Annotated in this window: 30 protein-coding genes and 1 rRNA gene (1 of these 31 running past the window's edge); 16 read left to right on the forward strand and 15 right to left on the reverse strand. The window is 71.1% G+C overall.

What is annotated here, in order from left to right:
* Positions 1-954, forward strand: partial view of a glycosyltransferase family 2 protein gene (locus tag ABZ919_RS32175; protein WP_361254693.1) — the 3' portion only. Its footprint begins 894 nt before the window's first position; the window shows 954 of its 1848 coding nt (coding positions 895-1848); the start codon falls outside the window, past its left edge; the stop codon is at positions 952-954.
* A gap of 79 nt (positions 955-1033) precedes the next feature.
* On the forward strand, positions 1034-2014 hold the full coding sequence (gene galE / locus ABZ919_RS32180; RefSeq protein WP_361254617.1) for a UDP-glucose 4-epimerase GalE: 981 nt from the start codon (positions 1034-1036) through the stop codon (positions 2012-2014).
* Between the two features lie 227 nt (positions 2015-2241).
* Here galE and ABZ919_RS32185 read toward each other — a convergent pair whose 3' ends face one another.
* Positions 2242-2868, reverse strand: coding sequence for a TetR/AcrR family transcriptional regulator (locus tag ABZ919_RS32185; protein ID WP_361254620.1), 627 nt, complete (start codon positions 2866-2868; stop codon positions 2242-2244).
* A 212-nt stretch (positions 2869-3080) separates the two neighbouring features.
* Between ABZ919_RS32185 and ABZ919_RS32190 the strand changes: the two genes are divergently transcribed.
* The 5 genes from ABZ919_RS32190 (at position 3081) to ABZ919_RS32210 (ending at position 9734) form a co-directional block, all read left to right on the forward strand.
* On the forward strand, positions 3081-3995 hold the full coding sequence (locus ABZ919_RS32190; protein WP_361254623.1) for an ABC transporter permease: 915 nt from the start codon (positions 3081-3083) through the stop codon (positions 3993-3995).
* A 64-nt stretch (positions 3996-4059) separates the two neighbouring features.
* A complete protein-coding gene (locus ABZ919_RS32195; protein ID WP_361254696.1) occupies positions 4060-4896 on the forward strand; it encodes an ABC transporter ATP-binding protein in 837 nt (278 codons plus the stop codon).
* Positions 4897-5087: 191 nt separating this feature from the next.
* Positions 5088-7304, forward strand: coding sequence for a CDP-glycerol glycerophosphotransferase family protein (locus tag ABZ919_RS32200; protein WP_361254626.1), 2217 nt, complete (start codon positions 5088-5090; stop codon positions 7302-7304).
* The gene (locus ABZ919_RS32205; RefSeq protein ID WP_361254629.1) at positions 7301-8965 is read left to right on the forward strand and encodes a glycosyltransferase family 2 protein; all 1665 of its coding nucleotides are present in this window, start codon (positions 7301-7303) and stop codon (positions 8963-8965) included. Before ABZ919_RS32200 ends, ABZ919_RS32205 begins: the two co-directional genes overlap by 4 nt.
* Positions 8966-9032: 67 nt before the next feature.
* Positions 9033-9734, forward strand: a complete 702-nt coding sequence (locus ABZ919_RS32210) for a rhomboid family intramembrane serine protease (protein ID WP_361254632.1) — start codon at positions 9033-9035, stop codon at positions 9732-9734.
* A gap of 54 nt (positions 9735-9788) precedes the next feature.
* On the opposite strand, the gene ABZ919_RS32215 is transcribed toward ABZ919_RS32210, so the two are convergent.
* From ABZ919_RS32215 to ABZ919_RS32225, 3 genes are all read right to left on the reverse strand, one after another.
* Positions 9789-11225 carry a hypothetical protein gene (locus ABZ919_RS32215; protein WP_361254699.1) on the reverse strand — a complete coding sequence of 479 codons (1437 nt, stop codon included), beginning with the start codon at positions 11223-11225 and terminating at the stop codon, positions 9789-9791.
* A gap of 55 nt (positions 11226-11280) precedes the next feature.
* Positions 11281-11772: a GtrA family protein gene (locus tag ABZ919_RS32220; protein ID WP_361254635.1), complete on the reverse strand. Its 492-nt coding sequence runs from the start codon at positions 11770-11772 to the stop codon at positions 11281-11283.
* A 137-nt stretch (positions 11773-11909) separates the two neighbouring features.
* Positions 11910-16844, reverse strand: coding sequence for an NAD-glutamate dehydrogenase (locus tag ABZ919_RS32225; RefSeq protein ID WP_361254638.1), 4935 nt, complete (start codon positions 16842-16844; stop codon positions 11910-11912).
* Positions 16845-17554: 710 nt separating this feature from the next.
* On the opposite strand from ABZ919_RS32225, the gene ABZ919_RS32230 reads away from it, so the two are divergent.
* On the forward strand, positions 17555-18121 hold the full coding sequence (locus ABZ919_RS32230) for a DJ-1/PfpI family protein (protein WP_361254641.1): 567 nt from the start codon (positions 17555-17557) through the stop codon (positions 18119-18121).
* Between the two features lie 137 nt (positions 18122-18258).
* Here the strand turns inward: ABZ919_RS32230 and ABZ919_RS32235 are convergent, their stop codons facing one another.
* Complete coding sequence (locus tag ABZ919_RS32235) at positions 18259-18927, reverse strand: HAD family hydrolase (RefSeq protein WP_361254644.1); 669 nt, start codon at positions 18925-18927, stop codon at positions 18259-18261.
* Positions 18928-18995: 68 nt separating this feature from the next.
* Positions 18996-19508, reverse strand: a complete 513-nt coding sequence (locus ABZ919_RS32240) for a hypothetical protein (protein ID WP_361254647.1) — start codon at positions 19506-19508, stop codon at positions 18996-18998.
* 341 nt (positions 19509-19849) lie between these two features.
* Between ABZ919_RS32240 and ABZ919_RS32245 the strand changes: the two genes are divergently transcribed.
* Positions 19850-20371 carry an Rv3235 family protein gene (locus ABZ919_RS32245; protein WP_361254649.1) on the forward strand — a complete coding sequence of 174 codons (522 nt, stop codon included), beginning with the start codon at positions 19850-19852 and terminating at the stop codon, positions 20369-20371.
* A gap of 66 nt (positions 20372-20437) precedes the next feature.
* On the opposite strand, the gene secA is transcribed toward ABZ919_RS32245, so the two are convergent.
* Entirely contained in the window at positions 20438-23248 is a 2811-nt protein-coding gene (secA, locus tag ABZ919_RS32250) for a preprotein translocase subunit SecA (RefSeq protein ID WP_361254652.1), read from the reverse strand.
* Between the two features lie 252 nt (positions 23249-23500).
* On the opposite strand from secA, the gene ABZ919_RS32255 reads away from it, so the two are divergent.
* Positions 23501-24070, forward strand: a complete 570-nt coding sequence (locus tag ABZ919_RS32255; protein ID WP_361254655.1) for a GNAT family protein — start codon at positions 23501-23503, stop codon at positions 24068-24070.
* Positions 24071-24147: 77 nt separating this feature from the next.
* On the forward strand, positions 24148-25323 hold the full coding sequence (locus tag ABZ919_RS32260) for a crosslink repair DNA glycosylase YcaQ family protein (protein ID WP_361254658.1): 1176 nt from the start codon (positions 24148-24150) through the stop codon (positions 25321-25323).
* A 31-nt stretch (positions 25324-25354) separates the two neighbouring features.
* Here ABZ919_RS32260 and ABZ919_RS32265 read toward each other — a convergent pair whose 3' ends face one another.
* From ABZ919_RS32265 to mtnA, 7 genes are all read right to left on the reverse strand, one after another.
* On the reverse strand, positions 25355-26101 hold the full coding sequence (locus ABZ919_RS32265) for a response regulator transcription factor (protein WP_361254661.1): 747 nt from the start codon (positions 26099-26101) through the stop codon (positions 25355-25357).
* Between the two features lie 203 nt (positions 26102-26304).
* Positions 26305-26997, reverse strand: a complete 693-nt coding sequence (gene raiA / locus ABZ919_RS32270) for a ribosome-associated translation inhibitor RaiA (RefSeq protein ID WP_361254664.1) — start codon at positions 26995-26997, stop codon at positions 26305-26307.
* 313 nt (positions 26998-27310) lie between these two features.
* Entirely contained in the window at positions 27311-28198 is an 888-nt protein-coding gene (locus ABZ919_RS32275; protein WP_361254667.1) for a ComF family protein, read from the reverse strand.
* Between the two features lie 221 nt (positions 28199-28419).
* The gene (locus ABZ919_RS32280; RefSeq protein WP_361254670.1) at positions 28420-30255 is read right to left on the reverse strand and encodes an LpqB family beta-propeller domain-containing protein; all 1836 of its coding nucleotides are present in this window, start codon (positions 30253-30255) and stop codon (positions 28420-28422) included.
* Entirely contained in the window at positions 30245-32347 is a 2103-nt protein-coding gene (gene mtrB / locus ABZ919_RS32285) for an MtrAB system histidine kinase MtrB (RefSeq protein ID WP_361254672.1), read from the reverse strand. Before mtrB ends, ABZ919_RS32280 begins: the two co-directional genes overlap by 11 nt.
* A 1-nt stretch (position 32348) precedes the next feature.
* Positions 32349-33038 carry a two-component system response regulator MtrA gene (gene mtrA, locus ABZ919_RS32290; RefSeq protein WP_191870552.1) on the reverse strand — a complete coding sequence of 230 codons (690 nt, stop codon included), beginning with the start codon at positions 33036-33038 and terminating at the stop codon, positions 32349-32351.
* Positions 33039-33378: 340 nt separating this feature from the next.
* Entirely contained in the window at positions 33379-34521 is a 1143-nt protein-coding gene (gene mtnA, locus ABZ919_RS32295) for an S-methyl-5-thioribose-1-phosphate isomerase (protein ID WP_361254676.1), read from the reverse strand.
* Positions 34522-34661: 140 nt separating this feature from the next.
* Between mtnA and ABZ919_RS32300 the strand changes: the two genes are divergently transcribed.
* The 5 genes from ABZ919_RS32300 to ABZ919_RS32320 all read left to right on the forward strand — a co-directional run bounded on the left by ABZ919_RS32300 (position 34662) and on the right by ABZ919_RS32320 (position 40329).
* Positions 34662-36053, forward strand: coding sequence for a glycerophosphoryl diester phosphodiesterase membrane domain-containing protein (locus ABZ919_RS32300; RefSeq protein WP_361254679.1), 1392 nt, complete (start codon positions 34662-34664; stop codon positions 36051-36053).
* Between the two features lie 70 nt (positions 36054-36123).
* A complete protein-coding gene (locus ABZ919_RS32305; protein ID WP_361254702.1) occupies positions 36124-36837 on the forward strand; it encodes a DUF4129 domain-containing protein in 714 nt (237 codons plus the stop codon).
* Positions 36834-38030, forward strand: a complete 1197-nt coding sequence (locus ABZ919_RS32310; protein ID WP_361254682.1) for a DUF4350 domain-containing protein — start codon at positions 36834-36836, stop codon at positions 38028-38030. The genes ABZ919_RS32305 and ABZ919_RS32310 overlap by 4 nt, the downstream gene beginning before the upstream one ends.
* Positions 38030-39019 (forward strand): MoxR family ATPase, encoded by a 990-nt coding sequence (locus ABZ919_RS32315; RefSeq protein ID WP_361254705.1) that lies wholly within the window; start codon positions 38030-38032, stop codon positions 39017-39019. The genes ABZ919_RS32310 and ABZ919_RS32315 overlap by 1 nt, the downstream gene beginning before the upstream one ends.
* Entirely contained in the window at positions 39019-40329 is a 1311-nt protein-coding gene (locus ABZ919_RS32320) for a DUF58 domain-containing protein (protein WP_361254685.1), read from the forward strand. The genes ABZ919_RS32315 and ABZ919_RS32320 overlap by 1 nt, the downstream gene beginning before the upstream one ends.
* 100 nt (positions 40330-40429) lie before the next feature.
* Here ABZ919_RS32320 and rrf read toward each other — a convergent pair.
* A 5S ribosomal RNA gene (gene rrf, locus ABZ919_RS32325) occupies positions 40430-40546 on the reverse strand.
* Between the last annotated feature and the right edge of the window lie 139 nt (positions 40547-40685).

The raw sequence follows: 40685 nt of genomic DNA on the forward strand, positions 1-40685 counted from the left end.
GCGCAGGCGTACGACATCCTCCTGGGCGCCGGTCAGAAGGAACTGGCGCGGGCGGCGCGGGCCAAGTTCCTCGACCACGAGGTGCGGATGTACGCGCGCGAGCTGGGATTGCGCGACGCGCACTACCGGCGCGAGTGGTGGGCGCACACCCGGGACTATCTGGCGCGCTACGACGCCGCCGACTGGGAGCTCAACCCGAGCGCTCCGGGCCGACTGCTCGGCCGGGTGATCCTGGAGTCGCCCGAGCCCCGCGACCTGCCCCGGCTGCGCGAGCTGGCCGCCCGCCCGGCCCGCCTGCTGCCGCCGTACGCCCGCACCCCCGCCGGCGTCCCCGCCTGGTCCACCGACCTCCCCCAGGTCACCCTCACGCCGTTCCTGACCCGTCCCACCGCCGCGCTCCCCCTCGCGTTCGACGCGGAACTGCGGCCACGCGCGCGTGTCTCGCGCCTGTGTCTGCGGCTGCACGAGCTGTACGGAAGGGTGGCCGAGGCGGACCCGCGCGAGGTGGACGTGGAATGGCAGTCCCGGGACGACGACCGGACCCGGGGGCTCACGACGGTTCCGCTCACGCCCTCCGGCGGGGCGGCCAGCGCACGAGGCGGCGCGGAAACCGCAGCGCGAACCGGCGCGGAATCCGGCCCGGGGGCCGGTGCGAGGACCGGTCCGGACAGCTGGTCGGCCGAACTTCCGGTCGACCTGGGGGCGCTCGGCGCGGGCACCTGGGACCTGCGGCTGACCGTACGCTTCGGCGACGGCACGCAGCGGGTCGTCACGGCGCACGCCCTGGCGGGCGCCGGCCGGCTGCGCCGGCGCGCCGTCCCGAGCTTCCGGTACGGGGTGCTCCTGGTGCAGCCGTACGCCACGCACTCCGGGGCGCTGGCCGTGCGCCTGGCCACCGGAGCGCGCGGAGTGCTGCAGGTGGTGGGCGGCCGGCTCCGCCGGCTGCGCCACTGAGACGCCGACTGCTTCACTGAGAGAGACCCGCTGCTCCACCGAGCGGCTGAACGGGCCAACTGACGAGGAGACGGCCACCATGACCTGGCTGATCACCGGCGGTGCCGGATACATCGGGGCACACGTCGTACGGGCGATGACCGAGGCGGGCGAGCGCACGGTCGTCTACGACGACCTGTCCACGGGCGTCGCCGAACGCGTCCCGGCGGAGGTCCCCCTGGTGCGGGGCTCCGTCCTGGACGCCGAGCTGGTGGCCCGCACGCTCGCCGAGCACGAGATCAGCGGGATCGTGCACCTGGCGGCGAAGAAGCAGGTGGGCGAGTCGGTGGAGCGCCCGCTGGACTACTACCGCGAGAACGTCGAGGGCCTGCGCGTCCTCCTGGAGGCGGTGACGGCGGCGGAGGTCCCGTCCTTCGTCCTGTCCTCCTCGGCCGCCGTCTACGGCATGCCGGACGTCGACCTGGTCACCGAGGAGACCCCCTGCCTGCCGTTGTCCCCCTACGGCGAGACCAAGCTGGCCGGCGAATGGCTGGTCCGCGCGACGGGCAGGGCGACCGGCTTGGCCACGGCCTCCCTCCGCTACTTCAACGTGGCGGGCGCGGCCGGCCCCGAACTCGCCGACACCGGCGTGTTCAACCTGATCCCGATGGTCTTCGAGAAGCTCACCGAGGGCGCGCCGCCGCGCATCTTCGGCGACGACTACCCGACGCCGGACGGCACCTGCGTGCGTGACTACATCCACGTGGTCGACCTGGCCGAGGCCCACGTCACCGTCGCCCGCGCCCTGGCCTCCTCCCCCGGCACCGACCTGACGCTCAACATCGGCCGCGGCGAGGGTGTTTCGGTGCGCGAGATGATCGACCGCATCAACGCGGTCACCGGCTACGACCGCCCGCCGACCGTCACCCCACGCCGCCCCGGCGATCCCGCGCGGGTCGTCGCCTCGGCCGCCCGCATCGCCACCGAGCTGGGCTGGCAGACCAAGTACGACGTCCAGGACATGATCACCTCGGCCTGGGAGGGCTGGGTGCACCATCACCCGGAGGCCGCCCGTTCATAGGCCTTCCGTACGGCGAGCGGCCGGGCCCCGAAGCCGACCGCGGGTGGTACGCGGGTGGTACACGGGGGCGGCTCGCACCGTTCCCCGCGCCCCTGAGGGCTCCGGCTCCGTCCACCGCGGACGGTGGCGCCGCCCTGCACCTGCGCCTGGCGGGGACACGGCTCCGCCGGAGAGCGCCCGGGAGCGCCGGAGCGGCCGCAGCCCCCGCTCTCCCCGGCGTGGAACTCTCACAACGCCTTGAGCGCCCCCGCCGTGGCCCGGGCCAGGTTGTCCAGGTAGCCCTTGGGCAGCCTGGGTGAGCGGATCACCACCGCGCGCCAGTACAGCGGGCCCGAGATCAGGTCCAGGGCGAGGTCGGGGTCCAGCCCCCCGCGCACCTCGCCCCGCTTCTCCGCCGCTGCCACGATCTTGCTGGCCACGCCCTCCTGCCCGTCCCGCAGGGCCTTCTGGAAGGCGTCGGCGATGTCGGGATTGCGGGCCGCCTCCGCCTGCAGGTCGGGGATGATCTGCGAGGCGACCGGATGGCGCAGGGCGCGCGAGGTGACCTCGTACAGCAGGCGGAGGTCGCCCTCCAGGGAACCCGTGTCGGGGACCGGGAGACCCAGGACCGCCATGGCGGAGACGACGTCCAGGACCAGGTGCAGTTTGGAACGCCAGCGCCGGTACACCGCCGTCTTGCCGACGCCCGCCCGCCGCGCGATGCCCTCGATGGACATGCGTGCGTATCCGACGGACGCGAGTTCCTCGAAGACCGCCGCCCGGATGGCCTCGGTCACATCTTCCCGGAGTACGGCGGCCCCCGCGGGGGACCGACGGCGCGGGCGCGTCGGCGGATCGTCGGCGTTCGTGGTCATGCTGCACAGCATAGGCCGTTACGACGAAACGGTTGCGTTCCGACGTCGATTGGTTCTACGCTCACGTTGCGACGATACGGTCCCGTTCCGACGTAAGAGAACGTGAAGAGAAGCGTAAGGAAACGAACGCGATGTCGGACGACGGACCACCGACGCGCCCCGGCTGACGGCCGGGCCGCGGCACCCCCTCCCCCCGAGCGAAAGCAGCGGATGTGAGCCAGGTCCTCGACACACCGCCCCCCACCCAGGCCCCGGCCGATGACGATCTCGCGGCGCTGGCCGCCCGGCACGGCCTGTCGGTCAGCGGCGCCCGCCCCTCGCTGCCGGACTACGTCCGCCAGCTGTGGGCCCGGCGCCACTTCATCACCGCCTTCGCGACCGCCAAGCTGACCGCGCAGTACAGCGAGGCGAAGCTCGGCCAGGTCTGGCAGGTCATGACCCCGCTGCTGAACGCGGCGGTCTACTACTTCATCTTCGGTGTGCTGCTCGGCACCAAGAAGGGCGTCCCGGACTACGTCCCGTTCCTGGTCACCGGCGTGTTCGTGTGGACGTTCACGCAGAGCTCGATCCAGGTCGGCACCCGGGCGATCTCCGGCAACCTGGGACTGGTGCGCGCGCTGCACTTCCCGCGCGCCGCGCTGCCGATCTCCTTCTGCATCCAGCAGCTCCAGCAGCTGCTGTTCTCGATGGCCGCGCTCGTCGTCATCCTGCTCTGCTTCGGCCTGCCGGTCACCGCCTCCTGGCTGCTGGTGATCCCGGCGCTGATCCTCCAGTTCCTGTTCAACGCGGGCATGGCGATGATCATGGCGCGGATGGGCGCCAAGACCCCGGACATCGCCCAGCTGATGCCGTTCGTGCTGCGCACCTGGATGTACGTGTCCGGCGTGATGTGGAGCATCGACAAGCTCACCAAGAAGGACCACCTGCCGCACATCGTCACGGTCCTGCTGCGGACCAACCCGGCCGCCGTCTACATCGACCTCATGCGCTACGCGCTGATCGCCAGTTTCCACGCCAAGCAGCTGCCCCCGCACGTGTGGCCGGTCGCCGTCGGCTGGGCCCTGGTCGTCGGCGTCGGCGGCTTCATCTACTTCTGGAAGGCAGAGGAGAAGTACGGCCGTGGCTGAGCAGACTCCTGAGAACCCCGAGATCCACGACGAGCTCCACGAGGAGACCCCCGACGAGCGCCTGATGCGCGAGAGGCGCGAGCGTCTCGCCCGCGCCGAGAAGATCCCCACCATCGTCTGCGACAACGTCGACATCGTCTACCGCGTCAACGGCACCGGCTCCGGCCGCGGCTCCGCCACCGCCGCCCTCAACCGCATGCTCCGCCGCCGGCAGGCCGAGAAGGCGGCCGGCGTGCGCCGGGTGCACGCGGTGAAGAAGGTGTCGTTCGTCGCGTACAAGGGTGAGGCGGTCGGCCTCATCGGCACCAACGGCTCGGGCAAGTCGACGCTGCTCAAGGCGGTCGCCGGACTGCTCCCCGTGGAGAACGGCCACATCTACACCAACGGCCAGCCCTCGCTGCTCGGCGTCAACGCCGCTCTGATGAACGACCTCACCGGTGAGCGCAACGTCTACCTCGGCGGCCTCGCCATGGGCATGTCCAGGGAACAGGTGAGGGAGCGCTACCAGGACATCGTCGACTTCTCCGGGATCAACGAGAAGGGCGACTTCATCACCCTGCCGATGCGCACGTACTCCTCCGGTATGGCCGCGCGGCTGCGGTTCTCCATCGCCGCCGCCAAGGACCACGACGTGCTGCTGATCGACGAGGCCCTCGCCACCGGTGACCGCAGGTTCCAGATGCGCTCCGAGGAGCGGATCCGCGAGCTGCGCGAGAAGGCGGGCACGGTCTTCCTGGTCAGCCACAACAACAAGTCGATCCGCGACACGTGTGAGCGCACCCTGTGGCTGGAGCGCGGGGAGCTGCGCATGGACGGGCCGACCGAGGACGTGATGAAGGAGTACGAGGCCTTCACCGGGGACAAGAGCGACAAGAAGACAGCCGGCAAGAAGGCGTCCTGACCGCACGGAAGGGGTAAGCGGAAGTAAGAAGGTGGCCTGAAAGTTGCCGCGGGAGAAACCGCAGGCCACGGAACCGCCTCTTCCCCTTCGAGGCCCCCTTTAACCCCACGCGCGGTTATCCCTTTCATCCTCTTAGTGACAGTATGTTATGAAGGGTGCCGCAAGCCGACAAGCCGAAGGAGTCCACTGCGATGCCCCAACTCAGCGTCATCGTCTACGGACCGAACGCACAGGGGCACCTGAGAGAGCTACTGGACTCCCTGGAGGCCCGCCCGCTCCCCGCCGCCGAGGTCATCGTCGCCGCGGTCGGCGACTGGGCGCGGGAGACGGCAGAGGGTCACGCCCCCGAGACGGTGGTCGTACCACTGCCGGAGGGCACCGGTGACGCGGCGGCCCGTACCGCAGGCGCCGCCCACGCGACCGGCCGCTGGCTGCACTTCGTGCACGCCAAGGACAGCCTGCCGGCCGGCGCCCCCCGGCTGATCGCCGAGCGGATCGCCGAACTGGACACCGCCGCCACCGACGGTGGCGCACCCGTGGACGTCCTCCTCTTCGACCACGTCACCACCAGCTGGCAGACCGCCGCCACGCCCTCCCGCGACGGCCGCTTCCTCGCCGCCGTGGGCCGCGAGGCACTCGCCTTGGACGAGGCCGCCGACCTGCTGCGCCTCACCCCGCTGCTGGGAAACCGCGCCCTGCGCGCCGACTTCTGGCGGGCGCACGAGGAGCGGCTCACCACCGACGACGAACCGCAGGCCGCCCACGCCGCCCTGCTGCACGCCGGCCGCGTCGCCTGCCTGAACCAGGTGGCGTACGAGAGCCGCGAACTGCGCCCCGAGAGCCTGCCGCCCCTCGCCCCCGAGGACCGGTTCGGGCTGATCGAGCGCTACGAGTCGCTGCTCGCCCTCGCCAAGGACCGCCGTGCCGCCCGCACGGTGCTGTACGACCTGATGATGCGCGACCTCGTGCGCACCTTCGCCGGCGAGAACCTGCCCGACGCCGTGGCCCGCGAGTTCTTCCGCCGTGCCTCCCTCGCCGCGGTCCGCTGGCGTCCCGAGAACCATGAGCGCCCGGCCGGCGTGGAGGGCGTACGGCACGCCCTGCTGGAGGAGGGCGCGTACACGAAGTACCGCGCCTTCCAGGCCGCCAACCGCGCCCGCCGCGCCGCCAAGAAGGCCGTGCGCAGCCGTAAGAAGCAGGTCGGTGCCAAGCTCCGCGACCAGCAGTACCGGCGCGCGCTGAGCCGCCCGGTCGACCCCGACCTGGCCGTGTTCGCCGCCTACTGGGACCGCGGGGTCGCCTGCAACCCGGCCGCGATCGCCGCGAAGCTCGCCGAACTCGCCCCGCACATCCACCAGGTGTGGACGGTGTCCAAGGAGAACGCGGCCCTGCTGCCGCCCGGCACCGATTACGTGGTCCCCGGCACCCGCCGCTACTGGGAGACCCTGGCCACCGCCAAGTACCTGACGAACAACGTCAACTTCCCCAACGCGGTGGTCAAACGCCCCGAGGCGATCCACCTCCAGACCCACCACGGCACCCCGCTCAAGCGCATGGGCCTGGACCAGATGGAACACCCGGCCGCCGCCAAGGGCCTGGACTTCGCCGCCCTGCTGGCCCGCATCGACAAGTGGGACTACAGCATCAGCGCCAACAGCCACACGACCCGGATGTGGGAGCGCGCCTACCCGGCCCGCTACACCTCCCTCGACTACGGCTACCCGCGCAACGACGTGTTCTGCACGAGCGGCGCCGAGGAGGTCCGTGCCGCCCGCGAACGGCTCGGCATCGCGCCCGGCAAGACCGCCGTCCTGTACGCGCCGACCCACCGCGACTACGAGGCCGGCTTCACCCCGCGCCTGGACCTCGCGGCCCTCGCCGACCGCCTCGGCGACGACACCGTGCTCCTGGTCCGCGCCCACTACTTCTACGGCGGAGCCGCCTCACCGCTGACCGGCCTGCGCCGCTCCGGCCGGATCATCGACGTCTCCTCCTACGACCCCGTCGAGGAGCTGTGCCTGGCCGCCGACGCACTGGTCACGGACTACTCGTCGATCATGTTCGACTACGCCAACCTCGACCGCCCGATCGTGATCTACGCCGACGACTGGGAGACCTACCGCACCACCCGCGGCGTCTACTTCGACCTGATGACCGACCATCCCGGCCAGGTCGCCCGCACCCAGGAGGAGCTGACCGAGATCTTCGCCTCCGGCGCCTGGCGCGACGAGAGCGCGGCGAAGGCCCGGGCCGCCTTCCGGCGCCGGTTCTGCGAGTACGACGACGGGCGTGCCGCCGAACGGGTCGTACGACGGGTGTTCCTGGGCGAACCGGAGGAGTCACTGCCACCGGTGATCCCGCTCGAGGAACGCACCCCCGCCCCGACCCCCGAGGAGGCCACGGCATGACGACCCCCGACGTCACGGTCACTGTGATCGTCTACAACGACGCGGCCCGCCTGCCCCGTGCGGTCGCGTCGCTGCGCGCGCAGACGCACGCGAACATCGAGATCATCATCAGCGACGACCACTCCACCGACGAGACGCCGACGGTGGCACGCCGGCTGGAGGCACAGGACGACCGCATCCGCTACCTCCGCCTGCCGGAGAACAGCGGCGGCTGCAGCGCCCCGCGCAACCGGGCCGTCGAGATCGCCCGGGCGCCGTACCTGATGTTCCTCGACAGCGACGACGAACTCCCGCCCCGTGCGGTCGAATTGCTGCTCGCCGCGCACCGCGAGCGCGAGGTGGACTTCACCATGGGCGCGGTACGGCGGGTGCGGGTGGACAACGGCCGCCGCACGACGTGGATGCCGCACCTGGTCGCCGAGCGGCGCACCGTGGAGGGCATCGAGTCCGAACCGCGGCTGCTCTTCGAGCACCTGTCGACGAGCAAGATGTACGCGCGCTCCTTCCTGGACCGCCACCAGCTCCGCTTCCCGGAGGGCATCCACTACGAGGACCAGCTCTTCTCGGCGCAGGCGTACTGCCTGGCGAAGGCGTTCACGATCATCCCGGACCCGGTGTACGTCTGGTACATCGACCCGTTCGCGGCGGCGGCCTCGGCATCCATCTCCAACCAGCGGCACAAGGTCACGAACGTCCGCGACCGCGTCCACGTCCAGCGTCTGATCGACGACTTCCTGGTGGAGAGCGGGCACGCCGGGCTGCGGGAGGACAAGGACCACAAGTTCCTCAAGCACGACTTCCGGATGTACGCGGGCGACCTGCCCTACCGGGACGAGGAGTGGCTGGAGTCCTTCGCGGACATCATGAACCCCTACCTGGACACCCTGTCCCCCGGCGCCTACGCCCGCCTGCCCCGGCCGGAACGGGTGGTGCTGGAGCTGCTGCGCGAAGGGCGCCTCGCTGACGTCCGGCTCGCGGCGCGCGGGCTCGGGCACCCGGTGGCACCGCGGGAGGTCACGGCCGACCCGTCCGGCGTTCCGTACTGGGGCGACAGCGTGCCCTCGTCCGACCGCGGCCGCCGCGAACTGGCCGTGTCCGACCTGGAGTTGGACACGCGCCCGTTCCCGAGCGCGCTGTTCCGGCACGAGATCACCGAGCTGACCCCCGGGCGCGGTGCCTCCCTCACCCTGGTCATCCGCACCTACGACCCCGGGCTGCGCCTGCCCGTCGGCCCGCAGCGGGCCGCGCTGGTGCTGTCGCCCGGAAACCGCCGGATGACGGTCCCCTTCCGGCTGGACCCGGTCCGCCCCGGCATCTTCGAGGGCACGGTCCACCTGGACCTGACCGAGGCCCCCGTCCCCCTCCAGGGTTTCACGGGCGTACGTCACCCCGTGGTCCGCCTCCAGCAGCAGGGCCTGTCCAACTCCGGTGTCCTGCTGGCGCCGCTGTCCTTCCCGGCCCTCACGGCCCGCATCGAGTACCGCTCCGGTGCGACCCCGCACGAGCTCACCGTGGAACCGGAGGGCCGCAACCCCGGCCGTCTGCAGCTGAGCTGGCGCCCGGTGGGAGTGACGGCGCGGGTGATCCGCCCGCTGGTGCGCAGGGTGGCCCGGCCCAAGGTCCGCAAGGTGGCCAAGCTGCTGTCCAGCGTGCTGAGGTAGGGCCCCGTGCCTTAGAGTTCGCCGTGGTGGGGCGGGGGCGTGGGATCCCGCCGTGAGGGGGCCTGCCATGGGAACGACGGACGAGGACCGGGCCGGCGTGCTGCCGGCCGGTCCCGAGCAGATGATCGCGGAGGCGCGGAAGGCGTTCTTCGTGATGTTCGGGCTGCTGGCGCTCGTCTGGCTCCTGCAGCTTGCCAACTACGCCGACCACTACGCCCTGTCACGGGACTACGGAGTGGTGTCGGGTGACATCGGCACGCTCCCCGACATCCTCGTCGCGCCCCTCCTCCACTGGAGCTGGGCGCACATCGAGAGCAACTCCGGGCCGCTGTTCGTCTTCGGTTTCCTCGCCGCCTACCGAGGAGTGGTGCGCTTCCTCGGGCTCACCCTGCTGATCGCGGTGACCAGTGGCGCCGTGGTCTGGCTCTTCGAGCGGGGCGAGGTGCAAACGGTCGGCGCCAGCGGCCTGATCTTCGGGTACTTCGGGTACGTCGTCGTCCGGGGCCTCTTCGACCGGCATCTGATCGACACGCTGGTCGGAGTCGTCATGGGCGCCTCCTTCGCCTACCTCCTCACCGTCGCCGTACCCGGCACACCGGGAGTGAGCTGGCTCGGCCACCTCGGAGGCCTGTTCGGGGGCCTCCTGGGCGCCTGGCTGTTCCGGGACCGCCGGCCCCGGACCGACGGCCGCGACGACATCCCCCGGCCCCGCGCCGACCACCCCCGAGCCGACCTGCACAAAGAACTCGGCGACCTGGGCCTGCTCTAGGGACTTGCCCGTGCTGTGAGACCCGCCCACGGCTCAGCCGCGGCCCACCACGGCTCAGCGCACCACGCGGTACAGGACCTGGCTCCCTGGACCCGTGGTCACCTTCCGGAGCCCCGGCCCCGCCAGACTCCCCGGCCCCACAACCCACCGCACGCCGTACTCCCGCAGGATCCCCGCCCGTTCGGCGGTGGACGTCCCCGCGGCGAAGTACCGCGTCACCGCCGCCTCCCGCCGCGTGGCGTCCGGCAGGAACACATCGGGATATCCGGGCGCCACGGTGTAGGGCCCGTACGCGGGGATCTGCCGCTCGGCGGACGTCCGAGCCATCACCACGTCCCCGTGCTTCACCCACGGCGTGATCCAGTGGTACCCCACCCACGGCGCCCGGTACTTCGCCGCGACCACGGAGGGCAGCGCCCCCTTCCCGGTCACGTAGCCGAGCGTCCCGACCTGGGTCCACGCTCCGACGGCCAGCGCCGCGCCCAGGACGCACGCCCAGCCCGCCCGCACCGCCCGCCGCCCGGCGGAAACGACCTCCAGCGCGGCCGCCAGCTGTGCCGGGATCAACGCGGCGGGCAGGGCGCGGCCCCACGAGTAGTGACCGCTCAGCCCGCCCGCGGCGAACACCAGCGCGCCCAGCACGAAGAACAGCGCCAGCGGATCCCAGTGGTCCCGCCGCCAGCGCAGCGCCAGCGCCGCCACCCCGAGCAGCACCAGTCCGAACCGCGCGGCCAGGTGCGCGTACAGCGGCCGGTGGATGGCCTCCAGATCCGCGCCGGCGGAGAAGAGGGAGAAGAAGTCGTAGTACGGCCACAGCCACAGCAGGAGCAGGCCCAGCGCGAGGGCGGCACCCAGCCGCAGCACCACCGCCCGGGCCGGCCGCGCCGCGATCAGCATCGCCAGCGCGCCCAGAGAGGCCACGACCCCCGTGAACTGGTGGCACAGCAGGATCAGCGCCCACAGCACACCGAGCCACAGCCACCTCGCCCATGCGGCCTCCTCCCGCACCGCCCGCGTCAGCCACGCCCAGAAGTGGAAGGTGAGGCCGAGCGCGAAGACGCTGGGGTACGACACCGTCAGCGCAAGGGAGTTCAGACCCAGGAAACCGGACCAGTTGAACAGCAGCGGACCCCACAGCAGGACCAGGCTGAGCAGGGCCAGCGCGGGGGCCGCGCGGTGCGGGGTGAGGGTGCGGACGTATCGCCGTACACCGGTGACCAGCAGGGTCAGCCCGACGAGCGCGGCGAACCGCAGGATCACGAACACCGACAGGCCGGTCAGCTTGGCGAGCACGCCCAGCACCAGCATCCACGGCGAGTAGTAGGGGCTCGGCGTGTCCGCGTCGACCAGCGGGTTGCCGGGGTGGAGCGGGTTGTGGCGCAGGCGCTGGACGGTGGCCGCGTGCATGCCGAGGTCGCCCGCCCACGGCAGGCGGACGATGACCAGGAGCAGCAGCACCACGACGAGCGCGGCGGCGGCCTGCGGCAGCACCCGGCCGGCCCGCGTGACGCCCGGCTGCGAAGGCGTGCGGCTCACCGGTGCGGCGTCAGACGGTGCGGTGTGCATCCTGCTGGAACACCCAGGTGCGGTAGACCAGGAACCGGAAGGCGGAGGCGAGCACGATCGACAGTGCCTTCGCCACGTTCGACCCGACCACGCTGTGCAGTCCGAGCGCGTGGTAACCGACCCAGAACAGGCCGATTTCCATCACCACACCGAGGCCGCTGAAGACGAAGAACAGGATGATCTGGCTGCGGGTGCGCGCGGACCGGTCGCGATAGGCGAAATGCCGGAAGCCCAGGTAATTGGTCGCCATCGCGACACAGCTGGCCAGGACGGTGGCCGTCATCGCGGGCCAACCGAGGCCGTGCAGCAGCAGATTGAAGATCAGGAAATTGACGAGGACACCGCTGCCGCCGACGATCCCGAATTTCACGACCTCCAGGACGACCCGTTTGACGGGCCGCCGGGCCGGTGCCGGCGCAGGCGCCGGTGCCGGTGCCGGTGCCGGGCGGGTCTCGGTGAGTTGAACAGTCACAGCGCCGACCCTATCCGAAAGGAACCGATTAGCAGGAAACGGTAAATTCGCTGATCACTTTTGCCTAAGGGTCGGCAAGAAACGGAACGCCCCGGGCCGATTCGACGTCGGCCCGGGGCGTCCTCACGGTCGTACGGCTACGAGTGCGTGCGCAGCAGCGTCCGCATCGTACGCATCGCCACCGACAGGTTGGCGAGGTCGAAGGTCTCCGAACCGCGGATCTCCTCCAGGGTGGTGCGTGCCCGGCTCAGGATGGGCGCGTTCTTCTGCTCCCAGGCCTTGAACCGCTGCTCGGGCGTGGAGGTGCCGTTGCCGACCGCGAGGACGTCCGCGGTGAGGGCCGCGTGCGCCGCGTACAGGTCCTCGCGGATGGAGGCGCGGGCCATGGACTGCCAGCGGTCGTTGCGGGGCAGCTCGATGATGCGGTCCATCAGCTGGGTGATGTTCAGCCGGTCGGCGAGGTCGTAGTAGACCTCGGCGACGTCGAGCGGCTCCTTGCCCATGCGGTCGGCCACCGACACGATGTCGAGCGCCGGGAAGGCGGAGGAGAACCCGGCGACGCGCGTGGCGAGTTCGTCCGGGACACCGGCCGCGGACAGCTCGTCGTAGACGTGCTGGTACCACTCCAGGTCCGCGCCCTTGAGGAGCTTCGGCAGCTCCTGCCAGACCCGCTCGACCCGCTCGGCGAAGAAATCCACCGTCTCGGCGAGCTGCAGCGGCTGCGGCCGGTTGTTGAGCAGCCAGCGCGTGCCGCGCTCGACGAGGCGGCGCGAGTGCAGCCGGATCCGGGTCTGGACGGTCGCGTCGACCTTGTTGTCCAGGTCCTCCACCGCGTCCCACACCGGTGCCGAGCAGAAGATCGTGCGGGCCGCGGTCTGCGCCCGGACGATCTCCTCCAGGGAGGCACCGGTCTCCTCGCGCAGACGGTGCAGATACGTCGTACCGCCCGTGTTGACCGTGTCGTTGACCAGCACGGTCGTGGTGATCTCGCGGCGCAGCGGGTGGTTGTCGATGGCCTCGGCGAACCGCTCGCGCAGCGCCGTCGGGAAGTAGGCGTGCAGCAGGCTGCGCAGGTACGGGTCGTCGGGCAGCGAGGTGTGCAGCAGCTCCTCGGCGACCGTGATCTTCGTGTACGCCAGGACGACCGCGGTCTCCGGCCCGGTCAGACCCTGGCCCTGGGACAGGCGCTCGCGGATCTGCCGGTCGGCCGGCAGGAACTCCAGCGCCCGGTCCAGGTGGCCCTCGCGCACCAGGTGGCGGAGGAACCGCTGCTGGGCGTGGAGCATGTCCTTGGCCTGGAACAGGGCGTTGGCCAGGGCCGTGTTCTGCGCGTAGTTGTTGCGCAGCACCAGCGCGCCGACCTCGTCGGTCATCTCGGCGAGGATCTTGTTGCGCTGCTTGACGGTCATGTCGCCGTCCGCGACCAGGCCGTTCAGCAGGATCTTGATGTTCACCTCGTGGTCGGAGGTGTCCACGCCGGCGCTGTTGTCGATCGCGTCGGTGTTGATCTTGCCGCCGTGCATGGTGAACTCGATCCGGCCGAGCTGGGTCAGGCCCAGGTTGCCGCCCTCGCCGACGACCTTGACCCGCAGGTCGGCGCCGTCGACGCGGATCGCGTCGTTGGCCTTGTCGCCGACGTCCGCGTTCGACTCCGCCGACGACTTCACGTACGTGCCGATGCCACCGTTCCACAGCAGGTCCACCGGCGAATGGAGGATGGCCTTCATCAGGTCGGCCGGGGTCATCTTGGTGACCTTGCCCTCGATGCCGAGGGCTTCGCGGATGTGGGCGTTGATCGGGATCGACTTGGCGCTGCGCGGGAAGATCCCGCCGCCCGCCGACAGCAGCTCGGTGTTGTAGTCGGCCCAGCTGGAGCGGGGCAGTTCGAACAGCCGGCGGCGCTCGGCGTACGAGGTGGCCGCGTCCGGCGTCGGGTCGATGAAGATGTGCCGGTGGTCGAAGGCGGCTACCAGGCGGATGTGCTCGGACAGCAGCATGCCGTTGCCGAACACGTCACCGGACATGTCGCCGATGCCGACGACCGTGAAGTCCTCGGTCTGCGTGTCCACGCCCAGCTCACGGAAGTGCCGCTTGACGGACTCCCAGGCGCCGCGGGCGGTGATGCCCATGCCCTTGTGGTCGTAGCCCGCCGAGCCGCCGGAGGCGAAGGCGTCGCCGAGCCAGAAGTTGTACTTCTCGGCGACCCCGTTGGCGATGTCGGAGAAGGTCGCGGTGCCCTTGTCGGCGGCGACCACCAGGTAGGTGTCGTCGCCGTCGTGCCGGACCACGTCCTGCGGCGGCACGACCTCGCCGCCGACCATGTTGTCGGTGATGTCGAGCAGCGCCGAGATGAACGTCTTGTAGCTGGCGATGCCCTCGGCCAGCCAGGCGTCCCGGTCCTTCGCCGGGTCCGGGAGCTGCTTGGCGACGAAGCCGCCCTTGGCGCCGACCGGCACGATGACGGTGTTCTTCACCATCTGCGCCTTGACCAGGCCGAGGATCTCGGTGCGGAAGTCCTCGCGGCGGTCCGACCAGCGCAGACCACCGCGCGCTACCTTGCCGAAACGCAGGTGCACGCCCTCGACACGCGGGGAGTACACCCAGATCTCGAACGCCGGGCGCGGCGCGGGCAGGTCCGGGATGGCCTGCGGGTCGAACTTCATGGAGACGTACTCGTGCGGCTTGCCGCCGACCGCCTCCTGGAAGAAGTTCGTGCGCAGCGTCGCCTTGATGACGGTGAGGAAGGACCTGAGGATGCGGTCCTCGTCCAGGCTCGCCACCTGGTCCAGGGCCGCGTCCAGCTCTTCCAGCAGCGCGTCCGTGATCTCCAGGCCGGCCTTCTGCCGGTCCGGCGACATCCGTGCCTCGAACAGCGAGACGAGGAGCCGGGTGGTGTGGACGTTGTTGCGGAGGGTGTCCTCCATGTAGTCCTGCGAGAAGGTCGAACCGGCCTGCCGCAGGTACTTGGCGTAGGCGCGCAGCACCATCGCCTGCCGCCAGGTCAGCCCGGCGCTCAGCACCAGGGCGTTGAAGCCGTCGTTCTCCGCCTTGCCGGTCCAGGTGGCGGCGAAGGCCTCCTGGAAGCGCTCGCGGGCGTCGTCGGCGAGGTGCTCGCCGCCCGCGGCCTTCGGCATGCGCAGCCCGAAGTCGTAGATCCAGGCCGTGGTGCGGTCCGAGCAGCGCAGCTCGTACGGACGCTCGTCGGTGACCTCGACGCCGAGGCGGCTGAGGACCGGCAGCACGTGTGAGAGGGAGACCGAGCCGCCCTTCTGGTAGATCTTGAAGCGGCGCTCCTCCGGCGCGGCACCGACCGGCTCGTACAGGCTCAGTGAGAAGGTCTTGTCCTCGCTCAGCTGCTCCAGGTGGACGAGGTCGGCGACCGCCGCACGGGGCGTGTGGTCGGCCTTGTAGCCCTCGGGGAAGGCGTGGCCGTAGCGGCGCAGCACCTCGGCCGCGCGCTCCTCGCCCACCTCTGCGGTCAGCGCCTCGGCGAACGCGTCGGCCCAGGAACGCGCGGCCTCGACCAGGCGGGCCTCGATGCGTTCCTTGTCGGCGTCCGACAGCTCGGGCAGCTCGGTGCCCGGCGGGACGCGGACGACGAAGTGCAGCCGGGAGAGGATCGACTCGGTGTTCCAGGCGGTGAAGTCGACGCTGACGCCGCCGAGCTCCTCCTTGAGGATGTCGATGATCCTGAGCCGGACACCCGTGGTGTAGCGGTCGCGTGGCAGGTAGACGAGGGCCGAGTAGTAGCGGCCGTACTCGTCCTGGCGCAGGTAGAGCCTGAGCCGACGGCGCTCCTGCAGGTACAGCACGGACGTGACGATGGACTGCAGCTCCGCGACGGGCGTCTGGAACAGCTCGTCGCGCGGGTAGGTCTCCAGGATCTGCAGCAGGTCACGGCCGTCGTGGCTGTTGGGCGAGAACCCGGCGCGCTCGAGCACCTCGTCGACCTTGCGGCGGATGACGGGGACCCGGCGCACGGACTCGGTGTACGCGGCGGAGGAGAACAGACCGAGGAACCGCCGCTCACCGACGACGTTCCCCTGCTCGTCGAACTTCTTGACGCCGATGTAGTCCAGGTACGACGGCCGGTGCACGGTGGCCCGGCTGTTGGCCTTGGTCAGCACGAGCAGCTTGTGCTCGCGGGCCTTGGCGCGGGCGTCGGCCGGCAGCCGCTCGAAGGAGGGGCTGACGGGGTGCTGCTCGTCCTCGGCGTGGTGCGGGTCGGAGCGCAGTATGCCGAGACCGGTGCCGGGCACGGCGGCGAGGGTGTCGTCCTCACGCAGCTGGTACTCGCGGTAGCCGAGGAAGGTGAAGTGGTCGTCGGCCAGCCAGCGCAGCAGCTCGCGGGCCTCCTCGACCTCGGGCCGGGCCATGTCACCCGGGACGGGCTCGCTCTGAAGGCCGTCGGCGATCCGGGTCGCCGCGTCCCGCATCTTCTCCCAGTCCTCGACGGCCTCGCGCACGTCGGACAGCACGCGCAGCAGATCGGCGGTGATCTGCTTCAGGTCGGCGCGGTCGGTCTCCCGGTCGATCTCGACGTGGATCCAGGACTCGAAGTGCGCGTCGTGCGGCAGGTCGCCGTTGGCCTGGGTCGGCAGGACCTCGATCAGCTTGCCGGTGAGGTCGCGCCGGACGACGAACTGCGGGTGGACGACGACGTGGATGCCGCGCCCGCGCCGGGTCAGCTCATTGGTGACCGAGTCGACGAGGAAGGGCATGTCGTCGGTGACGACCTCGACCACGGTGTGGCTGCAGGTCCACCCGTTCTCCTCGACGGTCGGGGTGTGGACCCGCACGTTCGCCGTGCCCTGGGGGCGGTTCTCGGCGAGACGGTAGTGCGAGAGCGCGGCGCCGAAGACGTCGACCGGGTCGCGGCCGGTGAGGTCTTCCGGGGCGGTGTGCAGGTAGTAGCGCTGGAGGAACGCGAGCACGGACTCGCTGTCCGGGGTGTCCGGGGAGCCCTCGCCCTTGGTCCCGGTCGGTAGGTGCCCCCCGACCGGGCTGTTCTCAGCTACCCGGGCGGCCCTCTCGAGCAGCTCGGCCTTGGCTTCGTCCAGCTTGGTCTGCATTGTCCTCTGACTCCTGTCGCGCGCCGTTGCGTGACGTAGAAGGAAGTACGGTCTCTTTCCCTCCGGCTCGAGGCCACGGCCCGGGGTGTCCGGTCCGCATCGACGCTATGCCGTGAGGTGAGATGAGCGGGGGGGATTCGGCCATTCTCGACACACCGGTCGGGTGTGACGCTGCTCTCGGCGCCGCCGTGTCCAGGGTTGTCCTCGGCGTACCGGGCGCCTCTGCGGCCCGGTCCCGCCCGCGAAGACCAGCGACCGCCGCCCGGTCACGGAGGTGCTCCGTGCAGCCCGGGCGCAGGGCAGGGGCAGCGTCGCCCCCGCGAGATATCGCGCTGATCACGCCACAAGGCTATCGCTCCTCACCCGGGGCCCGTCATGAGCCGTATGTGTACAAAACCGAGGGGTGAAGTTTGACGTTCTGCACAGGGGTGGTGCGCGGGGTGGTGGCGTATCCGCCGGGTGGGGCGGGAGGTGACGCCCGCCGGCCGGGGCGCACGAGCTCGGCCGCCTGCCCGAGGGGGCGTCCGGTCGCGTCGCCACGGCCCCGACCGCACTCTGAGTACAGGGCACCCTGACGACTGGGAGAGGCTTCCGGAACCGGAACCGCGACGGCCCCCTTGGCAAGTACGCCCGGTGTTGGCACCTTGCCCGGGGGCGGTGCGTCCCGCCCAGGAGTACAGGAGCATCCCAGTACGTCCGGAGGAGCAGACATGCCCGCGAAGATCCTCATCGTCACCGGCGACGCGGCGGAGTCCCTGGAAGTCCTCTACCCCTACCAGCGCCTGCGTGAGGAAGGCTACGAAGTCCACATCGCGGCCCCCTCCTGCAAGACCCTGCGCTTCGTCGTCCACGACTTCGAACCCGGCTACGACACCTACACCGAGAAACCCGGCTACACCTGGCCCGCCGACCTCGCCTTCGCCGACGTGGACCCGGGCGAGTACGTGGCCCTCGTCATCCCCGGCGGCCGGGCCCCCGAATATCTGCGCAACGACCCCGAGCTCCGCAAGATCCTCAAGGCGTTCTTCGACTCCGACAAGCCGGTGGCCCAGATCTGCCACGGCCCGCTGCTCACCGCGGCGATCGACAGCCTGCGCGGCCGCCGGGTCACGGCCTATCCCGCCCTCGAACCGGACATGCAGGCAGCCGGAGCCGGCTTCCAGGACGCCGAAGCCGTGGTCGACGGCACCCTGGTCTCCTCCCGGGCGTGGCCCGACCATCCGGCCTGGATGCGCGAGTTCCTGAAGGTCCTGCGCTCGAAGGCACCGGCGAGTTGAAGGACGGCGGGGGCGGAGACCCAGCGCCGCCGGTTGCGGTACGTCACCGGCTTCACGGCCTCCGCGGCTGCGCCGTAGCCGCGGAGGCCGCCAGGCGCTCCGCCGCCATGCCGCCATGCCGCTATGCCGCTATGCCGCTATGCCGCTATTCGCTGAGCCTCCTCCACCGCCTCGGCCAGCGTGTCCACCACCGGCACCCCTGCGTCCTCCAGGCTGGCCCGGCTGTGCGATCCCCCGGTGTACAGCACCGCCAGCACCCCCGCGCCCCGTGCCGCGAAGGCGTCGTCCGCCGCGTCCCCGATCACCACGGTCCGCGCGGGCTCGACGGCTCCGCTCAGCGCCGCCAGATGCCGCACCATGTGCTCGGCCTTGCTGCCCCCCGACGGCCCCGTACGCCCGTCGACCCGCAGGAAGTGCGTCTCTATTCCGAAGCCCCGCACGAGGGGCACCAGTTCATCGTGCATGTACATGCTGAGCAGCGACTGGCTGTTGCCCGTCGCCCGCCACCCCTCGAGCAACTCCGCCGCCCCGTCGGTCAGGAGACACCGCTCCCGGTGTTCGGCGTAGTACCGGTGGAAGACACCGTCCATCAGCTCCCACTCGACGTCCGTCGGCAGCCGGCCGAGCAGCCGCTCGTAGAACTTCGGCACCGGCACGCAGTACAGCGACCGGTACTCCTCCAGCGTGATCGGCGCGAGTCCCAGCTCGGCGAAGGCCGCGTTCGTCGCTCCGATGATCGCGTCATTGTCGTGGAACAGCGTGCCGTTCCAGTCCCAGACGATGTGCGCGTTCCCGTGCATCCCCATGCGAAAAACCGTACCCGGCCCCACTGACAATGACGGCGGCCGACCGCTTTCGCCCAGGTCAGGGCGGGTCAGTTCAGTCCGACGAGATGGGGGATCTCCTGCGTGGCGAACCACAGCAGCTCGTGATCGTCCGCGCCGTCCACGACGAACTGCGCGTCGTCGTCCCCGCCGTCGGCCGCCTGAAGCGCCTCCGCCGCCGCGGCCACGTCCTGCTCCGCGTCATCGGCGTCGACATGCACCGCGGCCGCCTTGGCGAGCGGCACGGTCACCGTGACGGTCACCTCGCCGAGGGCGGACGGGTCGAGCCCACGGTCCGGGTCGACGCTCGCGGCTCCGTCGGTCACGTCCACGGCGACCACGACCCGGCGCCGTGCCGCCCCCGGGTCCGCCGCCAGCAGCCGCAGCGAGGCCAGCGCGGCCCGGCTGAGCGCCGCGTACTCGAGTTCCTCGATGTCCTCGGACAGATACCACTCGCGCAACGCGGGCGTGACGGCATACGCGGCGAAGGGGCCGCTCCCCAGCTCACCCGTCTTGTGCGCCTCGGCGAGACCGGGGAGGGTCAGGGGGACGTAGACGCGCATGCTCGCCGCTCTTTCCTGCTCTAGGGCTCCGCTGAGCCCCCGGGACGACCGGCTGGTGCGTCTCCCGGAGGACCTTCAGGATACGTGCGCCCGTCCCCTTTCGGGTCTGTGCCCACGCCCCGGGAACCGTCCACCCCGGGCCGGGAATTCACCCGGCACACCCGCGGCACCTCGGGAACCGGCACCCCCCGCATCCCTCGGATAGGTGAACTTCCCCGCCCCTCCCGAGCCCTCCCCGCCTTCCTTGCCCCCCGCTCTCTCCTCCCCGTACAAGATCCCCACCAGCGAGTTACCGCCCGGTACAACCGGGCCCGCCGAACGGGGACCCCATGAACAAAGTCATGAGCCGCACCACGACCCACACGACCGAGGCGACGAGCCGCACTCCCCGTCCGCGCCACCGCCCGCCCACCCGCCACGACATCCGCCGCCCCGGCGGCGCCCCGCCCAGGAAGCCGTCGGTCAGGGGCAGGGCCGACGCCCCACCGAACGCCACCGGAAACGCCGACACGGCCCCCACAGCGCCGGAAACCGCCGTGCCGCCGGTACGCCCCACCGACCTCTTCGCCGACCGTCTCCTTGCCGTCCTGAGCGGTCAGCGTCCCGTCCACTGGATGCTCCGCCACACCGCCGGCCGCGCCTACGACGATCTGGCCCGCCTCGCCGAACGGCGGCCCCTGCGCACGCGGGGCTCCCGCCCCGTCGTCCATGACATCGGCTACTACGTGCCGAGCGAGGGCGCCCTCGAAGTCTTCGCCCGCATCGCCGCCGGCGACCAGCTCCGCGCCCTCGCCTTCCGCCTGGAACGCGGCCGGGACCTCCGCTGGCGCTGCACAGCAGTGGAAACCGGCCCCCGCCGCTGACAGCACAAGGGCCGGGCCCCCAGAGGAACCCGGCCCTTCGCACGGCTCAAACGCCGCAGGCGACCGTCACTTCTTGCGACGCCGCCCACCCTTCGCCTGCCGGCGCCGCTCGGCCCGGGTCAGCCCGTCCGCCTCGGACCGCACCGGCTCGTCGTCCTCGAGGTCGCGCTCCAGGATGCCGCCCTCGCCGTCCACGGTCGGCGCCGAGAAGTGCAGATCCCGCCGCTGCGGAACGTCCAGCCCCTTCGCGCGGATCTCCGGACGCGCCCCGGCCTGCGCCGGAACGGTGTCCTGAACGCCCTCGCCGACCAGCTCCTCGGCCTCGACCGGGACCTCCTCGACCTGCTGCTCGACCTGGACCTCCAGGTTGAACAGGTAGCCGACGGACTCCTCCTTGATGCCCTCCATCATCGCGGTGAACATGTCGAAGCCCTCGCGCTGGTACTCGATCAGCGGGTCCTTCTGCGCCATCGCGCGCAGGCCGATGCCCTCCTGGAGGTAGTCCATCTCGTAGAGGTGCTCGCGCCACTTGCGGTCGAGGACCGACAGCACGACACGCCGCTCGAGCTCACGCATGATCTCGGAGCCGAGCTGCGTCTCCCGGGCCTCGTACTGCTCGTGGATGTCCTCCTTGATGGACTCGGAGATGAACTCGGCGGTCAGGCCGGCACGGTCGCCGGCGGCTTCCTCCAGCTCCTCGATGGTGACCTTCACCGGGTACAGCTGGCGGAAGGCGCCCCACAGCCGGTCCAGGTCCCAGTCCTCGGGGAAGCCCTCGGCGGTCTCCGCGCCGACGTACGCGTCGATCGTGTCGTCCATGAAGTGCTGGATCTGCTCGTGCAGGTCCTCGCCCTCCAGGACGCGGCGGCGCTCGCCGTAGATGACCTCGCGCTGCCGGTTGAGCACCTCGTCGTACTTCAGGACGTTCTTACGGGTCTCGAAGTTCTGCTGCTCGACCTGCGACTGCGCGGACGCGATCGCGCGCGTGACCATCTTGTTCTCGATCGGAACGTCGTCCGGCACGTTGGCCATGGACATCACGCGCTCGACCATCTGCGCCTTGAACAGGCGCATCAGGTCGTCGCCCAGCGACAGGTAGAAGCGGGACTCGCCGGGGTCGCCCTGACGGCCGGAACGACCACGCAGCTGGTTGTCGATGCGCCGCGACTCGTGCCGCTCGGTGCCGAGGACGTAGAGGCCGCCGAGCGCCTCGACCTCCTCCTTCTCGGCCTTCACGGCCTGCTCGGCCTTCTCCAGGGCGGCGGGCAGGGCCGCGGCCCACTCCTCGATGTGCTCCTCGGGGTCGAGGCCCCGCTGGCGCAGCTCCGCCTCGGCGAGGTCCTCGGGGTTGCCGCCGAGCTTGATGTCCGTGCCACGGCCGGCCATGTTCGTGGCCACCGTGACCGCGCCCTTGCGGCCGGCCTGCGCGACGATCGACGCCTCGCGCTCGTGCTGCTTGGCGTTCAGCACCTCGTGCTGGATGCCGCGCTTGCTGAGCTGCTGCGAGAGGTACTCCGACTTCTCGACGGAGGTCGTGCCGACGAGGATCGGCTGGCCCTTCTCGTGCTTCTCGGCGATGTCGTCGACGACCGCCTCGAACTTGGCGACCTCGGTGCGGTAGATCAGGTCCGACTGGTCCTTGCGGACCATCGGCTTGTTCGTCGGGATCGGGACCACGCCGAGCTTGTAGATCTGGTGGAACTCGGCTGCCTCGGTCATCGCCGTACCGGTCATGCCGGAGAGCTTGTTGTAGAGGCGGAAGAAGTTCTGCAGGGTGATCGTCGCGAGTGTCTGGTTCTCGTCCTTGATGTCCACCCCTTCCTTCGCCTCGATCGCCTGGTGCATGCCCTCGTTGTAGCGGCGGCCGGCGAGGATACGGCCGGTGTGCTCGTCGACGATCATGACCTCGCCGTCGATGACGACGTAGTCCTTGTCGCGCTTGAAGAGCTCCTTGGCCTTGATGGCGTTGTTCAGGTAGCCCACGAGGGGGGTGTTCACCGACTCGTAGAGGTTGTCGATGCCCAGCCAGTCCTCGACCTTGCTGACACCGGACTCGTGGATGGCGACCGTGCGCTTCTTCTCGTCGACGTCGTAGTCGCCGGTCTCCTCGATGCCCTTGAGCGGGTTGCCGGCCTCGCCCTTCTTCAGGCGCAGGACCAGCTTGGCGAAGTCGCCGTACCACTTGGTGGCCTGGTCGGCCGGGCCGGAGATGATCAGCGGCGTACGGGCCTCGTCGACCAGGATGGAGTCGACCTCGTCGACGATCGCGAAGTTGTGACCGCGCTGCACCAGCTCGTCCTGCGACCACGCCATGTTGTCGCGCAGGTAGTCGAAGCCGAACTCGTTGTTCGTGCCGTAGGTGATGTCGCAGTGGTACTGCTCGCGGCGCTGCGCCGGGGTCATGCTGGCGAGGATGCAGCCCACGCTCAGACCCAGGAACTTGTGGACGCGGCCCATCATCTCGGAGTCGCGCTCGGCCAGGTAGTCGTTGACGGTGACGATGTGCACGCCGTCACCGGACAGGGCGTTCAGATACGCCGGGAGGGTGCCGACGAGGGTCTTGCCCTCACCGGTCTTCATCTCGGCGACGTAACCGAGGTGGAGGGCGGCGCCACCCATCATCTGCACGTCGTAGTGCCGCTGGCCGAGCACGCGCTTGGCGGCCTCGCGGACTGTGGCGAACGCCTCGGGGAGCAGGTCGTCCAGGCTCTCACCGTCGGCGTACCGCTGCTTGTACTCATCGGTGAGGGCCCGCAGCTCGGCGTCGGAGAGGTGCACGAAGTCCTCTTCGATGGAGTTGACCTGGTCCGCGATGCGGTGCAGCTTGCGCAGGATCTTGCCTTCGCCTGCACGCATGATCTTCGAGAGGACGGACACGGGGGTTTGTCTCCTTGCCGGTCGGGCCTGGGACGGTCGGTTTCCATTTGACTTACTGAGCAACGGCCATCGTATGCGAGGACCCGGCTGGGCCGGGAGGCCTGGCGGCCTGACGGCTGTTTCATCGGGGACAACGGACGGGACACACGGATAGTGCCGCATCGAGGCAAGTATTTGCGCGAATTGTGACTGCTCGATCACGTTCAGCGAAAACCGATGGCCACCACGCGTGTGGCCGCGCACAATCGGCCGATGGAACCCGTCACACTCACCACGGACCGCCTGGTCCTGCGCGCGGTCGGCCCGCACGACACCCAGGCGGTGTACGACGCCGCGCAGGACCCCGAGATCCAGCGCTGGACCACGGTGCCCTCCCCGTATCTGCCCGAGCACGCGAGCGGCTTCACCGAGGAGCTGGCCCCCGAGGGCTGGGCCCAGGGTTCGATGTTCACCTTCGGCGTCTTCCTCAGCGGCGGGGAACTCGCCGGCATGCTCAGTCTCACCATGCGCTCGCTCGGCGTGGCGGAGGTCGGCTTCTGGGCGGCCAAGGAGCACCGCGGCCGCGGTTACGTCACCGAGGCCACGCTCACCGCCTGCCGGTGGATCTTCACCGAGGTCGCCGTCGACCGGGTCGAATGGCGTGCCGAGGTCGGCAACCGCGCCTCCCGCGCGGTGGCCGAACGCGCGGGCTTCACCCTCGAGGGCACTCTGCGGTCCGCGCTCAACAACAAAGGGGTCCGCCGGGACTGCTGGGTCGGCTCCCTGCTCCCCTCGGACCTGGGCCTGCCGTCCACGGCGCCGTACCTCCCCGCCCCCTCCTGACCTCCGGGCACGGCCCTCGGGGCACGGTCTTCCCAGCTCACGGCCGACTGTCAGTGGCACCCTCTATCGTCCCGGGCATGACGACCCATCCGCGTCCGACCACCACTCTCACCGCGGACGACGCCCGCCGCATCGCCCTGCGGGCCCAGGGCTTCCTCGGCGCCCCCGACCGGCGCGCCGGAGTCCGCGGGGTGCTGCGCCACCTCGGCGCGGTCCAGCTCGACACGATCTCGGTGCTCGCCCGCTCCCACGAGCTCGTGCCGTACGCCCGGCTCGGCGCGGTCGGTCGCAAGGCGGTCGAGGACGCCTACTGGCGTGACACGCACGCCTTCGAGTACTGGTCGCACGCGGCGTGCATCCTCCCCGTGGAGGAGTGGCCGCACTTCGCCTTCCGCCGCCGCGCCTACCGGCACCGCCCGCACTGGAACCACGAGCTGCCCGAGGGTGCCTACGACCAGGTCATCAAGCAGCTGCGCTCGGAGGGCCCGCTGACCTCCACGGAACTGGGCGGCGCCAAGAAGACCAGCGACTGGTGGGACTGGTCCGGCACCAAGGTCGCGGTGGAGCGCGCGCTGATGTACGGCGAGGTGGTGTGCGTCGAGCGGCGCGGCTGGAAGCGGGTGTACGACCTGGCCGAGCGCGCCGTGCCGGACGCGCTGCTGCACGACGAGCTGGACGACACCGAGTGCCTGCGCCGCCTGGTCCGGCTGGCCGGCGAGTCCCTCGGTGTCGGCACGCGCGCGGACATCGCCGACTACCACCGTCTCAAGGGCGAACAGGTCGACGCGGTGATCGCCGACTCGGGGCTGGTGCCGGTCGAGGTCGAGGGCTGGGGGAGGCCGGCCTGGGCCGACCCGGCGGCCCTGGCGACGCCGCCGCGCGGCCGTCACCGCACCACGCTGCTGTCGCCCTTCGACTCGCTGGTCTGGGAGCGGGCGCGCACGGAACGGATCTTCGGCTTCACCCACCGTCTGGAGGCGTACGTGCCCAGGCCCAAGCGGGTCTTCGGCTACTTCGCCATGCCGGTGCTCGCCGGCGGCAGGCTGGTCGGACGTGTGGACCCGGCCCGGGAGGGCCGCACACTGGTGGCCAAGCAGGTCACCCTGGACGGTCCGAAGGCGGTCCCGGCGGTCGCCCAGGCCCTGATCGAGGCGGCCACCTGGGTGGACTGCACGGACGTGCGGGTGGAACGGGTGGACGCGCCCGGCCTGCGCGAGCCCCTGACGAGGGAACTCGCGCGCACCCTCGCCTAGGCCCGCGCGGCCGCCAGAGCCGACAGGACCGCTATCGGATCTCGAGGATCTTCTCCCGCATCGCATAGACCACGGCTTCCATCCTGGAGTGCAGCTGGAGCTTCTCCAGGATGTTGCGGACATGGTTCTTCACCGTGTTCTCGGAGATGAACAGCTCCTTGGCGATGTCCCGGTTGTTCATCCCGGTGGCGACGAGCTTGAGGACTTCCAGCTCCCGATCGGTCAGCCGGGGCGCGGGCACCAGCCGGCGCTCGTCGGTGCGCTGGATCATCGACTTGAACTCGGTGAGCAGCTTGGACGCCATGGACGGGCTGATCTGCGACTGGCCGTCGGCCACCGCGCGGATGGCGGTCGCCACCTCGTCCGTGGAGATCTCCTTGAGGAGGTATCCGGTCGCGCCCGCCTTGATCGCCTCGTAGAGATCGGCCTCCTCGTCGCTGATCGTCAGCATGATGATCTTGGCGCTGGGAGCGACCTCCTTGATGGAGGTGCAGGCCTCGATCCCGCCACGCTTGGGCATGCGGACGTCCATCAGCACGATGTCGGGCAGCAGGTCGGCGGCCTTGTCCACGGCCTCGGCACCGTCACCGGCCTCGCCGACGACCTGGATGTCCTCCTCGGCGGCGAGCACGATCTCCAGGCCGCGCCGGAAGAGGGCGTGGTCGTCCACGACCAGGACTCTGATCGGCTCCGCGCGCACGGAGCCCGCGTCCGGGCCCATGCCGATGACGCCGTCGTCGCCGTCCTCGTCCCGCATCGGTCCGAAGGTGTCCGCCATCGTTCCTCCCCCTGAGGCTGTGGCCTGTGGTCCTGTGCCATCGCCAACCCAAGGCACCGGCCCACCGGTTGGGCCGGTCCGGCCATGATTCCATGCCCAGGCGACACCGGGGTGACGTGCGAGGCGTGAAGTGGTCGCACACAGGTGCCCCTGGGGGCGCACACGCGCTTCCAGGGGCACCGGCTCGGCTTGGGCCGGGTGGGTCAGCCGCCCAGCGTGCCGCCCGCCGCGGGCGGCTCCGCCTCAGCGACCATCGGGTCCGTGCTGAGGTGGATCACGCCGTAGTCATAGGCATGTCGCCGGTAGACGACGCTCGGTTCCTTCGACTCCGCGTCGACGAACAAGTAGAAGTCATGACCGACCAGTTCCATCTCGTAGAGGGCCTGGTCGAGGCTCATCGGGGAGGCGACGTGGGTCTTCTCGCGAACGACGAGGGGTCCTTCACCCTTGACCTCCAGGGAGCCGATCTTCTTCGTCGGCACCGCGTCCGACTCTTCCTCATGGACGGGGACGCCGTCGCCGTTCAGCGTCGCCGCGCCCGGGACGTGGTCGGCGACCTCGGCCGCCGGGATACGGCGTGCGCCACGCCGCGAGAAACGCTTGTCGTGCTGCTTGCGCAGCCGGGCACCCAGTTTCTCCGCCGCCATGTCGAGCGCCGCGTACGGATCGCTGGCCGCCGCTTCCGCCCGGATCACCGGACCGCGGGAGCGCAGCGTGATCTCCACTCGGTCACAGCGGTCGGCCTGTCGAGGGTTGGGCTCCTTGGACACCTCAACGTCGAGGCTGATCACCTTGGCATCGAGCTTCTGGATCTTCTCCAGATTCAGCTTCTCGGCCACGTGCTTGCGGAACCGGTCGGGCACCTCGGTCTTGCGGCCTTTGACGACGATGTCCACGCAGAACTCCGTTCCCGGATCGCTCCGCTCGGTCGGCGGAGCATCTCCCTTTCGCACCAGGTCCGGTGAGCACCGGACCTCGGACTCGGTGACTTACACCTCCTCCTCCCCCGATGGCGAGATCTCCACCCCACCGGCACGGGTGATTGCGGAAAACCCCGTGGCACGGCATTCCGATAGGAGAGGTATGGGCTGCGCCTTTCCTCACAACCGAACATATCTCGCCCGGACGGATGTCGTCACCCTCTACTCCCGCGTACCTCCGTTCAGGTGAATTACCCCTCTTGCTACCTGCAACGACGCAAGCTGACGATCAGTTCCTGTTTATTTCGAAGGAATCCAGCGGAGCACCGATCACGGCCGCTTGAAGCGCATACCGGAGGGTGTTCCCGGCCCCCTTTTCCGGTGCACCATGCACCCACTTCCCGGTCTCCTCTCGTACTGCCGTCCGTCGTTCATCCCTTCCTTCCCGAGTTACGGCCCCGTACACGGCCGTGCTCACTCCGGTTCGCTCCTCCGCCACGTCCCGGACAGCCCGCGCCGCCTCCGCGAGGCTGGCACCCGTGGTGATCAGGTCGTCGACGAGCACGACCTGTCCCGCGCCGAGCAGCCGGTCACCGCCCGCCGTCACCTCCAGCGCGCCCGCGACGTTCGCCAGCCGCCGCCGGGCGTCCAGCCCGGCCTGGTCCGCCACGGGCCGCCGCTGGCGCAGTACGGCCGCCACCCTGGCCGGCGTCCCGGTGCGCCGCAGCTCCCTGGCCGCCGCGAGCGCGATCCGCCGCACCGGATCGTGCCCACGCGCCCGCACCGCCCACCGGGCGGAGGGCACCGGCACGAGCAGCACGGGATCGACGCGTCCGGCGCCGGAACGAGGACCGACACCGACCCCGCCGGGGACACCGGCACCGCCGCCGAACCCCGCCCGCACGGCCCCCGCCAAGGCAGCGCCCAGCGCGCCGGCGAGAACCAGCACGCCCCGCTCCTTGTGCGCGAGAAGAAGCGTGCGCACCTCCTGTGCGTACGGAGCGGCCGCGTGGACCACCGGCAGCCCGGCCGGCTCCGGCACCGGCCACACCCGTCGCGGCGCGCGCCCGCACAGCGCTGCCCGGCACCGCGGGCAGAGCACCGTACGAGGTGCCCCGCAGCCCGTGCAGTCGGCCGGCAGCACCAGGTCGGTGAGGTCCTGCCACCACCCCCGCATGTCCACCACTGTGCCAATGCCGGCGCGGCCCGGCCACCCCTGTGGAAAACCTCCTGTGGACGACTCGGAGGACCGCTCTCCGCCCTTCCCTCACCCCGGGGGGAGGGCGCGGTACACGACACGAGGGAAGGGGCCGTAGGCGACACGAGCGAAAGGCCGGTGGGTGAACCGAGCGAAGGGGCGGTGGGCGACACGGAAGGGGCGGTGGCCGTACGCGGCGCTCAGCCCGGATAGACCGGCGCGGTCCCGTCCTTGTCGACCTTCTGCCACTGCGACCCGGTCGGCAGCAGTACGATCCCGTCCTCCGAACGGGCCACCAGGGGTACCCGTTCGTCCTCGGACGCGGCGATCGACTTGACGCCGGTGAGCGCGCCCGGCGCCGGACCGTCGAGCGTGGAGCCGTCGACCTGCACGTACCGCATCTGCAGCACGCCGCCCTGCTCCCGGCCGACGACGAGCAGCCTGCTGTCCCCGGCCCATGACAGGGCGCTGACCTGCTCCAAGTCCGGCGCGGCCGATCGCAGTTCGACCACCGACGTGCCCTGGCCGGTGCCGTCGTCGCGCTGGATCCGGCCGATGAGCAGGGACTGCTTGCCGTTCTTCTCGACCACGAGCGCGATCCGGACCCCGTCGGCGGCGACGCGCGCGTCCTTGATCTGGCCGGACAGGTCCGGAACCGCGACCTCCTGCGGTTTGGTGGCGCCCTGTTCCAGGATGTACAGCCGCGGACGGTGCGGGTTTCGGTCGGCCACCCACAGGTCGCCGCGAGCGTCCCAGCTCGGTGTCGTCAGCCGGTCGTCCGTGGTCGCGCCCTGGCTGGTCACCAGCGGGTTCCCGAGCGAACCGGCCGACGCCAGCGACGTCACGTACAACGACCGGCCCTGGTCGCCCACCCCGGCGGCGGTGTGCTCGTCCCGGGACACCGCGACCGACTCGAGGCCCTTGCCGCCCTCGCCCAGCGGGCCCGGCACCGGGACAGCGCTGCTGCCCGCGCTTCCCGTCGGCATCCGCACCAGCCGGTGCTTGCCGTCGAGGAAGTACAGGTTGTCCGGGCTCTTGGCCGACCCGTGCCACGCGGTGGCCTCGGCGCGCTCCTCGCTCAGGTCGCACAGCCGGTGACCGCCGACGCCCTGCAGCTCGACCGACTCCAGCGTCGGCGCCAGGTTCCGCAGCGTGAACAGCAGCTGCGTCGCCATCTCGGTGCACTTGGCCGTCGCGACCTGGGACGCCTTGAGGTCCAGCGGCACGGTCAGCCTGTTCTGGTCGTCCGGCGCCAGCCCCGACACGTCCTTCTGCAAGGCCGTACCGGTCGGGAAGCTGGACCTGACGACCGGGCCGAGCCAGCGGGTGGGGCCGGCCAGCAGCGAGCGGACCATCTGTGTCATCGGGTCCACCTTGCTGCGCACGAACACGGGATCGGCGACCGCCACCGGCTCCCCCGCCGCCCCGACCGCCGTGTCGGAGGCGAAGTAGTACTTGTCGACGGACGTGTAGTTGCGCTGGAAGTCCGACTTGCCCATGACGACACCGTCGGGCAGCGCGTCGATACGCCACTGGCCGTTCTTGGCGTCCCGCGCGAGGTGCACCTTCTGGCTGTAGAAGCCGCCGGCCGGCTGATACGCCTGATGCGCGTCCACCGTCGCGACGCGGCTGCCCGCGAGGACACAGCTGACTCCGGTGGCCGGCTCTCCGCCGTTGCCCGCCCGGCAGTCGGGCTCGATGCTCGGCCCGTTGGCGAGGACCGTGGTCGACCGCTCCGGGCGCCACTTGTGCGCCGCCTCGGGCGTCAGGTACTTGCGCGCCGTGTCGTACGCCGGATCGTCGCTGGTCAGCGCCTCCAGAAAGCCCTGCATGATCTCAGCGGGCCCGGCACCCTCGGCCGGCGGCATGGCGAACACGCGGACTCCCGTGTCCTGCCGCGGCGTGGACTCCACGTTCCGCAGATCCCCGCTGTCGGGCATCGAGGCGCACCCGGCCAGCAGTACGGTCCCCAAGGCGGTGTACGCCACCGCGCGTCCCGGCCGGGGCCGGGCGCCCCCCTTGCGGTCAGCGCCCACGCAATGCCTCCCCTGGCTCGTTCGAGTCCTGCGCTGCGGCCGCCTCCGGTCGGTCCGCGCCCCCGCCGGGTGCCGGATCCGTGGCGGGCCTGTCGTCCGTACGCCGTGCGCCACCGGTGGGCCGGGGCACCACGCGCGCGCCGTTGCCCTGGCCGGGCAGGGCGGCCGGGTCCGCGGCGGCCGGCCGCGGCGCGATCGGGGCGCGCGGCGGCAGCGCGGACGCCTGGGAGCCGCCCTGCTGCAGGGGAACTGTCGCCCGCTTCTCCGCGCCTCCGCCGGGCAGACCGGCCTCGTCGAGGCCGCGGTTGCGGCGCGAGTCCTTGGGCTCCAGCGGTATCGGCGAGCCCCGCAGCGGCTCGTCCGCGGTCCTGGGAAGGGTCAGCCGGAACTGTGAGCCGCCGCCCGGCTCGCCCCAGGCCTGCAGCCAGCCGCCGTGCAGCCGCGCGTCCTCCAGCGCGATGGACAGCCCTAGGCCAGTGCCACCCGTGGTACGCGCGCGTGCCGGGTCCGCCCGCCAGAAGCGGCTGAACACGCGGGTCGCCTCGCCCGGCTTGAGCCCGACGCCGTAGTCACGCACCGCGACGGCGACCGCGCCGCCCGCGGCGGCCAGCTTGACGACGACGTCCTTGCCCTCGCCGTGCTCGACGGCGTTGACGACGAGGTTGCGCAGCACGCGCTCCACGCGGCGGGCGTCGGCCTCGGCGACCACGGGCTGCTGGTCGCCGACCACGCGTATGCGTGTGCCCTTGCGCTCGGCGAGCGGCTCGGCGCCGCTGACCACGCGCCGGACGACCTCCCTGAGGTCTATCGGCTCGGCCTCCAGCGCGGCTGCGCCGGCGTCGAAGCGGCTGATCTCCAGCAGGTCCGCGAGCAGCGACTCGAACCGGTCCAGCTGGTCGGCGAGCAGCTCGGCCGAGCGCGCCGTCACCGGGTCGAAGTCCTCGCGCGCCTCATGGATGACGTCGGCGGCCATGCGGACGGTCGTCAGCGGGGTGCGCAGCTCGTGCGAGACGTCCGAGACGAACCGGCGCTGCATCCGCGACAGGTCCTCCATCTGCTGGATCTTCACCTGGAGGTTCTGCGCCATCTTGTTGAAAGCCTCGCCCAGTCGGGCGATGTCGTCCTCGCCGGTGACCTTCATCCGCTCCTGCAGCCGCCCGGCGGACAGCCGCTCCGCGATCCCGGCCGCCATCCGCACCGGCGTGACGACCTGCCGCACCACCAGCCACGCGATGGCGCCGAGCAGGACGACCACGAACAGTCCGGCGGTCGCAAGGGTGCCCTTGACCAGGCTGAGGGACTTCTCCTCCTGCGTCAGCGGGAAGAGGTAGTACAGCTCGTACGGCCGCCCGTTGGGGTCGTTGACCTGCTTGCCGATGACCAGCGCGGGCTGCGACTCCTTGTCGTTGGAGTAGACGATCCGGGTATAGCTCTGGGCGGCCGTCATACCGCTGTTGACCCGTTCACGCAGGTCATCGGGGATGCTGGAAGTCGGGTTGACGTTTCCGGAGCCGCGCGGGCTGCGTCCGCCGCCACTGTCGTCGCCGACGGGCAGCGTGACGACGTCGAAGGCGCCCGCGCCGCCGCTGGAGAGCGACTCCACGAGGTCGCTCATCCACTGGATGACGTTCTGCGACTGCCGGCCGTCGGTGGTCGCCGTACCGTCGGCGGTGCCCGTCCCGGCGGGCGCACCGGTACCGGTGCCACTGGCCGCCTCGTCCGCCTTCTGCTTGGCCACCGCGAAGCCACCCGTGGCCTGGCTCTGCGAGGCCTTCACCTTCGCGTCCAGCAGGCCGTTGCGAACCTGGCCGATGACGACGAAGCCCAGCAGCAGGACCACGCCGAGGGACATCAACAGCGTCGTGGCGACGACCCGCAGCTGGATGTTGCGCCGCCACAGCCGCATCACCGGCAGCAGCGGACGGCGCACCCAACGCAGGAACAGCCTGAGGACCGGGCTGCCCTGGACTCCGCCCTCGAGCAGCCCGCCCTCGAAGAAACTCCTGAACCGCGCACCCGTGTTCCGGCCGACAGGCCGCCCCGGACGGGCCCCGGACCGGCCGGGAGCCGAAGCGGCGCTGTCCCCGGACATGTCAGCTCGGTCCGGCCTTGTAACCGACACCACGGACGGTCACCACGATTTCCGGTCGCTCGGGGTCCTTCTCGACCTTGGAACGCAGCCGCTGCACGTGCACGTTGACGAGCCGCGTGTCGGCGGCATGCCGATAGCCCCACACCTGCTCGAGCAGCACCTCACGGGTGAACACCTGCCAGGGCTTGCGGGCGAGCGCGACCAGCAGGTCGAACTCCAGCGGGGTCAGCGCGATCGACTGCCCGTCCCGCTTCACCGAGTGCCCGGCCACGTCGATGACCAGGTCACCGATGGTCAGCTGCTCCGGCGCCGGCTCCTCCGACCTGCGCAGCCGTGCCCGGATCCGCGCCACCAGCTCCTTCGGCTTGAACGGCTTGACGATGTAGTCGTCGGCGCCCGACTCCAGGCCCACGACCACGTCGACGGTGTCGCTCTTCGCCGTGAGCATCACGATCGGCACCCCGGACTCCGCCCGGATCAGCCGGCACACCTCGATGCCGTCCCGCCCGGGCAGCATCAGATCGAGCAGCACCAGATCGGGCTTCGTCTCCCGGAAAGCGGCCAGCGCCTTGTCGCCGTCAGCTACGAAAGACGGCTCAAAACCTTCACCACGCAGCACAATGCCGAGCATCTCGGCCAGTGCGGTGTCGTCGTCGACGACAAGGACTCGTCCCTTCATAAACGACATCATCCCATTCTCATAACAGCGACAGGCGCCCTGGTGAGGGAGGTCACTGGCCGGTGACCATAGTCGTACGGGCCCGTCACTGTCTGCCCCTGTCCGTCGATGTCGATGTCGACAGCGGGTGTCGGCTCGGCGTCGCCCGCCTCAGTGCGCCTGGTGCGAGGGCCGCACCAAGGCGCAACACCATGCCCCGGCGCCGTAGGTGTGGGTGCTGCGGCAAGAGCTGGGTGCCGTGACCGTGCCGCGCGTCCTGGCGACGTTGGTGTCGCCGCTGGACGTCACGGCCCCTTGGCCGCGGATCGCCGCAGGAGGGGCCGTTTCCGCCGGTCGGTCCGACGCCGTCCCATCAGCTGAAGGCCGTCTGCCCCGTCCTCGCGCACAGCTCCGCAAGCGCCTGGGCCGTCACGGGTGAAACGGCTCCCTCCTCGGTGACGACGGCCGTCACCAGCTCGGGCGGCGTCACGTCGAACGCCGGGTTGTACGCCTGGGTCCCCAGGGGTGCCACCGGAATCCCGCCTCCTGCTCCCGTCACCGGCACCTGGGGAGCTGTGACCTCGGTCACCTCGTAGCCGGGTCGCTGCTCGACCTCGATGGACGCCCCGTCGGGGGTGTCCGGGTCGACCGTCGTCACCGGGGCCACCACGATGAACGGCACATGGTGGTACCGCGCCAGCACAGCGAGCGGGTAGCTTCCCACCTTGTTCGCCACCGAGCCGTCGGCCGCGATCCGGTCCGCCCCGATCAGCACCGCGTCCACCTCACCCGCCGCCATGAGGGAACCCGCGGCATTGTCGGTGAGCAGGGTGTACGCCATGCCACTGCGTGCCGCTTCGTACGCCGTCAGGCGAGCGCCTTGCAGCAACGGCCGTGTCTCGTCCACCCACAGTCGCCGCAGCCGCCCCGCACGGTGCGCCGCGAGGGCCACCGCGAAGGCCGTGCCCTCGCCTCCGGACACCAGCGAACCGCTGTTGCAGTGCGTGAGGATCCGGTGCCCGCCGCCGGGCAGCAGCTCGTCCAGGAGCGCCAGACCATGAACGGCCATCCGGCCGCTGGCCTCGGCGTCCTCCCGGTGCAGCGCCCGCGCCGCGGCGAGCGCCGCCGTCGCCGCCGCGGTGGGATCACCGGTCTTCGTCAGCGCGGCCCTGTACGCCGCCTGAGCCCGGCGTACGCCGAGTGACAGGTTGACCGCGGTGGGCCGGGCGCTCTCCAGCGCGCTTGCCGCCTCGGCCACGTCGAAGCCGCGCGCGGCGGCGAGCGCGACACCGTACGCCCCCGCGATGCCGAGCAGCGGCGCCCCGCGTACGGCGAGGGAACGGATCGCCTCCACCAGCGCCGACGCGTCCGTGCACACCAGCTCGACTTCCTCGGCCGGCAGCCGCGTCTGATCGAGAAGCACCAGCACGGGGCCTTCGGGTGGTTCCTCCCATCGGATCGCAGGTATCTCGGTCGGCCGCTTGTCCCCATCGGTTCGCGCCTGCTGATCAGCCATGCGGTCAGTCTGCCCCGGATCCGGCGGACAATTGAAGGGATCGAGCTCCCACCGCGGCCGGTACCCCGATGACCACCCCATGGCACGATGGCAGCCAACCTGCCGCCGCGACCGCGGACGGGCACCGAGAAGGAGCTTCGATGACAGACACTCCGGGCTGGGCCTCGCCCGGATCCGCCCCGTCGTCCGAGGGGCGGGAACCCGGCCCGTCCGGTCCCGCCGAGCCCGCCGACCGCCCCGGCCACACCGCGCCCGCACCGCAGTCGGATGCGAACGCGCAGGGCGCAGGCGTGAAGTGGTCCAAGGAGCAGCCGCCACCCGGCCAGTGGTCCGCGCCCACCGGTGCCCCAACCCCCCAGCAGGCCCCACCGCCGCCCGGCCCGGGCTGGACGGGACAGCCGCCCGGCAACCCCGGCGGCTACGCAGGCGGACACGCGGGCCCGCCCGGCGGCTACGGGGGCCCGCCCGCCGGCTACGGCGGCCCCGGCGGCCCCGGCGGCCATGGAGCCTGGGGCGCCGGCTGGGGCGGCCCCCCGCCCGCGGCCAAGCCCGGCGTCATCCCGCTGCGCCCGCTCGGCGTCGGCGAGATCCTCGACGGCGCCGTCTCCACCATGCGCACGCACTGGCGCACGGTGCTCGGCATCTCGCTGGCGGTCGCTGTCCTCCTCGACACCAGCATGGTCCTGCTGCAGGGCTTCGTCCTGAACGACGCCGTCGTCCAGGCGAGCGCCAACGACCCGAACGCCAGCCCTCACGAAGCGCTCAGCGCCCTGCGCGAGACCATGATCGGCACCGGGATCGTCTCGGTGATCCGCTCGGTCGCCATCATCATCGCGACCGCCCTGCTCACCACCATCACCAGCCGCGCCGTCCTCGGCAGGCCGGTCAGTGCCGGTGAGGCCTGGCGCGAAGCCCGTCCGCAGGTTCCGAAGCTCTTCGGACTGCTCATCCTGCTGGGCCTGATGTTCGCCGGTGTCGTGATCGTCGGTGTCCTGCCCGGCTTCCTCCTCCTGCTCGCCGGCAACAAGTACGGCGGTGCCGCCCTGCTCGCCCTGGGCATCCTCGCGGCGGCCGTCGTCGTCGTATGGCTGGGAATCCGCTTCTATCTGTCCGCGCCCGCCCTGATGCTGGAACGGCAGGGCATCCTCAAGTCCCTGAAGCGCTCCGGGAAGCTCGTCCGCGGCGCCTGGTGGCGCACCTTCGGCATCGTGCTGCTCACCCTGCTCATCACCGGCATCGTCGCGTCGATCATCACCATCCCCTTCACCGTCATCGGGGCCGCCGTGGGTGGCGACAGCGCCGGTGACCTGCTCGGGACCAGCGGCGGACACCTCGGCTGGACGGCCCTGATCGTCCAGGGGATCGGCGCCCTGATCGGCACCACCCTCACCCTGCCGATCAGCGCGGGCGTCACCGTGCTGCTCTACATCGACCAGCGCATCCGCCGCGAGGCCCTCGACCTCGACCTGGCCCGCGCCGCCGGTGTCCAGGGCCACGGCGCCGGCGCCCCCGGTCCGGTCCCGGGGAGCTGATGCGGTGAGCTTCACGGGGGGAGCACTCACGGCGGCCCCGTCCGGCGCCGGCACCACGGCAGTCCGAGGCCTGCTGCACGCCACGGACACGGCGTTCCGCGCAGCGGGCGGCTCGGGAGACGAGCCGCCCGTGACCATCCCGCGTGATCCCGCGCGGGAGGCGGCTCGCCGCGAGCTGTCCAAGCGGATGTACCACGAGAACGACCCCGGGCTGTTCCAGCGCGCGCTGAACGCGTTCTGGGACTGGCTCGACCGGCTGTTCAACTCGGCCGCCTCCGCGACACCCGGCGGCGCGGTCGGCCTGCTCGTCGTGGTCCTGTTCGTCGTCGCCGTCCTGGCCGCCCTGTGGTGGCGTCTGGGCACCCCGCGCCGGCAGCCCGCCTCCACCGCCGCCGTCCTGTTCGACGACCGCCCGCGCAGCGCCGCCGAACACCGCGCGACCGCCGAGGCACACGCGGTCCAGGGCCACTGGAACCAGGCCGTGCAGGAACGCATGCGGGCCATCGTCCGCTCCCTGGAGGAGCGGACCCTGCTCGACGTCCGCCCGGGCCGCACCGCCGACGAAGCGGCCGCCGAGGCCGGCCGTGCTCTGCCCGCACACACCGACCGGCTGCGCGCCGCGGCCCGCGAGTTCGACGACGTGACATACGGCGGACGCAGGACCACCGAGCAGTCGTACGACCGCATCGCCGAACTCGACCGCGACCTGGAACGCACCAGGCCCGCCCTCGCCCACAGCCCCACCAGCACGGCCCACACCACCCCCCAGGGGGCCACCGAGTGACCACCGAGGCCACGCTGCCGACCACCTCCACCGCGCCCACCGCCCGCCAGGTGTGGACCCGCGCGCGCGGCATCGCCCTCGCGGCCGTGCTGATCCTCGCGGCAGCCGTCGCCATGGCGGCCGTACGCTCCACCACCCGGCACGGCGAACTGGACCCCCGTTCCGTCGACCCCTACGGCAGCCGCGCCGTCGCCCAACTCCTCGCCGACCGGGGCGTCTCCACGCGCGTAGTCACCACACTCGGGGCCGCACGCGCCGCCGCCGGTCCGGACACCACCCTGCTCGTCGCCGTACCCGACCTGCTGACCGGCAGTCAGCAGACCCGACTGCGCAAGGCCATCGCCGCCTCCGGCGGGCGCACCGTCCTCCTCGCGGCCGGCACCCCCTCCGTCGGGCGCCTCGCGCCCGGAGTCACCGCGGACCCCGCCACCAGCGCCGACACCACCCTCGCCCCCCACTGCGCCCTCCCCGAGGCCCGGCGCGCGGGCAGCGCCGACACCGGCGGCATCCGCTACACCACCACCCACCTCGACGCCGACTCCTGCTACCCCAGCGCACGCCTCGCCACCCTGCTGCGCATCCCCGAGGCATCCGGGGGCGGAGACACCGTCGTGCTCGGCGCGCCCGACATCCTCTACAACAACCGTCTCGACAAGCAGGGCAACGCCTCGCTCGCCCTCCAACTCCTCGGCTCGCGCCCGCATCTGGTCTGGTACCTCCCCACGCTCTCCGACACCTCGGCCACCGGCACCGGCGGCCAGAAGGACTTCCTCGACCTGCTCCCCTCGGGCTGGCTCTGGGGCACACTGCAGCTCTTCGTCGCAGCGGTCCTCGCCGCCTTCTGGCGGGCACGCCGCTTCGGGCCCCTCGTGCCCGAGAAACTCCCCGTCGCGATCCGCGCCTCCGAGACCGCCGAAGGCCGCGCCCGCCTCTACCGCAAGGCCGACGCCCGCGACCGCGCGGCCGACGCTCTTCGCTCCACCACCCGCACCCGGCTCGCCCCCCTCGTCGGCATCCCCGCCACCCAGGCGCACACGCCCGAGGCCCTGCTCCCCGCCCTGTCCGCCCACCTCACCGGCGGCGAACGGGCCCTGCAACCCCTCCTCTTCGGACAGCCGCCCGGCGACGACGCGGCCCTCATCGCACTGACCGACCAACTCGACGCCCTCGAAAGAGAGGTACGCCGTTCATGATGGACCCGACCACTGACAACGCCGGGAAGGCCGGGGACGCGAGCACCGCCCGCGCCTCCCTGGAAGCCCTGCGCGCCGAGATCGCCAAAGCCGTGGTCGGCCAGGACCCCGCCGTGACCGGCCTCGTCGTCGCCCTCCTGTGCCGCGGACACGTTCTCCTCGAAGGAGTCCCAGGAGTCGCCAAGACGCTGCTCGTGCGCGCCCTCGCGTCGGCACTCGAACTCGACACCAAACGCGTCCAGTTCACCCCCGACCTGATGCCCAGCGACGTCACAGGCTCCCTCGTCTACGACGCCCGGAGCGCCGAGTTCTCCTTCCAGGAAGGCCCGGTCTTCACCAACCTCCTCCTCGCGGACGAGATCAACCGCACCCCGCCCAAGACCCAGTCCTCCCTCCTCGAAGCCATGGAGGAGCGCCAGGTCACCGTCGACGGCAGCCCTCGCCCGCTCCCCGAGCCGTTCCTGGTCGCGGCGACCCAGAACCCGGTCGAGTACGAGGGCACCTATCCCCTCCCGGAAGCCCAACTGGACCGCTTCCTCCTGAAACTGACGATCCCTCTGCCCTCGCGGCAGGACGAGATCGACGTCCTCACCCGCCACGCCTCGGGCTTCAACCCGCGCGACCTGCGCGCCGCCGGCGTACGCCCCGTCGCCGACGCCGCCGACCTGGAAGCGGCCCGCGCCGCGGTCGCCAAGACGGCCGTCTCCCCCGAGATCACCGCCTACGTCGTCGACATCTGCCGCGCCACCCGCGAGTCGCCCTCCCTCACCCTGGGCGTCTCCCCGCGCGGTGCCACCGCTCTCCTGGCCGCCTCGCGCGCCTGGGCCTGGCTGACGGGCCGCGACTACGTCATCCCCGACGACGTGAAGGCACTCGCCCTGCCCACTCTGCGCCACCGGATCCAGCTGCGTCCCGAGGCGGAGATGGAGGGCGTGACGGCGGACTCCGTCATCAACGCGATCCTCGCCCACGTCCCGGTCCCCCGCTGATGGCGCTCACCGGCCGCGCCGCCCTCCTCGCGGCCCTCGGCTCGATCCCCGTCGGCATCCTGGAACCCGGCTGGACGGGCATCCTCGCGGTCAACGGTCCCCTGGCGCTCGCCTGCGCCTGCGACTACGCGCTCGCCGCCCCCGTACGACGGCTCGTCCTGTCCCGCTCCGGCGACAGCTCCACCCGTCTCGGCGAAACCGCCGATGTCACGCTCACGCTCACCAATCCCTCCCGACGCCCCCTGCGGGCACACCTACGGGACGCGTGGCCACCTAGCAGCTGGCAGGCCGGCACCGAGACCGAGGCCTCCCGCCACCGGCTGACCGTCCCCCCGGGCGAACGCCGACGCGTGACCACGCGGCTGCGCCCCACCCGCCGCGGCGACCGCCGGGCCGACCGCGTGACCATCCGCTCCTACGGCCCGCTCGGCCTGTTCTTCCGCCAAGGCACCCACAAGCTGCCCTGGTCGGTACGAGTCCTTCCCCCGTTCACCAGCCGGAAGCACCTCCCGTCGAAACTCGCCCGATTGCGTGAACTCGACGGCCGCACGAGCGTGCTGACCCGCGGCGAAGGAACCGAGTTCGACAGCCTGCGCGAGTACGTCCCCGGAGACGACACCCGCTCGATCGACTGGCGGGCCACCGCCCGCCAGTCCGCCGTCGCTGTCCGCACCTGGCGCCCCGAACGCGACCGTCACATCCTGCTCGTCCTGGACACAGGCCGGACCTCGGCGGGTCGCGTGGGCGACGCGCCGCGCCTCGACGCCTCCATGGACGCGGCACTCCTCCTGGCGGCCCTGGCGTCCCGTGCCGGCGACCGGGTGGCGCTTCTGGCGTACGACCGCCGGGTGCGCGCCCTGGTCCAGGGCCGCTCCGCCGGCGACGTACTGCCGGGCCTGGTGAACGCCATGGCCCCGCTGGAACCGGAACTCGTCGAGACGGACGCCCGCGGGCTCAGTGCGGCGGCCCTGCGTACGGCACCGCGCCGGTCCCTGATCGTGCTGTTCACGACGCTGGATGCCGCTCCAGTGGAACAGGGGCTGCTCCCGGTACTTCCGCAGCTCGCCCGACGGCACACGCTTATGGTCGCCTCGGTGGCCGATCCGCATGTCGCCCGCATGGCCGAGGCTCGGGGCAACACCGAGGCGGTCTACGAGGCCGCAGCAGCGGCCCAGGCGCACAGCGAACGTCAGCACACCGCTGAGCAGTTGCGCAGGCATGGGGCGACAGTCGTGGACGCGACGCCGGATGACCTGGCACCGGCACTGGCGGATGCGTATCTGGCCCTGAAGGCGGCGGGCCGGCTCTGATCGCCTCGGCCCCGCCGCCCTTCGGGGAATGCAGTTCCGCACTTGCCCTGAAATGCAGAAACCCCCGCACCGTGTGGTGCGGGGGTTTCCCTGAAAAATTGTTCGGCGGTGTCCTACTCTCCCACAGGGTCCCCCCTGCAGTACCATCGGCGCTGTGAGGCTTAGCTTCCGGGTTCGGAATGTAACCGGGCGTTTCCCTCACGCTATGACCACCGAAACACTATGAAACTGTGAACGCCGCACCACCGAACCAATATCGGCGGGGCTGTTCGTGGTTTCAGAACCAACACAGTGGACGCGAGCAACTGAGGACAAGCCCTCGGCCTATTAGTACCGGTCACCTCCACCAGTTACCT

Source organism: Streptomyces sp. NPDC046759 (genome assembly GCF_040645475.1).
Lineage (GTDB): Bacteria > Actinomycetota > Actinomycetes > Streptomycetales > Streptomycetaceae > Streptomyces.

Coding starts and splice junctions, on each gene's coding strand:
- galE (WP_361254617.1), top strand. CDS start 1,034: ATGACCTGGCTGATCACCGGCGGTGCCGGATACATCGGGGCACACGTC.
- ABZ919_RS32260 (WP_361254658.1), top strand. CDS start 24,148: ATGACGACCCATCCGCGTCCGACCACCACTCTCACCGCGGACGACGCC.
- ABZ919_RS32240 (WP_361254647.1), bottom strand. CDS start 19,508: ATGCGCGTCTACGTCCCCCTGACCCTCCCCGGTCTCGCCGAGGCGCAC.
- ABZ919_RS32245 (WP_361254649.1), top strand. CDS start 19,850: ATGAGCCGCACCACGACCCACACGACCGAGGCGACGAGCCGCACTCCC.
- ABZ919_RS32195 (WP_361254696.1), top strand. CDS start 4,060: ATGCGCGAGAGGCGCGAGCGTCTCGCCCGCGCCGAGAAGATCCCCACC.
- ABZ919_RS32315 (WP_361254705.1), top strand. CDS start 38,030: ATGGACCCGACCACTGACAACGCCGGGAAGGCCGGGGACGCGAGCACC.
- ABZ919_RS32230 (WP_361254641.1), top strand. CDS start 17,555: ATGCCCGCGAAGATCCTCATCGTCACCGGCGACGCGGCGGAGTCCCTG.
- ABZ919_RS32320 (WP_361254685.1), top strand. CDS start 39,019: ATGGCGCTCACCGGCCGCGCCGCCCTCCTCGCGGCCCTCGGCTCGATC.
- ABZ919_RS32265 (WP_361254661.1), bottom strand. CDS start 26,101: ATGGCGGACACCTTCGGACCGATGCGGGACGAGGACGGCGACGACGGC.
- mtnA (WP_361254676.1), bottom strand. CDS start 34,521: ATGGCTGATCAGCAGGCGCGAACCGATGGGGACAAGCGGCCGACCGAG.
- ABZ919_RS32185 (WP_361254620.1), bottom strand. CDS start 2,868: ATGACCACGAACGCCGACGATCCGCCGACGCGCCCGCGCCGTCGGTCC.
- ABZ919_RS32205 (WP_361254629.1), top strand. CDS start 7,301: ATGACGACCCCCGACGTCACGGTCACTGTGATCGTCTACAACGACGCG.
- ABZ919_RS32210 (WP_361254632.1), top strand. CDS start 9,033: ATGGGAACGACGGACGAGGACCGGGCCGGCGTGCTGCCGGCCGGTCCC.
- mtrA (WP_191870552.1), bottom strand. CDS start 33,038: ATGATGTCGTTTATGAAGGGACGAGTCCTTGTCGTCGACGACGACACC.
- ABZ919_RS32300 (WP_361254679.1), top strand. CDS start 34,662: ATGACAGACACTCCGGGCTGGGCCTCGCCCGGATCCGCCCCGTCGTCC.
- ABZ919_RS32255 (WP_361254655.1), top strand. CDS start 23,501: ATGGAACCCGTCACACTCACCACGGACCGCCTGGTCCTGCGCGCGGTC.
- ABZ919_RS32200 (WP_361254626.1), top strand. CDS start 5,088: ATGCCCCAACTCAGCGTCATCGTCTACGGACCGAACGCACAGGGGCAC.
- ABZ919_RS32225 (WP_361254638.1), bottom strand. CDS start 16,844: ATGCAGACCAAGCTGGACGAAGCCAAGGCCGAGCTGCTCGAGAGGGCC.
- ABZ919_RS32275 (WP_361254667.1), bottom strand. CDS start 28,198: ATGCGGGGGTGGTGGCAGGACCTCACCGACCTGGTGCTGCCGGCCGAC.
- mtrB (WP_361254672.1), bottom strand. CDS start 32,347: ATGTCCGGGGACAGCGCCGCTTCGGCTCCCGGCCGGTCCGGGGCCCGT.
- ABZ919_RS32235 (WP_361254644.1), bottom strand. CDS start 18,927: ATGGGGATGCACGGGAACGCGCACATCGTCTGGGACTGGAACGGCACG.